We start from the raw sequence: 57,671 nt of genomic DNA, 5'->3' as shown, positions 1-57,671 counted from the left end.
GTATGACCGACAACAAAACCCGCACTGTGGCTGATGTACGCCATGCGTTTAATAAAAACGGTGGCAATTTGGGTACGGACGGCTGTGTGGCGTTTAACTTTGTGCATCAGGGCTATTTGGTGTTTGCCAATGCCGATGAAGATGCACTGATGGAAGCGGCTTTGGAAGCGGGCGCGGAAGACGTGTTGTCCGCCGATGAAGACGGCATGATTGAAGTGATTACCGCCCCTGCTGATTGGGCGCAAGTCAAAGCCAAGCTGGAAGAAGCAGGCTTTAAATCAGAAGACGGCGATGTGACCATGCGCGCGCAAAACGAAACCGTGTTAAGCGGCGAAGATGCCGAAAAAATGCAAAAGCTGATTGACGCTTTGGAAGATTTGGACGACGTGCAAAACGTGTACACTTCTGCTGTGTTGCAGTTGGATTAAACTCCGATTCAATAAACGCAGACCCAACCCAGCCCCCAATTAAGGGGGCTTTGTTTTCAGAAAAAATGTTAAAATCGGCGGTTTACCGTTTTATGCAATTGCGCCATGACCCCCGCTTATCAAGTGCTCGCCCGCAAATGGCGACCGAAAACCTTTGCCGATTTAGTCGGGCAGGAACACATTGTTAAAGCCCTGCAAAACGCGCTCGCCGAAGGGCGTTTGCACCATGCCTACCTGCTGACTGGTACGCGGGGCGTGGGCAAAACCACCATTGCCCGTATTTTGGCAAAAGCCTTTAACTGCCACGCGCCGCAGCAGGGCGAGCCGTGTGGACAATGCGCCGCCTGTACCGCCATTGACCAAGGACGTTTTCCCGATTTGCTGGAAATTGACGCTGCATCCAACACAGGCATAGACAATATCCGCGAAGTGCTGGAAAACGCGCAATACGCACCCACGTCTGGCAAATATAAAGTCTATATTATTGACGAAGTGCATATGCTGTCCAAAAGTGCGTTTAACGCCATGTTGAAAACTTTGGAAGAGCCGCCGCCACACGTTAAATTTATTCTCGCGACTACCGACCCGCACAAAGTCCCCGTTACCGTATTAAGCCGCTGTTTGCAATTTGTGTTGCGTAATATGACCCCGCAGCAGGTATCGGCACATTTGGCGCATGTGTTGGACAGCGAAGGCATTGCTTACGAACACGCGGCTTTGCAACTGCTGGCACGCGCGGCGGCAGGTTCTATGCGCGATGCCTTAAGCCTGCTAGACCAAGCCATCGCCATGGGCGCAGGTAAGGTAAACGAAGCAGACGTACGCCGCATGACGGGTGCGCTTGACCAACAACACCTGTACCGCATCATCAACGCGCTGATTGCCCAAGACGGCAGCAGTTTATTGGCGCAGGCGCAGGAAATGGCAGCCAATGCCGTGGGCTTTGATGCCGCATTGGCAGAGTTGGCATTGCTGCTGCAACGTTTGGCACTGGTGCGCCACGTTCCCGCTGCACTGGCAGACGACCCCGAACGCGACACATTGCACAGTTTGGCAGAAGAACTGCACCCCGAACAAATCCAGCTGTATTATCAATGCGCGGTACACGGCAGACAGGATTTGCCGCTTGCCCCCGATGAATATGCTGGCTTTGTGATGACGCTGCTGCGGATGTTAGCATTTGCGCCGTTTGCTGCCGACAATACGCCTGTTCACGGCTATATTGACCATGCCGCTGCACCCACTGCCGAACGCCGCGCCATCTTGCCCGAAAACGCACCGCCGCTGCGCCGTCCCAGCGACGCCCACCCTGCCCCCAAACAATTCAAACCGCAAGATTTGCCCCCGCCCAAACCGCAGGAAATCCGCCGCCGCGACCACACGCCGCTGCCCCCTGCTGCGCCTGTTATTGCAGAAACCACACCCGCAGCCCCTGCGCCCGTTTTAGCAGAAACGGTAGAAGTAGAAGACACACCGCCGTGGTTGACCGACACCGAAACCACGTCCACCCCACCCGCAGAAAACGATTGTCCGCCGCCCATGCCGTGGGCAGAAGACGATGCACCGCCGCCGTGGTTGGACGATGAAGGTAATGATTTTGACGTAAGCCATTTTACCCCCGAAGCCGAAGCCCCGCTTATTCACGAACACACTAAAACCGAAGCAAGCACCGCAGCAGAAAATCCTACTGCTGATACCCCAGCAGCAGAACCCGCACCCGCCGCAGCCATGCCCGAATTAACGGCAGAAAACTGGTTTACCATTGTGTCGCGCATCGGCAAACAAGTGGCTGCCGCGCAAATGATGTTGCAGCATTTGGCATGGGTTTCTTTAGAAAACAACACACTCACGCTGGCATTGATGGACGAAAAAACCATTAAAAACGCGCCCGAATACGAGTACCGCGAGCGCATTATCCGCGCTTTGCGGCAGCATTACGGCAGCGGTTTAAACCTGCGTACCACGGCATGGCAAGATGATTGCGGTTGGGAAACGCCGTCTATGTACCGCGAACGGATTGTGCTGGAACAACGCGCCCAAGCCAAACAATATTTGGAACAAGATGCGGCAGTGCAGGCTTTATTGCAAACCTTTTCGGCGCGTTGGCGCGAAAGCAGTTTGCAACTGGCGGCTTAAAACCACAAAAATCCCCTTTGTAGCCAAACACGAAGGGGATTTTTTAATCAATAAAGTTTTATTCAAACAATGATTTTACTTCGGCAACAGCTACGCTGCGCGTTTCGCCGTTCGCGCGTTGGGTGTATTCCACCACGCCTTCTTTCAAGCCGCGGTCGCCAATGACAATGCGGTGCGGAATGCCCAGCAATTCGCTGTCGTTGAGCAACACGCCTGCACGTTCATCGCGGTCGTCCAGCAGCACATCGACGCCCGCTGCCAGCAGTTGCGCGTACAAATCATCGGCGGCTTGGCGCACGGCTTCGGATTTTTTGTAGTTCATCGGCACAATCACGGCGGTAAACGGTGCCATGCTGTCCGTCCAAATCATGCCGCGTTCGTCATGATTTTGCTCGATGGCGGCGGCGACAATACGGGTAATGCCGATGCCGTAACAGCCCATTTCCATCACTTGCGATTTGCCGTTGTTGTCCAAGAATACGGCGTTCATGGCAGCGGAATATTTGTCGCGCAACTGGAAAACGTGTCCCACTTCAATACCGCGTGCCAGTTTCAGGCTGCCTGTACCGCAAGGGCTGGGGTCGCCCGCTACGACATTGCGCAAATCCACAAATTCGGGTTCGGCGGCATCGCGCCCGAAGTTAAAGCCTGTGTAGTGGCAGTCGTTTTCATTTGCGCCAATCACCCAATCCGCGCCTTTTTCCAGCGCATAATCGGCATACACTTTGCCTGTAAAACCAACAGGACCCAACGAACCGCCGTCCGCACCAAAGGCAGCGCGTACCGCTTCAGGCGACGCCATTTCCAAAGGCGATTTCACGCCCGCCAGTTTTTCCGCTTTGATGTCGTTAAATTCATGGTCGCCGCGCAGCAGCAGCAACACCAGCTCGCCTTCGTTTTCGCCTGCCACCACAATGGATTTCATGGTGGTTTCTACAGGGATAGTTAAAAATTCAACCAGTTGGGCAATGGTTTTAACATTGGGCGTGGACACTTTGTTTAAAGGTGCGGCTGGCGCGGCGCGTTCGCCCGCTAAAGGCAGGGTTTGCGCCAATTCCACATTGGCGGCGTAATCGGAAGCGTCGCTGTAGGCAATCACGTCTTCGCCCGATTCGGCAATCACTTGAAATTCATGCGAACCTGTACCGCCGATGCTGCCCGTATCCGCCGCCACAGGACGGTAATCCAAGCCCAAGCGGTCAAAAATACGGCAATAAGCATCATACATAGGCTGATAACCATCTTTAACCAGCGATTCGTAATCGGCATGGAAGGAATAAGCATCTTTCATCACAAACTCACGCGCGCGCATCACGCCGAAACGGGGGCGCACTTCGTCGCGGAATTTGGTGTTGATGTGGTAAAAGTTTTTCGGCAGTTGTTTGTAAGAATTAAATTCTTTGCGGACAATATCGGTAATCACTTCTTCGCAAGTCGGACCAAGGCAGAAATCGCGTTCGTGGCGGTCTTTTATCCGCAGCAGTTCTTTACCGTAAAAGTCCCAACGCCCGCTTTCCTGCCACAATTCGGCAGCTTGCACCACAGGCATCAGCAGTTCCACCGCCCCTGCGCGGTTCATTTCTTCGCGCACAATGTTTTCCACTTTACGCAATACGCGCAAACCCATCGGCATCCAAGTGTACAAACCCGAAGCATTGGCTTTAATCAAGCCTGCGCGTAACATCAATTTGTGGCTGGGCAGCGCGGCTTCGGCAGGCGCTTCTTTTAAGGTGGAAATAAAAAATTGGCTGGCTTTCATCGGGGAAATTCCTTGGCGACAACATTAAAACAAATAAAACGGCGATTCTAACAAGATTTCAAGCTGCCCGAAACCGAAGTAGCAGCAACATCAAAATTACCACTTATTACACATCAAAAAACACCTAATGGATTGCCTTTAGAACCCTTTCTTGACCCTAATCAACACAACATCAGAACAAGTATTTTATAATTATGCTATACACTCTAAACCACTATCAATAAAAACTTCTTTTAACAAACGGGTGTCCGTGTTCGGCAGATTCCGTTTTTCTACTGATTCCCGTTTGCACAGAATATTACGTCTCTGTTTAAACGATGGGGCGTGGTATTGCTACTTTCTTCAACACAACCCAAGGGATAATTTGCTATGACATACTTAAAAATTGCCGCCTGTCCTTCCGTTCAAGAAGGCTTTATTACCGATGCTTACGAAGTGGTCAATCTGCATCAAAGCGACCTGACCAATATCGGCGCAGTGGTTTCATCGGTAGAACACATTGAAACAGCGGTGGAAAAAGTCAAAAATTCTGGTTTTGGCGTGCCTGTTTTCTTGGCATTGCAACCCAATGAAGCCGTACCTGCCGCCGTGTTGCCCGAATTAAGCGGCGTAATTCAACTGGGTTTGGGCAGCCGCCATTACTACGGCAAACAAATTGCCGCTGCCGCCGACGAATACGCCGCCCAGCTTGCCCCACCGTTTTTCAACGCCCTGAAAAACTACACCAAACGCGGTTACGCCGCCTTTGACTGCCCCGGACACCAAGGCGGACAGTTCTTTGCCAAACACCCCGCAGGGCGCGAATTTTTCCACTTTTTCGGCGAAAACCTGTTCCGTGCCGACTTGTGTAATGCCGATGTGCGTTTGGGCGACTTGCTGATTCACGAAGGTCCTGCCTGCGCCGCGCAAAAACACGCCGCCAAAGTTTATCACGCCGACAAAACCTATTTTGTCCTCAACGGCACGTCCACAGCCAATAAAGTGGTGACCAGCGCCCTGTTGGCAAAAGACGATTTGGTTTTGTTTGACCGCAACAACCACAAATCCATCCATTTGGGCGCATTGATGATTTGCGGCGCGCGCCCCGTTTACCTGCAAACCGCGCGTAATCCCTACGGCTTTATCGGCGGTATTGATGCCGCGTGTTTTGACGAAGACTATATCCGCGCCGAAATCCGCAAAGTCGCGCCCGAACGCGCCGATGCCGAACGCCCGTTCCGTTTGGCGGTGATTCAGCTTGGCACTTACGACGGCACCATTTACAACGCCCGTCAGGTGGTGGACCGCATCGGTCATTTGTGCGACTACATTTTATTTGATTCCGCATGGGTGGGCTACGAACAATTTATCCCGATGATGCGCGACTGTTCGCCGCTGTTGCTGGAACTGAACGAAAACGACCCCGGTATTATCGTGACCCAATCGGTACACAAACAGCAGTCTGGATTTTCGCAAACCTCACAAATCCATAAAAAAGACAGCCACATCAAAGGACAAAAACGTTATTGCAACCACAAGCGTTTTAACAATGCCTTTATGATGCACGCCTCTACCAGCCCGTTTTACCCCATGTTTGCCGCCTTGGACGTGAACGCCAAAATGCACGAAGGCGAAGCGGGACGCAAATTGTGGCGCGATTGTGTGCGCGTGGGCGTGGAAGCGCGTAAGTTGATGCTGGACACCTGCAAAATGATTCGCCCGTTTGTCCCCGAAACGGTGGACGGCAAGCCGTGGCAGAGCTACGAAACCGAAACCATTTGCGATGATTTGCGCTTTTTCCGCTTTGAACCCGATGCAAAATGGCATTCGTTTGAAGGTTATGCCGAAAACCAATATTTTGTGGACCCGTGCAAATTATTGCTGACCACCCCCGGTATTAACGTACAAACAGGGGCTTATGAAGATTTTGGCGTTCCTGCCACGATTTTGGCGAATTTCTTGCGCGACAACGGCATTGTTCCCGAAAAATGCGATTTGAACTCTATTTTGTTCCTGCTGACACCGTCTGAAAATTTGGCGAAGCTGCAGCATTTAACCGCTTTGATTGCGCGTTTTGAACGGCATATTGAAAACGACAGCCTGATGTGCGATGTGCTGCCCAGTGTGTATGCGCGTTATGAAGATTATTACCGTGGCTACACCATCCGCCGTCTGTGCCGCGAAATGCACGAGTTCTATAAACGCAATGATATGAAAAACCTGCAAAAAGCCATGTTCCGCGCCGACGGTTGGCCGCGTCAGGCGATGAGTGCCTACGATGCACAGCAAGCTCTGATTCGCAATGAAGTGCATTTGGTGCGTTTGAGTGAAATTGCGGGCAAAGTGGCGGCAGAAGGTGCGCTGCCCTATCCACCGGGGGTGTTGTGTACGGTTCCGGGTGAAGTGTGGGGCGGGGCGGTACAGCAGTATTTTCTGGCATTAGAAGAAGGCATCAATTCGCTGCCGGGTTTTGAACCAGAAATTCAGGGCGTGTATTTGCAGGAACAGGAAGACGGCAGCCGTCGTGCTTTCGGTTACGCAGTCAATACTGAACAAGCATAGTTTCGGGCGAGATGCAGGCTGCCTGAAATAAGGTTTCAGGCAGCCTGTTTAGGTGTAACCATTCAGAAAGGTAAAAAATTATGGCTGTTTCTAAAAATAAAATGAGTGTCGTCCAACTGACGATTCTAACCGTTGTCAATATGATGGGTTCGGGCATTATTATGCTGCCTGCCAAATTGGCACAAGTCGGCACGGTGTCGATTTTATCGTGGCTGGTTACCGCCGTCGGCTCAATGGCGTTGGCGTATGCCTTTGCCAAATGCGGACGCTTCAGCCGCAACAGCGGCGGCATGGGCGGTTATGCCGAATATTCTTTCGGCAAATCAGGCAATTTTATGGCGAACTACACTTATGCCGTTTCGCTGTTGATTGCCAATGTGGCGATTGCCATTTCCGCCGTCGGCTACCTGAAAACCTTTATGGGCTGGAATTTGTCGCCTTTAGAAGTGGCCATCGGTACGGTGCTGTTTGTGTGGGCGACCATGGCGGCAAACTTCGGCGGTGCATCGGTAACGGGTAAAATCAGCAGCGTGACCGTGTGGGGCGTGGTGCTGCCTGTGGTGGGCGTGTCGCTGTTCGGCTGGTTTTGGTTCAGCCCCGAAATGTATGCGGCGGCATGGAATCCGCACAATATGCCTTTAAGCGAAGCCGTTCCCGCTTCCATTGCCATTACATTGTGGGCGTTTTTGGGTTTGGAATCCGCTTGCGCCAATGCTGATGCGGTGGACAATCCTGAAAAAAACGTCCCGATTGCCGTGTTGTGGGGTACCTTGATTACGGCGGTGATTTATATTGCATCCACCAATGTGGTGGCAGGCATTGTGCCGAATGCTTCCTTGGCGGCTTCCGACGCGCCTTTCGGCTTGGTGTTTGCATCCATGTTTAACCACACCGCAGGGCAAATCGTGATTGCGCTGATGATTATGTCTTGTACAGGTTCACTGCTGGGCTGGCAGTTTACCATCGCCCAAGTGTTTAAATCGGGCGCGGACGAAGGTTATTTTATTCCGCAATTCGGCAAAGTCAGCCGCACCAACACACCTGTATTGGGTATGCTGATTATTGCCTCGGTGCAAACGGTGCTGGCACTGATGACGGTTAGCCCCAGCCTGAGCAAACAGTTTGATATTTTGGTGAATTTGGCGGTCGTCACCAATCTGATTCCGTATATTTTGTCGATGTCGGCAATTATCGTGCTGCAAAAAGCCAATCAGGTGCCGCATAAAGAAATGGTGTTTACTTCGCTGATTGCCTTTGTCGGCAACCTGTACAGCTTTTACGCGCTTTACGGCGCAGGTATGGAAGCAATGTATTGGGGCGGTATGGCGGTATTTGCTGGCTGGGTGTTGTACGGCAAAGTGGTTTCCACCAAATATGATTTAAAACAACCGTTCTAAACACAGCAGGCTGCCTGAATAAGCGTTTCAGGCAGCCTGTTATCTTAACGGGGAATGGGTTTAATGACCTTGAGCTTTTAATTGTTGCAGCGCACGTTTGGCATCTTCATGCCCCTGTTCGGCTGCCTTTTTCAACCATTTCCTTGCCAACTCATTACTTTGTTTTACACCATGCCCATTGTAATACAAAGTACCAAGGTCAAATTGGGCTTGGGCATTCCCTTGCATAGCCGCTTTTTCCCACCATTTCCATGCCAAGGCATAATCTTTAGATACACCCTGTGCACCAAAGTAATAAAATCCGCCCAAATTCTGTTGTGCGTTGATATTTCCCTGCACAGCAGATTTTTCCAACCATTGTCGCGCCAGTTCATCATTTTGCTTCACACCCAAGCCCAAATGATACAAAGCAGCAAGATTAAATTGCGCTTCGGCATTTTCTTGTAGCGCCGATTTTTCATACCACTGTAGCGCCAATTTATGGTCTTGCCCTACACCATCGCCACCTTCCTGATACAATATGCCCAGCATATTTTGTGCATCAGAATGTCCTTGAACAGCCGCTTTTTCTAGCCATTGCTGCGCCAATTGGTCATTCTGTTTCACACCGTTTCCATACCGATACAGCAAACCCAAACCAAATTGGGCATCGGCACTACCCCTCACCGCAGCTTTTTCATACCACTGTTTTGCCAAACCACCGTTTACCGCTACACCCAATCCATCTGCATACATCAGCCCCAAATTATATTGAGCGCCCATATGCCCCTGTGCAGCCGCTTTCTCATACCATTGTTTTGCCAAGTTATGATTCACTGCCACACCTTGCCCTTTGGCATACATTACCCCTAGATTGTATTGTGCTTCAACATTTCCTGCCGCCGCAGCCTTTTCCCACCATTGCCGTGCCAGCTTATCATTTTGCACCCCACCCAACCCGTTAGCATACAACGCCCCCAAATTGCTTGCTGCTTTAATATGTCCTTGTGCAGCAGCTTTTTCATGCCATTGCCGCGCCAATTCATAGTTTTGTGTTACCCCATGCCCCTTTTCATATATCACACCAAGATTATATTGTGCTTCGGCAAATCCCTTTGCCGCTGCTTTTTCATACCATTGTCGCGCTAATCCATAATCTTGCGCCACACCATGCCCACCCGCATACAATACACCCAGATTGTTTTGCGCTTCGGCATTGTTTTTTAAAGCTTCTGTTTCCAACAATCTTTTGGTTTCCGCATAATCACCGCGTTCATAGGCAGCTGCTGCCTGTTGAAGATTAGGATTGTTTTCTGCCTGTACCGACAATGTCAGCGCAGACAGCACAGCAACAAACGATAAAGCGATATTCTTATTTTTCATAAGATTATTTTCTCTTAAAAATCATCAGCCATTCTGATGTACCCACAGACACATCAGAATGGCAAACAGAAACAAAACTTACACCCGTTCCACCGAACGCACTTGCACAATGCGCCGTAAAGCCTGTTCGGTTGCCTGCAAATCCGCCAAACTGCCCACACGCACGCTAAAGCGGAACACCATCGTTCCCGTATCATCTACCAAAGACACGGTATCCAAAGCATTGATGTTACTTCCGCTTTCCGAAACCGCCGCTGTCAGCGCCGCCAACAATCCATGTGCATCGGCACTCAATACCCGCAGTTCCACATCGTAGCCTTGCGCCGAACGGCTGCGCCATTCAGCATCCACCTGCCGTTCAGACGGCGCTTGCAACAGGCGCGGACAGTGTTCGCGGTGAATGGTAAAGCCGTCGCCCGAACCGCGCACCGCGCGTACCGCATCGCCCGCCACAGGACGACAACACACGCCCAATACCACGCCTTCCGCACCTGCATCCACACACACGGGCGCATCGTTCCACTCTACGCCTTCCGCCAAACGGCGCACGGCTTCCTGAACGCTGATTTCGCCGCTGCCTACGCGGTAACACCATTCTTCATCGTAATCGGGCGCAGTTTGTTGGGATGCGGCAAATGCCTGTTCCAATAAAATTTTACCCAATTGCGCCGCTTGGCTGCGGTTGCGCCGCTTCAAATACTGGCGGATGGCGCTGCGGGCGCGTCCCGTTACCACCCAGTCCAGCCATTGTGGTTTGACTTGCAATGCACCGCCTTTTTCTACAGCATTGATAATCACTTGGTCGCCGTTGTGCAAGCGGGTACGCAGCGGCTGCCCTTCTTTTTTATTAATCTCTGCGCTGATGCAGCGGTGTCCCAAATCGCTGTGAATGGCATAGGCAAAATCCAAAGCGGTTGCGCCACGCGGCAGGGTAATGATTTCGCCCTCTCGGGTGTACACATACACTTCATTACCCGCTGCCAAATCGCCTTTAACATGGCTCATAAATTCGGTGGCATCGCCGTCGCTGCGCTCTTGCAATTCCAAAATATCTTCCAACCATTGTTTGGTGCGCTGCAAAGTATTGGCGCTGTCCAACACCGAAGCAATCCCGCTTTCAGCAATGGAATGCATTTGGCGGGTGCGGATTTGCACTTCAATCGGCAAACCTTGCGGACCTTTCAAAGTGGTGTGCAGGCTTTGATAGCTGTTGCTTTTGGGAATGGCAATATGGTCTTTAAAACGCTTTAAATCAGGACGGTACAGCATGTGCATCACGCCCAAAGCGGTATAACAGTCCAAATTGCTGTCCACCAGCACGCGAATGCTGTAAATATCAAACACTTGCTCAAAGCCTACTTTACGGCGTTTCATTTTTTCGTAAATGCTGTACAAATGCTTTTCGCGCCCGTCAATTTCGGCATTGGCAATATTATTTTCGCTCAAGCCTTTGGCAAAATTTGCTACTACGGTATCAATCACTTCGCCATATTGGTCGCGGAAGGTTTGCATGGCTTTTTGCAAGGTGCGAAAACGCTCGGGATACAGGTGTTCAAACGCCAAATCCTGTAATTCGCGATAGACGCTGTTAAAGCCCAAACGGTTGGCAATGGGGGCATGAATTTCTAAAGTTTCACGGGCAGTGCTGCGGCGTTTGGCAATTTTGTCTACGCCATACAGGGTACGCATATTGTGCAAACGGTCAGACAGCTTTACCAAAATCACGCGCACGTCTTTGGTCATCGCCATCACCAGCTTGCGGAAACTTTCTGCCTGATGCAGGGCTTTGTCGGAATAATCAAATTTGTTCAGCTTGGATACGCCGTCCACCAGCTCGGTAATGGTGCGCCCAAACCATTCCACCATATGCCCGTATTCTATTTCGGTGTCTTCCAATACATCGTGCAGCAAACCGGCGCAAAGGGTTTCAATATCCATATTCCACTTTGCCAGCTCTTCGGTAACGGCAATGGGGTGGGTAATATAAGGTTCGCCGCTTTTGCGCTCTTGTCCACTATGGGCGCGAAACGCCACCGCGCAGGCTTTTTCCAGCAATTGGCGTTCTTCTTCGTTTAAATAATGGGCGGCAGCGAACAGCTTTTCACGCGCAGGCAGGGTGTACAGGCTGTCGTAAGTGGCGGTGGGGGCTGGGGGCAGTTTCATGATGTTTTCCTTTATACTTCTTAAACTTCTAAAAATAAAACGGCATCTGCCTGAAGCGATGCCGTTAAAGCCTGTGTGCGGGTTACTTGCTGCGCGAGAGAATTTCTGTGCCGATTTGTCCAGCGGCGATTTCGCGCAAAGCGGTAACAGTTGCCTTATTGTGGCGCACATCGTCCACCAGTGGGGAAGAACCGTTTTCCAATTGGCGGGCGCGGCGGGCGGCGGTAAGCGTCAAATCAAAGTGGTTGGGAATTTTGCTGATGCAGTCTTCTACAGTAATACGTGCCATAAGTTTGCCTTTTTTAATCATTTTTCCCGCGTAAACGGGGCTTGTAATATATTAACACCGATTTTAATGATTTTGCAAAACTTTTTCAATGGTTTTGCGCTGCTGTTTTTGGCTGAAGCGGTGGGCTTTGAAAATATGCAGCAAATCGCGTTCCGCTTGGTCTAAATCCTTATTTTCCACAACAAAATCAAAAATAAAGGCTTGCTGAATTTCCTGCTCGGCTTTTAATAGGCGGCGGGCAACCACTTCGGCGCTGTCGGTATCGCGCCTGCGCAAACGCTCGCCCAGCTCTGCCAGCGACGGCGGCAAAATAAACACGCTGACGGCATCGGGCAGCAAACGGCGCACCTGTTCCGCGCCCTGAATGTCAATTTCCAAAATCACATCAAAGCCCTGATTGCACAAATCTTCCACGCCCGCCATGCCCGTGCCGTAATAATTACCAAACACTTCGGCGTGTTCCAAAAACGCGCCCTGTCCCACCAAGTCCATAAAAGTTTCTTTGGAAACAAAATAATAATGTTCGCCATCAGTTTCGCCCGCACGCGGGGCGCGGGTGGTGTGCGACACCGACACACGAATGCGGTTATCAGGATTGGCACACAGGCGCGACACCAGCGTGGTTTTGCCCGTGCCGGATGCAGCAGAAATAATAAAAACATTGCCTTTGTTGTGATGTGTCATAAACGGCTTTCGCAAACAGGATAGGAAAACGCTGCGATTGTACGCCGCAGCCTGTGGCTTTTCAACCGCGCACGCGCATTATTGTGTTTGAAAATCCGCCTGATAACGCTTGCCATCTACCGTCCATTCCGCAATCCAATCGTGGCGCGACAAGCTGCACACAGGTAAACGCAGCTGCTCGCCCCGCCAAACGCCCTGCCCCTTGTGTTGCAAATCAAAGCGGTTAAAGCCCATGTCCATATCCCGCATAGCAAACGACAGCGACACCGCTTGCGTATCCAAAGGCAAACCCGATACCGACACCGCAAACGGCTGTTCGTTCCCGCCCACCCCCATCAGCTTCAATTGCGCCCCGCCGTCAAAACGACAACCTTCGGCAGCAGGATTACACGACAGCGTTTGTACTTCAGGCTGACGGCTTTGCCACCACAGCAACATCGCCACCTTCGCCGCCGCAAACAGCAGCAACAGCACCGCCAGCATGATTTTTTGAGCAGGTTTCATCGGTATTCCACAGGTAAAACAACAGGCGCAAACTATAAACACTTTTCCACCACAATAAAAGCCATTTGACAACACACCCGCGCACACCGTAATATCCGATTTTTATCCGCATCCAAAACCCATTGCTTGATATTTCATATCGCGGCTGCTGAACCCGTTGATTTGTTAATATTACAAGGTTTTGAATAAATGGATAATATCCCCCAAAATCGCACCCGTGCATGGCGGCGTTGGCAAAAACGTCGTTCCCAACACAACCAATCCGCCACCCCGCGCAAAATCCCAGAACCGCGCTGTTTGGAAAAAGATTGGGGCTTGATGTACAGCCGCAGCGAAAAAGTCCGCCGCGCCAGGCAATTGCGTTTTATCTATCCCATATGCGCCCAATCCTTCCATTCCGAATGGTTTGATTGATTGTTTTCACACCCTTTCAGGCAGTTTTCCCATGGCGAAAACTGCCTGAATCCACATTTACCTTTCGTCAGAAACATGAATTTACTGTTTATTTGTAGCCGCAACCAATGGCGTAGCCCCACTGCCGAAACCATTTTCCGCCGCCATCCCTCTATTCAGGTACGTTCTGCAGGGACATCGCCCAATGCACGGCGCACCGTTAGCGCGGCGGATATTGCGTGGGCAGACAAAATTTTGGTAATGGAAGAAAAACACCAATCGCGCCTACGCGCCACATTTGCCCGCGCATTGCAGCACAAAACCCTAATTGTGTTGGATATTCCTGATGATTACCGTTATATGGATGCCGAATTGGTGGAACTGCTTAAAAGTGCTGTTGCCCCGCATTTGCCCGCATAGCCGCAACGATAAAGAAATGTTATATTTCGCCCAATTGCATTGACTTGCTTTCCCCAATGTCCCACCCCTACCCGCTTACTGCCGAACAGCTACTTCACCAAAACTACCGCATTGTCCGCATACTCGGTTCGGGCGGTTTTGGTGTAACTTATCTGACCGAACACATCCGTTTGGGCAACCGCTTTGTTATCAAAGAATATTTCCCATCTGAATTGGCACAACGCCTGCCCAAGAGCAGCGAAGTTTTACCCCATCACGCCCACCGCGAATTATTTGAACGCGGTATGCGCTATTTTTTCCGTGAAGCGCAACTGCTGCACCGACTGAAACACCCCAATATCGTTCCCGTAACCGACTTGTTTGAAGCCAACAGCACCGCTTATTTTGTGATGCCCTATATTGGCGGCGACACTTTTTCTGATTACCTGCGCCAGCACCCCCAGCCCAACCGCACAAAATTAAACAACATTTTTCTGCCACTGCTTGATGCTTTAGAATATCTGCACAATCAGCGCATTCTGCACCGCGACATTAAGCCGCAAAACATTCTGCTGGCGGAGAACACACCGATACTGATTGATTTTGGCGCGGCAAGGCGTTTTGCGGCTGGGCCAAATACGCAAAGTTCGCTGCTGTTTATCAGTCAAGGCTATTCGCCGATTGAACAATACGGCGGCAGCGGCAAACTGTCGCCTGCTAGCGATTTATACGCGCTTTCCGCCTGCCTGTATCAAGCGGTAACGGGCAAGCTGCCGCTGCCTGCGACTGACCGCATCGGCCGCAGGTTGCCTACGCTGACCGATAATCCCGACTACCGCGTCCGCTATCCGCAGGCATGGCTGGCGGCGGTGGACAAGGGCTTTAGTTTGGCACCGCCGCAACGCTTTCAAACGGTGGCGCAAATGCGCCAAGCCCTTAATAATGCGGCAAACAATGGCAGTGAAACCGCCACGCCGCCGCCCGCACTGCACAAGCAGCCTGAAAAAGCGGCTGCGGTTAAGCCGACAACAAAAGCTGAGGAGCAAAACAAGGCAGATAAAAATGTGTTTAATGTAGTCTTTTTTGTGATTATTACATTGATGATGCTGCTGTTTTTGGCTTCGTATTATGATAAACATGCAAAACTAGATGTCTATATCGCGGAAACCCCTGCTTTGAGCGAAAGCGCATCGGATATAGAGGGAATGGATAATGCTTCTGCCGTTTATGCTTCGGATGCCAGTGCAATAGGAGTACAAGATGCTGCTTCGGAGTCTTGGGGAGAGGCTTCATCTGTGACAGAATATACAAATAAGGTAGCGTCTTCGGCAGCAGTGGAAGTTGCTGACTACTCGGAGAGTGAATCAGCTATAGATATAAACAACTCGGAGCCTTTGGTAATAATGGAAATTCCCCATCGTTCAGAAACTGATGTAACTGCATCGCAAAATCGCTATTCGGAAGCATCAGCTTTAGGCAAAGAGCAAATTGACAGACCAAGGCGTGATGTTGCTCTGAATGGAGATGAGGCATTAGTAGAACTTAGAATGGCTGCTGAGCAAGGCAATGTCAATGCACAATATAATTTGGCTTTGATGTACTACAATGGGGATAGGGTAAGTACAGATAACCGACAAGCGGCGGAGTGGTTTCGTAAGGCAGCCGAACAGGGGTATGCATCGGGACAGCTTAGTTTGGGCGTGATGTATGAACATGGAGAAGGTATTAACCAAGACCGAGAGCAGGCTATCTATTGGTACCGTCAAGCCGCCCAGCAAAATGATAATAAAGAAGCCAAAAAATTCGCCCAAGCCGCCCTAAAACGCCTATACGCCCAATAAACCACTATTTACACAAATTAAATTCAATAAAAACCATGTCCAAACACATTCTATTAGCCGTTTGCGGCGGCATTGCCGCGTATAAATCCTGCGAACTGGTGCGCCTGCTGAAAAAACAAGGGCATAGCGTTACCGTTGCCATGTCTCGCGCCGCCACCGAATTTGTGTCCGCACAAACCTTTCAGGCCTTAAGCGGCAATCCCGTCCTCACCGAAAACGGCGGCACGGGCAACGGCATGGCGCACATCAACGCCACCCGCGCCGCCGATGTGATGCTGATTGCGCCTGCCACCGCCAACACCCTCGCCAAAATCGCCCGCGGCATTGCCGACAATCTGATTACCGAACTGGCGGCGGCGCGAACCTGTCCGCTGGCGGTTGCCCCTGCCATGAATGTGCAAATGTGGCATAACCCCGCCAATCAACGCAATATCAAGCAGTTGCAGCAAGACGGCATTACCGTGTTTGCGCCCGCCCACGGCGAACAGGCTTGCGGCGAAGTGGGCGCAGGCAGAATGCCCGAAGCGGCGGAATTGGCGGATTTGCTGCCCGATGTGTGGTCGCCGCAACTTTTGGCAGGGCAAACCGTGCTGCTGACCGCAGGCGCAGGCTATGAAGCGATAGACCCCGTGCGCGGCATCACCAATATTTCCAGCGGACAAATGGGCGTGGCATTGGCGCGGGCGTGTCGGCGGGCGGGTGCAGCGGTTAAGCTGGTGTACGGCAAATTGTCCGTGCCTTTGCCTGCGGGTTTAACGTTTACACAGCAGGCATTAAGCGCGTGTGAAATGTATGAAGCGGTGCAGGCGCAGTTGCCCGACAGCGATATTTTTATTGCGGTGGCGGCGGTGGCGGATTACCGCGTTGCCAATGCTTCGGCGCAGAAAATGAAAAAAACGGGCAACGCGCCCGTATTGGAATTGGTAGAAAACCCCGATATTTTACAATCGGTTGCCACGATGCCAAACGCGCCGTTTTGCGTGGGTTTTGCTGCCGAAAGCGAAAACGTGTTGGACTACGCCCGCGCCAAACGCGCCAAGAAAAACGTCCCTTTATTGGTGGCGAACCAAGTGTTCGAAGCAATGGGAAAAACCACCAATAAGATTGTTTTACTAGATGATTTTGCTGAAACCGCGCTACCCGAAATGAGCAAAGATGCCGCCGCTGATGCCATCGTACAGCGCATCGCGCAATTAAGGGGCAAGGCGCAAGGCGTGTAAAAGCGCGTTATAATGGCGTTTTGTTGTTTATCCAAGCAAAGGAATCCCGCCATGACCCAAGCCCGCCGCCGTGCCTTTTTTGTTTCCGACCGCACAGGCATTACCTCTGAAAACATGGGCGATGCCCTGTTGGAACAGTTTGAAAACATGAAATTTAAACGTTCCACCTACCCCTATGTGGATACCGCCGACAAAGCCCACGGCTTGGTGCAGATTATCAACCGCGCCGCTGAAGAAGACGAAGCGCGTCCTTTGGTGTTTTCCAGCATTGTCAATGACGAAGTGCGCGAAATCGTGAAAACCAGCAAAGGTTTGCATTTGAGTTTTTTTGATGCGTTTTTGGGGGTGTTGGAAGAAGAATTTGGCGTGCGGGCGCGACATTCGGTGCAAAGCCGCGTGCATAATTTGGAACGCTATGATGCGCGTATGGAAGCGGTTAATTTTTCGCTTAACCACGATGATGGCGTGTCCGATAAAAACTTGGAAGAAGCAGATGTGATTTTAATGGGCGTTTCGCGCAGCGGCAAAACACCTACCTGCTTGTATTTGGCGTTGCAATACGGCATCCGCGCCGCCAATTATCCTTTAACGCCCGATGATTTGGACACCACCGACTTGCCGCGCATGGTCAAAAACCACAAGCACAAATTATTTGGTTTAACCATTCAGCCCGAGCGTTTGCACGACATCCGCCAAGAACGCCGTCCCGATTCGCGTTATGCCAATTTAAACACCTGCCGCAATGAAGTGGCAGACGCGCAAGCCATGTTCCGCCGCCACGGCATTCCGTTTACCAATACCACGCATAAATCGGTGGAAGAATTGGCAGTCGCCATTATGCAGGAATGCAAATTAAAACGCCGTTTTTAAATGAAAACAACAGCCTGATTTTTCTTCAGGCTGTTGTTTTTTTAGAATAAGCCCGTTGCGCTTTGCCACAGATACATCAGCACTGCCCACGCCAATTTTGCCAACCAGTATGCCGACACCAGCAGCAGCGCAATCAGTCCCAGCGACACCAGCGCACGGCGGTTCACTTCGCGCACCACTTCGGCATCGCCTGTGGCAAAGCCTTCAATTAACGCCAAATTGCGTTTGTTGGCTTGATAGAAAAAATCCAGCACCGCACCCAAAAAGGGAATCAGACCAATCACGGTGTCTATCAAACCGTTACACAACACCACCAGCGACAAACGCCACGAGCGCAGTTTTACTGCTGCCACATACAGATAAACGGCATTAAAACCTTGTCCAACCGCATCGCCCACCACAGGGAAGAGTCCAATCACGCCGTCCAAACGGTAATCGTCTAAATAACGGCTGACCTGTTTGCAGGCTTGGTAGCTGCGGCTGCGTAATAATTCGGGATAACGGCGGTGTTCGGGCATAGTGTTTTTTTCCTTAAAATGCTCAAAATAAAGTGCAACATGGAAGGGGTTTCCATGTTGCAAATTCACAACAAAATGAGGGTTTAGTGATTGCAGGGGGTGCGGCTTAATTGTCCGTAACGCCCTACCACGCCTTGAATCGCGCCTGCTTCTTGGTCGTTTACCGACATAAACAGGACGTTCATGCGGGCAGAACTTTGTCCGCCGTCTTCGCCACCACCCTGTACCACCTGACGGCTGGCAGCGTGCGGGTATTTACGCAACAAGCCTTTGATGCGGTGATAGTCGTCTTCGGGAATGCTGACACGCGCAGAACAGGCTTTATACTGTACACGCGGCGTACCCAAACGCTCAACGGGTTCGCTGTTGTTGCCCTGTACGCTGATATTACGCACGGCAGGGGCTTTGTGGGCTTTGTCGGCGGTTTTTTCGCGGGACGGGGCGGGTTTGCCCTGCTGGGCTTGAACGGCGCGGCGGTTGGGCTGCTGTACTTGTACATTGCTGCCGTTTACGGCGGCACGTACGGCGCTGGCATTTTGTAAATCGCCTGTGTTAATAATAATTTGTGGGGGCGACACCACTACAGGTTGCTGCTGCGGGGCTTGGGCGTTGCCCTGCGGCTGCGCGGGCAGATACTGCCTGAACACTTTGTTGCCGATAATGGCGGCAAACACGATGATGTTGAGCATCACCAAAATGTAAAACAGATGTCTCATGCTTGTTCAATCCAGTTAAGAAGTCCGAAAATCACCAAATTATCTACAATTTTCACGCTATTGTCTAAAGTAAATTGTTCGGGAAGGGCGCGCGCCACTTTAACTGCGCCGCCGCCGGTGAGTAATACGTCCACGGCTTCGCCGCCGTTACGCGCCTGCAAGCGGCTGTGCATCAGGATTAGCGAGCCACAAACGGCATCCATCATGCCTCCTGCTACGGCATTGGCAGTAGTGGTGGGAAAAGGAAACAGTTTGCCCGGAACGCGGTTCAAATTGGCGGTTTTTAATGCCAGCGATTCTTTCATCAGATGAAACCCCGGCATAATCGTACCACCCAAATAGTGGTTGTCGGTAGTGAGCGCATCCACTGTAACGGCCGTACCACAGCTGACAATCACACAGGCGCGGCTGCTGAAACGGCGACTACCCAACACATTAAACCAACGGTCTGCGCCGTGTTCGGCGGGATTTTGATAGTGGTTGTAAATCCCCAAACCGCGTTTCATCGAGGTTTGCCATTCAATTTTAACGTGCGGCAGCCGCGCTGCCACCATGGCTTGTTTGGCTGCGCCGCACACCGCCGAACCCACCACCCGCGACACCCCCGCGCCATATTGCAGCCATTCATCATGCAATACGTCCAAATTGCGATAAGGCGCGTGATTGGTTGCCACAATATTGCCGTTTTCCACCCACGCCCATTTTAAACGGCTGTTGCCGCCGTCCAACAATAAATAACGCACGGGCGCAGCGGCTTCCGCAGTGTTGTCGTTTGCCAACTGCTGCGGCAGACGCAAGCTGGTTTCGCCGCTGGCAATGCGGATTTCGCCCGCTTCGGTTAAAAGCTGCAACATACCGTCTGCCGCCACACCCGTTACACGCCCTTCGTGCTGAACCGCGCCTTCGTGCAATACTGCCACTTCACGCCCGTGGTCGCGGTGCGCCGCCTGATATGCCGCTTGAAAGGGCGCAAAACCGTGTCCGTCAAACTGCGGCAGGCTTTGGTGCAAACGGCTTAAAATACCGTCCAACAAATCGGCAGGTAAAATTTTCGCTTCGCACACCGATTGCACCGAAGCAGCGTTTTCCACGTCTTTGGGCAGCACAAAATTGATGCCGATGCCGATAACCGCATGAATCTGCTCATCACGGCGCACCGTTTCAATTAAAATCCCGCCCAATTTGTCCAAGCCCGCCACCAAATCATTGGGCCATTTGATTTGCACGGGGCAACCCAAAGCCGCCAATGCCTCACGACACGCCAGCGCCGTGACCAGTGCCAACGCGCCCAATTCGGCACGCTCGCGCCCAAAGGTGTAACCGATGCTGAACATCAGGCATTCGCCCGCACGGCTTTCCCACGCCCTGCCCTGCCGTCCGCGCCCCGCCGTTTGATGATGCGCCACCACCACACGGCGGTGAATGGCTTCGCCGCGTTTGACCGCGTCCAACAAAACCTCGTTGGTAGAAGTGGTTTCGCGCAACACTTCCACACGGAAATGCGGCGCAGTATGATTTTCGGGCAACAACGCCAAAGGGCGCACCAACTGCCAAAAACCGTCTTTCTGGCGCAGCAAACCGCGGATGTGCGGCGGGGTTTGCTGCCACAGGGCATTGAGCAATTCGGGACGGCGACCCGCAGCGTGTGCCAATTCGGTAATGTGGTGGGCTTGGTTGTCGGCAAGGACGGTAAGAAGCGAATGCAGCGGCATAGGACAGTGAAACTTTAAACAAAAAGATTGCGAAACTGTCCATTTTACCCGATTTTGCCGCATTCGGGCGCAAAGCCGTACACAATCGGGTATCATTCGCCTTTTTGCCCACACCCGTCATGACCACCACCACCACACGCCCCGTTCACGGCGTATTATTATTAGACAAACCCCTAGGCATCAGCAGCAACACCGCCCTACAACGCGCCCGCCGCCTGTACCGCGCCGAAAAAGCAGGGCACACAGGCGTATTAGACCCCTTGGCAAGCGGATTACTGCCCGTCTGCTTTGGCGAAGCCGCCAAATTCGCCCAATATTTATTGGATGCCGACAAAGCCTACACCGCCACCCTCAAACTTGGCGAAGCCACCACCACAGGCGATGCCGAAGGCGACATCATCGCCACTGCCCGCAGCGATATAGCTTTAAACGAATTTAAACAATCCTGTACCGCACTCACAGGCACAATCCGCCAAGTTCCCCCCATGTTTTCCGCCCTCAAACACGAAGGCAAACCCCTGTACGAATACGCCCGTCAAGGCATTACCATCGAGCGCAAAGCACGCGACATCACCATCTACCAAATCAACATCAGCGATTTTTCCCCGCCGTTTGCCACGCTGGACGTGCGTTGCAGCAAAGGCACTTATATTCGCACTTTGGCAGAAGACATCGCCAAACACATCGGCACATTCGCCCATTTAAGCGCCCTGCGCCGTACCGCCACCGCTGGTTTTTCGGTTGCCAACGCCCACACTTTAGACCACCTTGCCGAGCTGGGCGAGAATGCCCGTGATGCGCTGTTATTGCCCTGCGATGCCTTGGTAACGCACCTGCCGCGCATTGATGTTTCTGCCGACACCGCCCGCGATGTCCATTGTGGGCGTTTACCCGCTTGGAAGGGCGCAGCACCCGCACACACGCCCTTACGCGCCTACGCGCCCTGCGGCGGATTTGTCGGATTGGTATCCTACTCGCCCGCACATGGCACGCTGAAAGCCGTGCGTTTAATGAGTACACCCAAGTCAGATTAGATTTATCAAGATTTTATTTATGAAACATTTAAAAATCTGGCACGATGAAGGTTCTGTTTCCCGTGCCATTATTGAACGTTTTGCACAACAAGCAGGCGTACAGTTTCCAGAAACGTACATTTCACTCATAAGTCAGCACGATTATTTATATCTTGAAGACAATATTTTTGATTTTGTTAATAGTGATGGCGAAAAAGATGAAAGAGACATTGTATTTTTCGGGTATAAAAGCGAAATAGCAGATGGTTCAAGTATCCATACTGACTCTCAAATCCATGATGAATATGCTTATGGCAATCAAATCATTGCTTTTGGTTGTAGTGGGAATGGCGATTACATTTGCTTTGATTATCGCCATCATTCAAACGAGCCCAGTATTGTTTTAATGTATCATGATCATTTTATTGAAGATGGTTCAGGCAATATCAGAATGCAAGTCAGTCACATAGCCAATAACTTTGATGAGTTTTTACTCAAATTGCATTCCTAGTTAAGCCCACCCTACTGTCATTCACACTTTTTATTTAAAATTAAATATATAAAAAATCCGTACCAAACTTGATATTGGTACGGATTTTTTAAAATACCCTTGTTTAAGGCGCATACCCCGGTTGCAAATGCCCCAAGGGCAGCGATGTGGTGTTTTTGATTTCTTTCAACACAAAGCTGGAATGCGCGTCCAGTACCGCCGTGTGCGACAACAACACGTCCAGCACAAAATGCGAAAACGCCGTCATATCGGTAAAAAAGGCGTGCAGCAGAAAATCGGTTTCGCCCGTGAGCGCGTAACAACCCAATACCTGCTGCCAACCCAATACGGCGCGGGCAAATTCTTCACGCGCATCGGGGGCTTTGTTGATGGACACGCGGATAAACACCTGCAAACCCAAATCCAAACGCGCAGGCGCAAGCAGGGCAGCATAGCGGCGGATAATGCCCGATTCTTCCAACTGCTTGAGACGGCGCAGACACGGCGAGGGCGACAGTGCCACGCGGTCAGACAGCTCCACATTGCTCAAACGCCCGTTTTCCTGCAACACTTGCAGGATTTTCAAATCGGTTTTGTCTAAAGTGATTTGCCCCATTGATGTGTTCCTCTAAACGGTGTGTGTTCAGGCGCGCCATTGCCAGTTGTTCTGCCATGCGCCAATAACGGCATTGGGATATTTATCGCTGCCCAAACTGCCGTTGTAACGGGCAAGGGCGCGGCGCATATTGCCGTTTTCCAAATTATTATAGTGGCGCAAAATGGTGCAGCCGTAGCGCAAATTGGTACGCATATCAAACAGGTTATGATTTTGTTTGCCGATGTATTTCTGCCAAAACGGCATCACCTGCATCAACCCTTTGGCACCCACATTGCTCACGGCGTATTGACGGAAATTGCTTTCTACTTCAATCAGCCCCAAAATTAGCTGCACATCCAAATCGGCGCGGGTGGCTTCGTATTGAATCATGGTGAGCATGCGGCGGCGTTCCCACTCGCCCGCAGGCGGAAACCGCGCCAGCCGTGCCGACATATCGTTCAGCCAACGTTGTCCGTCTATGGCACGGGAAAACACCAAACGCGGCGGGCTGGCGTGTTCCACCGAGCCGCGCATCACGCTGGCAACGTCATCAGACAGGGTTTCTTCGCGCTGTGCGCCCGCACGCAGTGGCACGGGCAACAAAGTAGCAGCACCGCCCAGCAGCAGCAGGCGGCGCGATACATTGGGTTGGGTGGTCATGGCAGTGGTGTCAAAAAAAATCGGTTGTGCATCAAGCGGGCAAACTGCCCGCTACCCAATTTAACGTTGCTGCCAACGCGCCTGTGATTCACGAATCACGGCTTTGGCTTCATCAATATCGCCCCAGTGTTCCACTTTGGTGGTGCCTGCTTTTTTCAAATCTTTGTAGTGGTTAAAGTGAAACTCAATTTGCTTAATCAGTTGCGCGGGCAAATCGTCCAAAGTTTGAATGGCATTACCTGTGTGGCGGTCGTCAGCGGGAACAACCACAATTTTATCGTCCACTTCGCCGTCATCAACAAACTTCATCACGCCGATAATACGCGCTTCCAAGAAAATACCAGTAGGCAGCGGCGTGTCGGTAATAATCAGTGCGTCCAATTCATCGCCGTCTTCGTCCAAAGTTTGCGGGATAAAACCATAATTGGTGGGCTTGGCAAACAGCTGCGGTTCAACACGGTCCAACTGCATCACGGCTAATTTGCGGTTCCATTCAATTTTGTGGTTGGAACCCTGCGGAATTTCTACTACCACATTGATGATGCCGCCGTCCACATCGCCCGCGTCTAAAATCTGGTTAAAGTCTGCCATAATTGCTGTTCCTAATACTTGCGATAAAAACGGTAATTTTACGATGTTTCGGCAATTGCGCCAATCCTTACATCAACATACATATAAACCATTGTTTTTCATTAAATCCAAAAACAATCAATTCATCACAAAAAAACCAAAGCCCTGCACGGATTCGCACAGGGCTTTTGTTTTAAGGGGATTTAAAAAACCAGCAAGTTGTTTTATTTATCCCACAGTTGCGCATCAACCGCCGTTAATGCCACCATATTAACGATACGGCGCACGGTAGATTGCGGGGTGATAATGTGAACGGGTTTGTTCATACCCATCAAAATCGGTCCAACGGTAATGCCGTTGGTGGCGTGAACACGCATCAGGTTGTAGCTGATGTTTGCCGCTTCCACATTCGGCATCATCAACACATTGGCTGCGCCGTGCAGGGTGGTTTCGGGGAAGGTTTGCTTACGCAGTTCGTCGTCCAACGCCAAATCTGCCTGCATTTCGCCGTCCACTTCCAAATCGGGCGCCCATTCGCGCAACATTTCCAATGCCTGCTGCATTTTGGTGCTGTCTTTGTCCACATGCGAACCAAAATTGGAATTGGACACCAGCGCCACTTTGGGCTGAATACCGAAACGTTTGATTTCTTTGGCACACATTAAGGTATTGCGGGCAACCTGTTCGGCGGTGGGGTCGTGAATCACATAGGTATCGGCGATAAAGAAATTGCCTTTATTGGTAATCACGGCGTTCATGGCACAGGCGTTGCGTTCGGGATTGTCGTAACCGATGACTTCTTCCATGATTTCAAAGTGGTCGTAAAAACGCCCCATCGTACCGCACACCATGCCGTCGGCATGACCCAAACGCACCATTGCCGCGCCCACCAAAGTGGTGTTGGCAACCACGCGGCGGCGTGCCATTTTGGCGGTTACGCCACGGCGTTTGAGCAGGTCGTAATACAGCTGCCAGCTTTCTTCGTAATAGGGGTTGTCGGTTAAATCCACCAATTCAAAATCTTTGCCTGCCTGAATGGTTAAACCCTGTGCTTGCAAACGCTGCTCCACAATCTCTTTGCGCCCCACCAAAATCGGGAACGCCAGTTTTTGGGTCACAATTTGTTGCGCGGCGTGCAATACGCGCTCGTCTTCGCCTTCTGCCAACACAATGCGTTTGACTTCTTTTTTGGCTTGTGAGAACACGGGGCGCATAAACAGGCTGGTTTTGTAGATTTGCTGGTTCAGTTTTTCTACATAAGCGTCCATATCGGCAATCGGACGGGTGGCAACGCCCGAATCCATCGCGGCTTGGGCCACGGCAGGGGCAATACAGGCAATCAGGCGCGGGTCAAACGGTTTGGGAATCAGGTATTCCGCACCGAATTTCAGCTCTTCGCCGCCGTATGCGCCTGCCACTACGTCGTTGGACTCTGCCATCGCCAAATCGGCAATGGCGTGGACACAGGCGAGTTTCATTTCTTCGTTAATGGTGGTTGCGCCTACGTCCAGCGCACCACGGAAGATAAACGGAAAGCACAATACATTATTGACTTGGTTGGGGAAATCGGAACGTCCTGTGCCGATAATCACGTCGGGGCGCACGGCTTTGGCTTCGGGCGGCCAAATTTCAGGCTGCGGGTTCGCCAAGGCAAACACCATCGGATTTTCCGCCATGGTTTGCAACATTTCGGGTTTCAACACGTTTGCGCCCGACAAGCCCAAGAAAATGTCTTTGCCCGTAACGGCATCGCCCAATACGCGCTGACCATTGTCGGCAATGGCGTAACGGACTTTGGATTCGTCCATGCGTTCGCGGTCTTCGCGGGTTTGGTAAATCACGCCTTTGGAATCGCATACGGTGATGTTTTCGCGTTCCATGCCCAAGGCAACGAGCAAATCCAAGCAGGCAATCGCGGCTGCACCCGCGCCCGAACACACCAAAGTGACTTCGGCAATGTCTTTTTTAATCAGGCGCAAGCCGTTGAGTACGGCGGCGGCGGTAATAATGGCGGTACCGTGCTGGTCGTCGTGGAACACGGGGATATTGCAACGTTCGCGCAGTTTTTTCTCAATGTAAAAACACTCGGGGGCTTTGATGTCTTCCAAATTGATGCCGCCGAAGGTGGGCTCTAAAGCGGCGATAATGTCCACCAGTTTGTCGGGGTCGGTTTCGTTGACTTCAATATCAAATACGTCAATATTGGCAAACTTTTTAAACAATACGCCTTTGCCTTCCATTACGGGCTTGCCCGCCAATGCGCCGATATTGCCCAAACCCAGCACTGCCGTGCCGTTGGAAATCACGGCAACCAAATTGCCACGGGCGGTGTATTTGTAGGCGGCAAGCGGGTCGGCGTGAATTTCCATACACGGTGCGGCAACACCCGGTGAATACGCCAATGCCAAATCGTGTTGGGTTGCCAAAGGCTTGGTGGGGGCAACTTGGATTTTGCCCGGATTGGGGTATTCGTGAAAATGAAGGGCGGCTTCTTTGATATGCTCGTCCATAAGGCGGCTCGCTTTCTGTTCGCTAGTGGTAAATGGCGGCGATTTTACTCCCAAAAACCGTGTGGCTGAAAGCGTTGGCACGATATTTTCGCCATAGTCGGCGAATATTGCCTAATCAAAGGGGCGGCGATACAATCCAGCCCATTCTTTCCCATTCAAACAAGGAATCCCGCCATGACCGCCATCGGCATTATCATGGGCAGCAACAGCGATTGGCCCGTAATGGAACACGCCGCCCGTATCTTGGAACAATTCGGCGTAACCTATGAAGCCCGCGTGGTGTCGGCACACCGCACCCCCGATTTGATGTTTGACTACGCCAAATCCGCCCGCGAACGCGGTTTACAAGCCATTATTGCAGGCGCAGGCGGCGCGGCGCATCTGCCTGGCATGGTTGCCAGCCAAACCACCCTGCCCGTACTCGGCGTACCCGTTCCCAGCAAATACCTGCGCGGCGAAGATTCGCTGCTGTCCATTGTGCAAATGCCCAAAGGCGTACCCGTTGCCACATTTGCCATCGGCGAAGCAGGCGCAGCCAATGCCGCCCTGTTTGCCGTCTCGCTGCTTGCCAACCAACAGCCCGAATTGGCACAAAAACTGGCAGACTTCCGCCGCAGCCAAAGCGAAACCGTGCTGGCAATGAACCTGCCCCCCGTTTCCCCCGCCTAATTTTTAAAAATCCAAAATATCATGAGCTTCCACACCGAACCCCACATCACCTTTGAACAACAAAACAAAACAGGCATTCTGCTGATGAACCTCGGCACGCCCGAACGCCCCAGCCCCGAAGCCCTCAAACCCTATTTGCGCCGCTTTTTGTCCGACAAACGCGTGGTAGAACTGCCGTCTTTCCTTTGGAAACCCATTTTGTTTGGCGCAGTGATTCCCCTGCGCGTCAAACACGTTGCCGAAAACTATGAACGCGTATGGCTGAACGAAGGCTCGCCCCTGCAAGTGTTTACCGAACGCCAGCGCGATGGTCTGCGCCAACGCCTGCCGCAGGATTTATATATTGAATACGCCATGACCTACAGCGAACCCCTTGTTTCGCAAGCCCTTGCCAAACTCAAAGCCAACGGCGTCGGGCGCGTACTCGTTTTGCCCCTGTATCCCCAATACGCCGCCAGCAGCAGCGCCGCCGCCATTGATAAAGTTTTAAAAGAACTGCTCAAACAGCGCAACCAAATGTCGGTACGCACCGTTACCCGCTTTTACGACCACGAAGGCTACATCAAAGCCCTCGCCGCCCAAATCCGCAACTACCGTGCCGAACACGGCGCAGGCGACTTGCTGATGTTCAGTTTCCACGGCATTCCCCAAGCCCAACACGACAAAGGCGACCCCTACCCCCACGAATGCCGCAAAACCGCCCAACTGGTTGCCGCCGAACTGGGTTTGGGCGAACAAGACTACACCGTGTCTTTCCAAAGCCAATTCGGCAAAGCTAAATGGATTGGACCGTCCACCCAAGACTTATTTGTTTCGCTGCCGAAAAAACAAAAAATCAAAAAATTAGACGTGATTTGCCCCGGATTTGTCTCCGACTGCTTGGAAACCATGGAAGAAATCGCCATCGCAGGGCGCGAAGAATTTTTTGCCAACGGCGGCGAACAATTCCACTACATTCCCTGCCTGAACGACAACCCCGATTGGCTGGACGCACTTGCCGACTTGGCACGCGACAACCTGCAAGGCTGGGTAAGCTACAACCTGTAACCCCTCATCCTCAAAGGACAAAAAATGAAAAAAATTGAAGCTGTTATCAAACCCTTTAAACTGGACGACGTGCGCGAAGCCCTTACCGAAATCGGCATTACCGGCATGACCGTCAGCGAAGTCAAAGGTTTCGGGCGACAACGCGGGCATACCGAAATCTATCGCGGCGCAGAATATGCCGTTGATTTTCTGCCAAAAGTCAAAATTGAATTGGTGTTGCCCGATGAGCAGGTGGAACGCGCCGTAGAAACCATTATTGAAACCGCCCGTTCAGGCAAAATCGGCGACGGCAAAATCTTTATCCTGCCCGTGGAAGAAGTCATCCGCATCCGCACCGGCGAAACGGCAGAAGCAGCAGTATAAACCTTGTTTTTTCCACACCTGCAACCATCTTGATGTTTTTCCCACATGTAACACCCTGATGACCCTGCTTACCGTTTTACTAATTGTCCTTGCCCTAACCCTGCTGCTGGCAGGCGCGGCAGGGACGGTTTATCCTGCCCTGCCTGGATTGCCGATGATGTTCGGTGGTGCATGGCTGCTGGCGTATGCCCAAGATTACCAAATCATTACCGTGTGGACGCTGATTCTGCTGCTGTTGCCCACGCTGTTTGGCATGGCGATGGATTTTGTTGCGGGGATGTTGGGCGCAAAATACACGGGCGCAGACAAACAGGCGGTTTGGGGCGCGTTTATCGGTGGTATTGCGGGGATTTTTTTCGGGATAATCGGACTGCTGCTCGGCCCACTGATTGGCGCAGCCATCGGCGAATTTATTGCCAAACGCGATTTGCTGAAAGCAGGCAAGGTTGGCATCGGCACATTTGTCGGTTTTGTGGTGGGAACGGCAGCCAAAATCGGCGCGGCGTTAGTGATTGTGCTGGTGGTGGCAGCGCAGTATGTGGTGCATTGGTGGGCGTAATCCCCAAAGCATGCCAACTTAATATAGTTGATGAAAATAAAAACGAGACAAGGCGGAAACGCCCGCCGTGTACGCATAGTACATCAGGGCGTTGGCAACGCGGTATCGTTGCGATTTTAATCAACTATAAAAAACATAAAGGACAATATGATGACACACACCCAACTTCCCTTTTTCGCTGTGGTGCGCGTATCGGGCGCAGACTGCCGTGATTTTCTTCACCGCCAATTATCTAACGACATCAATAATCTGCCCGACCAACACGCGTGTTATGCCACCTACAATACCCCCAAAGGGCGTGTAATTGCCAATATGCTGGCCTACCGCCAAGGCGATGAAATTTTGCTGGCATTGGCGGCGGATATGGCGGAAAGCGTGGTCAAACGCTTAAAAATGTTTGTGCTGCGCTCGCAAGTGCAATTGGAAATTTTGGCGGATTGGGGTGCAGCAGGGCAGTTACACGCGGATGCGCCGATTGTGTTTGCCGATGCGCCCGCGCTGGTGTTGTCCGCCGCGCAAGGACAAATCGCCCTGCCCCACGGCGGCACATTTACCCTTGCCCCGCTTGCCGAACTGCCGCCGTATGATGCCGCTGCCGAAGCGGTGTGGAACACACACGAAATCCGTTGCGGTTATCCGTGGATTGCCGCTGCCACCACCGAAAGCTGCGTGGCGCAAATGCTGAACCAGCACACCATCGGTGGCGTCCATTTCCGCAAAGGCTGTTATCCGGGGCAGGAAATCATCGCACGGGCGCAATACCGAGGGCAGGTTAAACGCGGCTTGGCGGTGCTGACAGGCACGTCCCCGCTCACAGCAGGCGATAAATTAACCGACCCCGCAGGCGCGGAAGCAGGTATTGTGATTAACGCGCAAGACAACATCGCTTTGGCAGTGATTAAATACGCTGCCAACGAAATCTGCGACAGCACGGGCGCAACTTTGGCGTTTGAACAGCGTTTTTTTGATTTGGGCGAAAGCGAGTAAGCCATGTTGCCCATGCCGAAAAAACCGTTAAAAACCGCCGAAGCCACGCGCCGCCGCATCAATTTGTGGACACCCTTATTATTCAGCGGCATACAGATTACCCATCTTTCCGAAGACTACACCCATTGCCGCGCCCGTCTGCGCGATTGGCGCATTACCAAAAACTCACACGGTTCGCAGTTTGGCGGCAGCCTGTTTGCGCTCACCGACCCCATTTACGCCATGATGCTCAACTGCATTTTCGGGCAAACCCATTATGTGTGGGACAAATCCGCCGAAATTGAGTTTGTCAAACCAGGTTATGGCGCGGTTTATTTGGATTGCTCCATAGATGCCTACACGGTGGAACACATCAAAAACGCCACTGCCAACGGCGAAAAATACCTGCCCGATTTTACCGTGCGCCTGTTTGACGAAGCAGGCGACACCATCGCACTGGTCAAGCGCACCATTTATCTGCGCCTGAAAAAAGAACTGCGCCCGCAACAGCAACACATAGGCTAAAATCTGCTTTATTAACCATTGATTACACAGGATACACACAGCATGAGTATTTTAAAAGAAGTCAAACAATTGGGTCAGCAAATCTGGCTGGACAACCTTTCACGTTCATTGCTGCGCCAAGGCACGCTGGCAGACATGTTGGCGCAAGGCGTGTGTGGGGTAACGTCCAATCCCGCCATTTTTCAAAAAGCCTTTTCCAGCGACCCGCTGTATGCAGACGACATCGCCGCGCTGAAAGACGAAGGCAAAACCGCCGCTGAAATTTACGAAACCCTTGCCGTTGCCGATGTACAGGCAGCTTGCGACATCTGTCGTGCCGAATTTGATGCTGCGAACGGCAGCAGCGGTTTTGTCAGTTTGGAAGTATCGCCCGCGCTGGCGCACGACACCGCAGGCACGGTTGCCGAAGCCAAACGCCTGCACGCCGCCATCGCCCGCCCCAATGCCATGATTAAAATCCCCGCCACCGAAGCAGGCATTGCCGCCGTGCGCGAACTGATTCAGGCAGGCATCAACATCAATGTTACCCTGCTGTTTTCCCACGACCAAACCCAACGCGCCTGCGCCGCCTATTGGGACGGCATCGCTGCCCGTGCCGAAGCAGGTTTGCCCGTTCATCAAATTCACATGGTTGCCAGTTTCTTTATTTCGCGCATTGATGCCGCTGTGGACGACAGCTTGCCCGAAGCCCTGCGCGGCAAAACCGCCATTGCCCTTGCCAAAACCGCCTACCGCGATTGGCAACACAGCTTAAACGCCTATTCCAAGCTGCTGCAAAGCCATCACGCCCATCCCCCACGCCTGCTGTGGGCTTCCACAGGCGTAAAAAATCCCGCCTACCCCGCCACCCTGTATATTGATGAATTGATTGGCGAACACACCGTCAATACCGTTCCCGATGCCACCTTAAACGCCTTTATCAGTCAAGGCACGGCACGCGCCACTTTAAGCGAAAACGTAGATGCCGCTGCCGAAGTGCTGGCACAAGTACAGGCTGCGGGCGTGGATTTGGACGCGCTGGCAACCCGTTTGCAGGCAGACGGACTGAAGCAATTTGAAGATGCTTTTGCCAAATTATTGGCTGCATTGGATTAAATACCCTGATAACAGGCTAATCCGTTTGGCAAACGCGCAAATTTGTTTCACAATACGCACGTTTGCCGTTTTTTTATGAAAAACAGAACGGCACTTTCCCACCCAATAAAGAAAAACCATGAATTTACGCGATGATTTACAATTGATTTACGACTGGATTCCCTCAGGCAGCCACGTTTTGGATTTGGGTTGCGGCAAGGGCGAGCTGCTGTCTGCACTTACCCAACACAAAAACTGCACGGGTTACGGCGTAGAAATTGACACCGACAGCGTACAAGCCGCCATCGAGCGCGGGGTAAACGTGATTCAAGCCGATTTGGAACGCGGTTTGGACGCGTTCGCCGACCACAGTTTTGACGTACTGGTACTCAGTCAAACCCTGCAAGCCATGCAAAACACCCAAGCCATTTTGCGCGAACTCACCCGCATTGCCAAACAAGCTGTGGTCAGCTTTCCCAATTTCGGCTATTGGCGCAACCGTTTACAAATTCTGTTAGACGGACGCATGCCCGTCAGCGAACGCATGCCCCATCACTGGTACGACACCCCCAATATTCACCTTTGCACCCTGCACGATTTTGAACGCCTGTGCGCCCGCAACAATGTGCGGATTTTGGAACGCGCCGTGATGCGTGGCGGTATGCGTGTGGAACATTTGCCTAATTTATTGGGCAGTTTGGCATTTTACCGTGTCGGCTGAAACTTGGGCGCTCACCGACAGCCATTGTCATCTTGCCGAAGATGTGCTGTTTGCGCAATTGCCCGATATCATCGCCGCCGCCAAACAAGCGGGCGTGAGCCGTTTTTTAGTTCCCGCCGTGCGCCGCCGCGATTGGGAAAGAGTCGTCCAGCTATCGCACCTGCCCGAAGTGTGCGCCGCTGCGCTGGGTTTACATCCTTGGTTTGATGTGGAAAATCCCGCAGACGATTTGGCGGCATTGGCACAGGCTTTGCAGCAATATCCTGCGCTGTGGGTGGGCGAAATCGGTTTGGATTTTCACCGCGCCAGCGATGCCGAAGCCCGCGCCCGTCAAACGCAACGCTTTGTTGCTCAATTGGATTTGGCGCAGCAATACCAACGCCCGATTGTGCTGCATCATGTACGCGCCGGCGCTGCCGTGTTTGCCGCGTTTCAGCAAACGGGTTTTAAACAAGGCGGTATCGCCCATGCGTTTTCGGGTAGCGTGGAAACCGCACAATTATTTATCAAACAAGGTTTTAAAATCGGCATTGGCATGATGTTGCTCAACCCGAATGCCAAAAAACTGCACCACGCCGCCGCTGTTTTGCCTTTAGATGCACTGGTTTTGGAAACCGACAGCCCCTTTATGCGGCGCGATGCCGTTAATACGCCCGCAAACGTGCGCCAAGTAGCGGAAACATTGGCACAATTACGCGGCGAAAGCTTGGCAAACATTGCCATGCAAACCGAAGCCAACTTAAACAGATTGTTTTTTAAAAATTAATTTCAATATCCCAAGCAAAAAAAGCCCTATATCCACTCATTTCATTAATTGATGCATGTACCATAGTAACCAATTATATCCACCTCTAAATTTATTAGAATTTATTCCATTAAATACATAGAAAAAGTTCCTAGCAGTCTAAAAAAGTGCAACACCATCCATAAGTTAAACGTTACTTAAATTTATATTATACAATATATCTATTATATAGCTAGTTAATCAATCAATTTTCCAATCATCGGCTGTCGGTATATGATGCACTTTAGGCTATAATATCGCCCCCGCTGATTGCTTGGTTTTTGTGATGCTGACCCGCCTGCCCCCCGAACATTGCCGCCCCGCCCCTTCTGCCCGCGAATCGGTGTGGTTGTTGCTGCTGATGGCGTTTGCGTGGTTGTGGCCAGGTGTGTTTTCGCATGATTTGTGGAATCCCGCCGAACCGCAATTATTTGCCGTGATTAGCGAAACGGCAGATAAAACAGCTTGGCTGCCCACTTTGCAGGGCGAACCGTATTTTCAAGTTGCGCCCGTGTATGTGTGGTTGGCAAAGACGTGGCAAACGCTGTTGTCGCCGCATTGGGCAGATGCTTACGCGGCGGCGCGTTTTGCCAGTGTGTCGTTTACCGCACTGGGACTGACGGCGGCGGGCATGAGTGCGTATTTATTGTTCGGACGCTACTGCGGGCGGGCTACGGTATTGATTTTAATCGGCTCGGCGGGTATGTTGGGCATGGGGCATTTTTTGGGGGCAATGTCGGTGGTGTTTGCGGGAACGGCACTGGCGTTGTGGGGCATGGCGTGGCTGCGGCGCAACACGGCGGCGGGGATTATCGTAACGGCGGCAGGCGCGGTGCTATTGGGGCAGTCGGCGGGTTGGTTGGCGGCGGCGGGGGTGATGGCGGTATTGCTGTTGTGGCTGCGGTATTCGCCTTGTGAAGCGCGACAAGGTTTGGTAGCGGCATTGGTGGGATTACCCGTGTGTGTGTTGCCTGCTTTGGCGGTGCAGTTGGCGGTATTAGCGAAAACCGATGCGGTGGCGTTTGATTTGTATGTGCATCATTATTTGTTTGGCGCGTTTGGCGGTATGGCGGGGCTGAAAGCAGGATTTTACGGCGGCTATTATCTGCAAAACCTGCTGTGGTTTGCCTTTCCCGCATGGGCGTTGGCGGGGTGGACGGCGCATTCGGGCAAACATTTGCTGCGCCAGCCGTCTGCGCGACTGCTGCTGTGTTGGGCGGCGGTGTTTGTGCCGTTTGTGCTGTTGCAGCCGCAGCGTTTTCAAGACCATTTATTGCTGCTGCTGCCTGCTTTGGCGGTGTTTGGTTCGGCGCGACTGGATTATCTGCGCCGTGGCGTGGCGGCGTTTTTAAACTGGTTCGGCATTGCTGCGTTTGGTGCGGCGGCGTTGTTTTTGTGGTTGGGTTTTTTGGCGATGAACTTTGGTTTTCCCGCCAAGCTCGCCGAACGCGCCGCCTATTTCAGCCCCGATTACTTGCCTAAAATCAGCCCTTTTCCCATTACCGTGGCATTGTTGTTTACCCCGCTGTGGGTGTGGGCGATTACTCGCAAACACATTCGCGGACGGCAGGCAGTGAGCAATTGGGCGGCAGGCGTGACGCTGGTGTGGGCATTATTGATGACCTTGTTTTTACCGTGGCTAGACGCTGCCAAAAGCTACCGTCCCCTTGTGGCAAAAATTGAAGCTGCCTTGCCCGCAGGCGAATGTCTGTCTATTGACCCCCACGCCAGCGAAGCCGCTTTGGCATGGGCGCAATACGCCACCGTTCCCGCTGCTGCGCATTGCCGTTACCGTTTGCGCCAATACAACCCGCAGCAGCAACACGCCCCCGCAGGCAAAACCGTTTGGCAGGGGCGGCGACCGCGCAACAAAACCGAAGCCTTTGTTTTAATTGATACCCAATAAAGATTTAGAGAACACCATGTCACAACACATTATTGTCGGATTGTCCGGCGGCGTTGATTCTTCCGTAGCCGCGCACCTGCTGCAACAGCAAGGCAATCACGTTCACGGTATTTTTATGCAAAACTGGGAAGATGACGACAACGACCAATATTGCAGCATCAAACAAGATGCATTAGATGCCGTTGCCGTTGCCGACCTGCTGGGCATAGATATAGACATCGTGAATTTTGCCGACCAATACAAAGACCGCGTATTCCGTTATTTTTTAGAAGAATACCAAGCAGGACGTACCCCCAATCCCGATGTTTTGTGCAATGCCGAAATCAAATTTACCTGCTTTTTGCAACACGCCCTGCAACAAGGCGCAGAAGCCATTGCCACAGGGCATTACGCCCGCAAAACCGTGCGCGATGGCGTACACCTGCTGCAAAAAGGCTGCGACAACAACAAAGACCAAAGCTATTTTTTATACCGTTTACAACCGCAACAGCTGCAATACGCCCTGTTCCCCTTGGGCGAAATGGAAAAACCGCAAGTGCGCCACCTTGCCGCCGAATTACGTCTGCCCACCGCCGCCAAAAAAGACAGCACGGGCATCTGCTTTATCGGCGAACGCCCCTTCCGTGCCTTTTTGCAGCAATACCTGCCTACCCGTGCAGGGCGCATGGTCACCCCCGAAGGCAAAACCATAGGCGAACACATCGGATTGATGTTTTACACCCTCGGACAGCGCAAAGGTTTAGGCATTGGCGGCGCGGGCGAAGCATGGTTTGTGGCGGGCAAAAATTTGGCGGATAACGAATTAATCGTGGTACAGGGACACGACCATCCGCTGTTGTACAGCCGCAGCCTGTGCATGAACCGTTTAAGTTGGACACAGGGCGAAGCCCCCGCCGCAGGACGCTATACCTGCAAAACCCGTTACCGCATGGCAGATGCGCTTTGTACCTTGCAATACAGCGGCGAAGACCGCGCCGAACTGCATTTTGACGACCCGCAATGGGCAGTCACACCAGGGCAGTCTGCCGTGCTGTATGACGGCGATATCTGCTTGGGTGGTGGCATCATTGAGTCTGCCTCCTAAACCCGCCCCGTTGCGTTATCCGCCGCTTTTGTTACAATCTGCCTGATTTCCCTTTTAATAAACAGATTCGGACACCACCATGAGCACCCCGCAAACCGCCATTATTCCCGACCACTGCACCGCAGGCATATTTATTGAAGCACAAATCCGTCAGCCCCAAGCCATTGCCACTGCTGCGAAACAAGCATTAGCCGCTTTAAACGATTTACAAAACCGTTTCCCCGACAACCGTTTGGGCATGAGCATCGGTTTTGGTGCTGATTTTTGGCGCAGCCTTAATCACGCAGACGAAGGCGCAGAACTGAAAAACTTTACCCCTTTGGGTCAAGGCGCAGCAGCAGCCACCCAGCACGATTTGATGATTCATATCCAGTCTTTGTGCCACGACACCAATTTCACCCTTGCCCAAGCCGTGTTGAGTGCCTTTGGCGATGCGGTGGAAGTGAAAACCGAAGAACACGGTTTCCGCCGTTATCAGGAACGCGGTTTAGACGGTTTTATTGACGGTACGGAAAACCCGCAGGGCGATGACGATATCCGCACTGTTGGCACGATTGGCGAGGGTGCAGCCGATGCGGGTGGCAGCTATGCCGTTTTGCAAAAATACCGCCACGATTTGAAAAAATGGAACGGTTTTTCATTGGCGCAACAAGAAGAAGCCATCGGGCGCAGCAAAGAAGAAGACATTGAATTTGAAGGAGAACAGCTTCACCCCGAAGCCCACATTGCCCGTGTAAATTTAAAAGAAAACGGCGTGGGTTTGAAAATTGTGCGCCGCAGTCTGCCGTTTGGCAAAGTTTCGGGCGAACACGGTTTGATGTTTATTGCTTACAGTGCGCGTTTGCACAATATTGAGCAGCAATTATTGAGCATGTTTGGCGACAGCGCAGACGGGCGCACCGATTTGATGTTGCAGCGTTTAACCCAAGCCGTATCGGGGGCATATTATTTTGTGCCTTCGGTGGAACGTTTGAATCATTTGGCGGATTGAAAGTATATGCACGAATTTTCCCTTGCTGCCGATTTACCTAAAGCGCAGCGTTATGCCGAACTGCTGCCGCAAATCCGCGCCATGCTTGACCCCGAACCCGAATTGCTCAACGCCGCTTTAGGCAATGTGTGTGCGGTGCTGAAAGAACAGTTTGATTGGCTGTGGGTGGGTTTTTATTTAGTCAATGACGAACAAAACGAATTATTGCTCGCACCGTTTCAAGGTCCGCCTGCCTGCACCCGCATTGCCAAAGGGCGTGGCGTGTGTGGGCAGGCATGGGGGCAGGCGCAAACCCTAGTGGTGGCAGACGTATCCGTCCACCCCGACCACATCGCCTGTTCTTCGCGTTCGCGTTCGGAAATTGTGGTGCCGCTGTATCGGCGCAACGGCGACATCGCAGGTGTGTTGGATGTGGATGCGGAAAGCGTGGGCGCATTTGACCAAACCGATGCCGAATGGCTGGAAAAAGTGTGCGCGGCGATAACGGAAACCGCAGCATTGTAATTTTCCGCCGCATAAGCAAATAAACACGCCCTAATACACGCAGACCTTGTGTCTGCGTGTTTTCACGTCTGCGCCAAAATCTGTTACACTGCGTTTCCCCTTTTTTACAGCAGTAGGAAATACCGTTATGTTGCTAGGCGTGAATATTGACCACATTGCCACCGTGCGTAATGCGCGGGGAACGGTTTACCCCAGCCCTTTGGAAGCCGCGCTCACCGCCGAAACCCACGGCGCGGATTTGATTACCCTGCACCTGCGTGAAGACCGCCGCCATATCCGCGATGAAGACGTGTTTGCCATCAAACACGCGCTCAAAACCCGCATGAATTTGGAAATGGCGATGACCGAAGAAATGTTGAGCAATGCTTTGGCGGTATTGCCCGAAGATGTGTGCCTTGTCCCCGAACGCCGTGAAGAAATCACCACCGAAGGCGGTTTGGACGTATTGGCGCAGCAGGAAAAAGTGGCGGAATACGTGAAACAGCTGCACACGGCGGATATCCGCGTGTCGCTGTTTATCGCTGCTGAGCGCGAACAAATCCAAGCCGCGCACGATGTGGGTGCGCGTGTGATTGAAATCCACACAGGCACTTACGCCGATGCCGCGCCTGCTCGCCGCGAACACGAATTGGCGCGTATCCGCGAAGCTGCTGCGTTTGCCCGCAGCTTGGGTTTGACGGTAAACGCAGGACACGGTTTGACCTTGCACAATGTTGAGCCTGTGGCACGGATTGCCGACATTGCCGAGCTGAATATCGGACATTCGCTGATTGCCCATGCTTTGTTTGTAGGCTTGCCCGAAGCGGTGCGCCAAATGAAAGAAGCCATGTTCCGCGCCCGCCAAGGGGCGTTTTAAGCACCTTTCTCAAAAGGACACACCATGATTTACGGAATCGGTACGGATATTCTTGCCGTCAAACGCATTGAAACCCTGTATAAAAAATACGGCGAAGCCTTGCCGCGCCGTATTTTGAGCCGTATTGAGGCTTTGGAATTTGCCGATAAGTTTTCGCCGAAAAACCGCGATGAAGCCGTGCGTTTTCTGGCAAAACGTTTTGCCGCCAAAGAAGCGTTTGCCAAAGCGGTGGGAACGGGCATCCGCGAGCCTGTGGGTTTTCACGGCATCAGCGTGAGCCACAACGAAGCGGGCAAGCCTGAATTTGTGTGCGAAGAAGCCTTAAAACAATGGCTTGTTGCCAAAAATATTGTCAAAATCCATTTGAGTTTGAGTGACGAAGCGCGTTATGTGAGCGCGTTTGCCGTTGCCGAAACTGCCTGAACCCCATTAAAGCCATGTCTAATCAAAGATTGATTTACGGTTTTCACGCCGTTAATGCCCGTTTGTGGCAAAACCCGAAATCCATTACCGAATTGTATGTTTTGGAAGGGAAAAGCGATGCGCGTACCCGCGAAGTGCTGGAAAAAGCCGCTGCGGAAAACGTGCGCCTGCATTTTGCCGATGCCGAGCGTTTGAATGCGCTGTGCAAAGGGGCAAGGCATCAGGGAGTGGCGGGTTTTGTGGATGCGTCTAAAAACCATGTGCATTTGGAAGATGTGTTGGACAATTTGCGCGAACCGCCGTTGTTGCTGGTGTTGGACGGGATTACCGACCCGCATAATTTGGGCGCGTGTCTGCGGACTGCCGATGCGATGGGCGTTCATGCGGTGATTGCGCCGAAAGACAAAAGCGCGGGTTTGAATGCCACCGTCAGCAAAGTGGCGTGTGGGGCGGCGGAAAGTGTGCCGTATATTACCGTAACCAATTTGGCACGCACTTTGCGCGAGTTAAAAGAATACGGGATTTGGATTGTCGGTACCGACGTGGGCGGCGATGCGGATTTGTTCCATTGCGATATTCCCGACAGTGTGGCTTGGGTGATGGGCAGCGAGGGCGAGGGCATGCGCCGTTTAACCCGCGAACATTGCGATATGCTGGTGTCCATTCCGATGTTTGGCACGGTGCAGAGCCTGAATATTTCGGTAAGCGCGGGCATGGTGTTGGCGGAAACGCGGCGGCAGCGTGGGCAGTAAAACGGCGTGGGTATTGGCATGGGGGCTGTGTGGCGCATTGGCGCAAGCGGCTGTGCCAACTGCAAAATTGCCCGCTGCTTCGCCTGCGATACCGTATCTGAATCCCAAAGCACAAACGGTGCGGGTAGAGGCGTTTCAAATGGACGTGTATCCCGTAACCAACCGCCAGTTTGCCGAATTTGTGCGCCGTTATCCGCAATGGCAGCGTGGACGTGCCGATGCCCGTCAAACCGATTCGGCGACTTATTTGCGCCATTGGGCGCAAGCCCACGCGCCTGCCGCCGCCGATGCCGACAAACCCGTTACCAATCTTTCTTGGTTTGCCGCCAATGCCTATTGTCGCGCCCAAAACAAACGTCTGCCGCTGACCGCCGAATGGGAATATGCAGCGATGGCGTCGCCCACCGCCCGCAACGGCACACATCAAGCCGCGTACCGCCGTGTGTTTAACGACTGGTATGCAGCAGGCGATAAACGGGTTTTGCGTACTGTGGGGCGTGGTCAGGCAAATATTTGGGGCATACACGATTTGCACGGGCTGATTTGGGAATGGACGGAAGATTTTAACAATGCCTTGTTGATACCCGATGCTAACGGCATGCGCGGCGGCGAGTTTTGCGGGATTCCTGCCAATGCAGCGGTGGGTACGTCCAACCACGGCGCGTTTATCCGTTTGAATATGCGTAGCCGTTTACAACCACATTTTGCCATGCCGTTTTTGGGTTTCCGTTGTGTTGCGCCTGTGCGCCGTTCTGCCTAATCTTTATATATTTCAATCAAACCAATGAATTTTGACGACCCGCTTTCCCCAACCACGCATATTATGGATGTGTTTGCCCGCCACGCGCCCGAAGCGGCGGCGGCGGTGTCGCCGTTTGTGCCGCGCTTGTTAAAAGCCGAAGAAGACGGACATGCTTTTATTTGGCTTTCTGCCGCCGAGCGCGACACTTTGGCGGCGGCTGCGCCACTGGTGGGACACAATGGCACATTTCCGCTGGTGTTGCGCGAGAGGCGTTTGTTTTGGGCGCGAAATTGGCAGTTGGAACGCGATTTGGCGCAGGAAATCCAACGCCTGTCTGCGCCCGTGCGCGATGAAGAATTGCCTGATATTGGCGACAGTGCCAGCCGTTTGCAACATTGGTTTGCCGATGCGGGCGCACGCGACCAACAGGCAGCGGCGGCGTTTGCCTTATTAAACCGTTTTACTTTGATTAGCGGTGGACCCGGAACGGGCAAAACCACCACCATTGCCAAATTATTGGCATTATTAAGCGATGGCGGGCGTGTGCCTGATATTGCTTTGGCTGCGCCCACGGGCAAGGCAGCGGCGCGGATGTCTGAAGCCTTGCGCCAAGCCGTTGGGCGCATTCCCGATTTAGACCCTGCGGTTGCCGAGCAATTACACGCCTTGGAAGGGCAAACCCTGCACCGTTTGTTGCAGCTGCGTCCGCCGCAGATGCGCCCTGCTTACCATGAGCGACACCGTTTGTCTTTAGACGTATTGGTGGCAGACGAAGCGTCTATGATAGACAATTATTTGTTTTTGCAAATGTTACGCGCTTTACCTAACCGCTGCCGTGTGATTTTGTTGGGCGATGCCGACCAGCTTCCACCTGTGGGCGCGGGCGCGGTGTTGGCAGTATTGGCAGCGCAACGCGCAACGCTGTCTGAACAAATGGTGCAGCGTGTGGCGCAACTGCTACCGCAGCACCCCGCCGACAGTTTGAGTCGTTTTAGCGCCCGTTTGCGTATCAGCCACCGTTTTGACGACAATAGCGCGATTGGCTGTTTGGCACGCGCGGTGGCGGCGGGCGATGCCGAGAACGCATGGGCGCAGTTTGCCCGTTTTCCCACCGAACTCACACAGCAGCAAGGCACGTTTGCCGTTCAAGCCGCCGCCCTGTATCTCGCCCACCGCGACTACTGGCAGGCAGTAGAGACAGGCGATGCCGAAACCGCCTTTGCCCGCGCCGCCGATACCGTAGTACTGGCTGCCCGCCGCCGCGATGCCGACAACCTGAACCAAGCCTATACCGAACACCTGCGCCGTCACGGGCGCGGCAACGGCACATGGTTTGCGGGGCAAATGCTGATGATTACCCGCAACGACCCCGCCACCGCCTTGTTTAACGGCGACATCGGGCTGGTGTTGCCCCATCAAGACGGTTTGGCAGCCTGTTTTCCCCATGCCGCCGGCGGATTGCGTTATCTGCCGCTGAACCGTTTGCCCGCCCACGAAACCGCCTTTGCCATTACCGTACACAAAAGCCAAGGTTCGGAATACCGCGAAGTCTGGCTGTTGCCGCCGCAGTCAGACCAACACAGCGGCTTTACCCGCGCCCTGCTGTACACCGCCATTACCCGCGCCAAATCCCATTTCCGCTACTGGGGTGATCCCGAAAGTTTCGCCCGCGCCTGCACCGACAACACCCCGCGCCGCAGCACCTTGGGCGATTATTTAAACAGCGAATCTTCAGATTAACTACACCACCCGCGCTTTTAACAAATCATGCATATTCAACGCCCCCACCACCTTACCCGCCGCATCGGTAACAGGTAAACAATTAATCCGTTTTTCGCGCATGATTTTCACCGCTTCAGCAGCCAACTTCTCGGGCGCAATCGCCGTCGGGCGCGTGGTCATCACATCGTTTACCGTTAATCCCGCAAACTCATCGCGTTGTTCAAACAAACGGCGTACATCGCCATCGGTCAGCACGCCTTGCAAAACGCTCGCGCCATCTACCACCGCCAACATTCCCAAACCCTTACCGCTCATGGTCAGCACCGCGCTTTTTAAAGGCGTATGCATTAAAACCGCAGGCAAATCTTCGCCGCTGTGCATAATATCCGCCACCGTGAGCAGCAGACGCCGTCCCAAACTGCCCGCAGGATGGCTTAAAGCAAAATCCTGCGGCGTAAACGCCCGCGCTTTTAACAACACCACCGCCAAAGCATCGCCCAACGCCAAAACCGCCGTGGTGCTGGACGTAGGTGCCAATCCCAAAGGACAGGCTTCCTGCGATACGGCGGCGGTAATGTGGATATCGGCGTGTTTTGCCATGCTGGACTCAGGTTTGGCGGTAATGCAGATTAAGTGGATGTTCTTGCGCTTAAGCGCAGGCATAATGGATAAAATTTCATCGCTTTCGCCCGAATTGGACAACGCCAGCACCACATCGCCATCTACCACCATGCCCAAATCGCCATGCGCGGCTTCAGCAGGGTGAACAAAAAACGCAGGCGTACCCGTAGAAGCAAAAGTAGCGGCGATTTTACGGGCAATATGCCCCGATTTGCCCATGCCCGTAACAATCACGCGCCCCGTGCAGGCAAGTAAAACATCAGCAGCGCGGACAAAGTGGTCGTCCAGTGTGTTTGCCAATTCGGTAATGGCGGCGGCTTCGGTGTGCAGGGCGGTACGCGCCCAGTTCAGATAGGGGGAGGTGTGGTTCATGGTTTTAATATGTCAGCTGTATGAACAATATATGCTTTCAAACAGCCTATCAATACTTATCGGAACTTGTTTGCTTATTGTGCAGGAAAAACTTTTTCTTTTTAAGCTGTGCAACTGCCATTTGCAACTTATCCGTTTCGGCAGACAGTTTTCCCTGTTGTTGTGCTATTTTGGTGTAAGCGTTTTTAGACATACCCATTTTATCTGCCATTGCTTTTTGAAACCACTGTTTTGGCTCATGCACCATGCGTATTTTTGCGTTTGGCTGCATTTTCCACTTCCATCCATAGGATATCAAAGCATACTGGCAAACAATCCCCAAACACACTTTGGACAGATGGTGTTTTCCACTCCGAAGTGTCTGTTGACAGCGTAACACGCCGCTTGCCTGTTGTCGGGGTTTCGGTTAGGATTTGTTACTGTCTGTTTACACATGTTAAGGAGCCAACGCCATGTTTGGCATTTTTAAACCTGCGCCGCACACCGAACCGCTGCCGCAGGAACGCATTGACCCCACCTACCGCCGCTTGCGCTGGCAGGTATTCAGCGGGATTTTTTTCGGCTACGCTGCCTACTACTTTGTCCGTTCCAACTTTGATTTGGCACAAAAAGGACTGATTGAAGCAGGCATGTACACCAAAACCGATTTGGGCATTATCGGCACGGGCGTGGGCTTGGCTTACGGCTTGTCCAAATTTCTGATGGCGGGCATTTCCGACCGTTCCAATCCCAAAGTATTTTTACCTTGCGGCTTGTTGCTGTCGGGCTTGTGCATGACCATGATGGGCTTGGTGCCGTGGGCGACTTCGGGCGTGGCCATCATGTTTGTGCTGATTTTTTTAAACAGCTGGTTTCAAGGCATGGGCTGGCCGCCGTGCGGACGCACCATGGTGCATTGGTGGTCCAAATCCGAACGCGGTTCCATCGTATCGGTGTGGAACTGCGCCCACAACGTCGGCGGCATGGTACCCGGATTAATGGTATTGCTGGCAGGTGCGCTGTATTACCAAACCCACGGCGTAGAAGCCACCGCCAAAGACGTTTGGCAACAGGCACTGTACTATCCGGGCATTGCCGCCATGATTGCCGCCGTACCCATTTATTTTTTAATGAAAGACACCCCGCAGTCCTGCGGATTGCCCCCCATTGAAAAATGGCGCAACGACTACCCCGACAACTATGACGAAAAAACCCACGAAAACGACTTAAGCACCAAAGAAATTTTCGTTACCTATGTGTTAAAAAACCGTTTGTTGTGGTACATCGCCCTAGCCAATATTTTTGTGTATCTGATTCGTTACGGCGTATTGAAATGGTCGCCCGTGTATTTGGGCGAAGTGAAACACTTTGATATTAAAGGCACGGCGTGGGCTTACACCATTTACGAACTGGCTGCCATTCCGGGTACGCTGTTGTGCGGCTGGGTGTCCGACAAGCTGTTTAAAGGCAAACGCGGGCTAACAGGCTTTATCTTTATGATTTTAACCACCGCTGCCGTGGTTGCCCTGTGGCTCAATCCCGCCACCCCCGAAGCTGAACTGGCACAATACGCCGGCAAAGCATGGTATGCCAACCCCTACCAGCTCACCGATTTTGTGCTGATGACTACCGTTGGTTTCCTGATTTACGGACCTGTGATGCTGATTGGTCTGCACGCTTTGGAACTCGCCCCCAAAAAAGCAGCGGGTACGTCGGCGGGCTTTACCGGACTGTTCGGTTATTTGGGCGGTACGGTGGCGGCTTCTGCCGTGGTCGGCTGGGCGGCAGACCGTTTTGGCTGGGACGGCGGCTTTTATGTGATGATTGGCGGCGGCGTGCTGGCGGTATTGCTGCTGTTTATCACCATGCTGGAAGAAGGACGTCATAAAGCCAAATTGGGCGACCACTACGGCAAATAATTTCGCAACACAGGCAGTCCGCCGCCCCAACGGACTGCCCTTTTATTTAAGGAACAACATCATGAATACCCTACGCATTATCGGCGCAACCATTTTGGCAACCAGCCTAGCAGCCTGCGGCGGTCGTCCCGATGGCGCACCCACCCCCAAACAACAGCGCACCGCATCTGCCAGCGACAAACTCATCATCGCCCACCGCGGTGCCAGCGGCTATCTGCCCGAACACACCCTCGCATCCAAAGCCTTGGCAGTGGGTCAACAAGCCGATTATTTGGAACAAGATTTGGCAATGACCAAAGACAACCGCCTGATTGTGATTCACGACCACTTTTTAGACGGCTTGACCAATGTTGCCGAAAAATTTCCGGGCAGAGCTCGTGCCGATGGGCGTTACTATGTAGCCGATTTCACATTAGACGAAATCCAATCGCTGGAAATGACCGAAAACTTCACCACCGAAAACGGCAAACAAGCACAGGTTTATCCGCAACGCTTTCCCATGTGGCAATCGCATTTCCGCATCCACACCTTTGAAGACGAACTGGAATTTATTCAAGGTTTGGAAAAATCCACAGGCAAAAAAATCGGCATTTACCCCGAAATCAAAGCCCCGTGGCTGCATCACAAAGAAGGCAAAGACATCGCTTTAGAAACCCTAAAAGTGCTGAAAAAATACGGCTACACCAGCAAAAACGACCGCGTGTACCTGCAAACCTTTGACTTTAACGAACTCAAGCGCATCAAAACCGAGCTGCTGCCGCAATTGGGCATGGACATCAAACTGGTTCAACTGATTGCCTACACCGATTGGAAAGAAACCGAAGCCAAAAACCCCGCAGGGCAATGGGAAAACTACAGTTACGATTGGATGTTCCAACCCAATGCCATGGCAGAAGTCGCCAAATACGCCGACGGTGTCGGGCCGGGTTGGTATATGCTGATTGACAAAGAACAATCCAAAAAAGGCAAAATTGTTTACACCCCCTTGGTGCAAGAATTGGCAAAACACAAAATGGCAGTACACCCCTACACCGTGCGCCGTGATGCCCTGCCCGAATTTTTCAGCAATGTGGACGAAATGTATGATGCCCTGCTCAACCACGCAGGTGCCACAGGCGTGTTTACCGACTTCCCCGATACAGGCGTAGCATTTTTGCAGAAAAAATCCCCCACTGCCCCTGCACAGCCTTAATCTCCCCAAACGGGTAGCAACACACCCCTGCTGCCCGTTTTGCCTGTTTGCAACTGCCTGTGTAGAGATGACTTCTACTTCATACACAGCACCAAACTGCAAAGCACAGCGGCTGCACAGCATAAAATGCCAATCTGCTCCCGCCTAGCAACACAATCAAAGCCCTTTTCAAATGCAGACGAAAGCCGCGTATTGGTTTAAAATATTGCCATCTGCGCGACACCGTCTGACCGCGTCTGTCGCGTTGCGGAAGGTTCGCCGTTCCCCGCATCCGCCAACCCGCACAGCGCAGGTTTTCGGGCGCAAGCGTTCCCCCACCGTCTCCTATCTCAAACAGTTAGTAAAGGAAAAACCATGTCTCAAACCTATAACGACGTGCACGATACCGACCCCATTGAAACCCAAGAATGGTTGGACGCATTAAGCTCCGTATTGCAAAACGAAGGCGAAGAACGCGCCCATTTCCTGTTGGAAAACTTGGTGAAATACACCCGTCGTCGCGGCGTGCATTTACCCTTTGATGCCACCACTGCTTATTTGAACACCATTCCTGTAGGCAAAGAGCAAAAATCCCCCGGTAATCACGAATTGGAACACCGCATCCGTTCCATTATCCGTTGGAACGCCGCTGCCATGGTGTTACGCGCAGGCAAAAAAGACTTGGAATTGGGCGGACACATTGCTTCCTTCCAATCTGCTGCCACCTTGTACGATGTGGGTTTTAACCACTTTTGGCACGCCAAAAACGGCGATGAAGAAGGCGATTTGGTGTTTGTACAAGGACACTCTGCCCCCGGTATTTACGCCCGCGCCTTTGTAGAAGGACGTTTGAGCGAAGAACAATTGGACAACTTCCGTCAAGAAGTGGACGGTAAAGGCTTGTCGTCTTACCCCCACCCGCACTTGATGCCTGATTTCTGGCAATTCCCCACCGTATCCATGGGCTTGGGTCCGTTGATGGCGATTTACCAAGCACGTTTCCTGAAATACTTGGATTCACGCGGTTTGAGCAAAACCAAAGGACGCAAAGTATGGGTGTTCTGCGGCGATGGCGAAATGGACGAACCCGAAAGCCAAGGCGCGATTGCTTTAGCGGCGCGTGAAGGCTTGGACAACCTGATTTTTGTGATTAACTGTAACCTGCAACGTTTGGACGGTCCTGTACGCGGCAACGGCAAAATCATTCAGGAATTGGAAGGCAACTTCCGTGGCGCAGGCTGGAACGTGCTGAAAGTGATTTGGGGCAGCCGTTGGGACGCTTTGTTGGCACGCGACACCGACAACGCCCTGAAAAAACGCATGGACGAAGTGGTAGACGGCGACTACCAAACCTATAAATCCAAAGACGGCGCGTATGTGCGCGAACACTTTTTCAACACGCCCGAACTGAAAGCCATGGTGGCGAATATGTCGGACGAAGAAATTTGGGCGTTGAACCGCGGCGGGCACGACCCGCATAAAGTGTATGCTGCCTATCATGAAGCGGTAAACAATGCCGGCGGTCGTCCCACTGTAATTTTGGCTAAAACCATTAAAGGTTACGGCATGGGCGCATCAGGCGAAGGTCAAAACGTGGCGCACCAAGCGAAAAAAATGGACGTGGAATCGCTGAAAAAATTCCGTACCCGTTTTGGTATTCCCGTAACAGACGAACAAATTGAAAGCGGCGATTTGCCCTACTACCGCTTCCCCGAAGACAGCGAAGAAATGCGCTACCTGCGCGAACGCCGCAACAGCTTGGGCGGTTATTTGCCGCAGCGCAACCCCAATACCGAAGCCCTGCCGATTCCCGCTTTGGAAACCTTTGACGCACAACTGCAATCCAGCGGCGAGCGCGAGTTTTCCACCACCATGGCGTTTGTGCGTATCCTGTCCACCTTGTTGAAAGACAAGCAAATCGGTAAACGCATTGTGCCGATTGTGCCTGACGAAAGCCGTACTTTCGGTATGGAAGGCATGTTCCGCCAATACGGTATTTGGAACCCGAAAGGTCAAACCTATACCCCGCAAGACAAAGACCAATTGATGTTCTACAAAGAATCCATTGACGGTCAGATTTTGCAGGAAGGCATTAACGAACCGGGTGCGATGGCAGACTGGATTGCCGCAGGTACGTCTTACGCCAACAGCCGTTACGCCATGATTCCGTTCTATATTTACTACTCTATGTTCGGTTTCCAACGTGTGGGCGATTTGGCTTGGGCAGCGGGCGATATGCACACGCGCGGTTTCTTGGTGGGCGGTACGGCAGGTCGCACCACGCTGAACGGCGAAGGCTTGCAACACGAAGACGGACACAGCCACGTTCAGGCAGATTTGATTCCCAACTGCGTGTCTTACGACCCCACTTTCCAATACGAATTGGCGGTGATTATTCAAGACGGTTTGCGCCGCATGTATGTGGAACAAGAAGACGTGTTCTACTACTTAACCGTAATGAACGAAAACTACGCCCACCCCGCCATGCCCCAACGCGACGGCATTGAGCAGGAAATTCTGAAAGGTATGTATTTGCTGCAAGCAGGCGCAAACAGCGATAAAAAAGTTCAACTGATGGGTTCGGGTACGATTTTGAACGAAGTGATTGCCGCCGCTCAATTGCTGAAAGACGATTTTGGCGTGGATGCTGACGTGTGGTCTTGCCCCTCGTTCAACCTGCTGCACCGCGATGCCATTGAAACCGAACGCCACAATCTGTTGCACCCGATGGGCGAACAAAAAACCCCGTTTGTGGCACAACAGCTGGCGGGACACAACGGTCCTGTGGTCGCTGCAACCGACTACATCCGCAACTTCGCCGACCGCATCCGCGCCTATATCCCCAAAGAAAACGGCAGCTACACCGTATTGGGTACGGACGGTTTCGGTCGCAGCGACAGCCGCGCCAACCTGCGCCGCTTCTTTGAAGTGGACCGCTACCACGTTGCCCTTGCCGCGCTGAACGCTTTGGCAAACGAAGGCAAACTGGAAAAAGTAGTGGTACAGCAAGCCATTGAAAAATATGGCATCGCCACCGATACCGCGCCGAGCTGGAAACGCTGATTTATTTTCAAACAGCCAATCATCCCCCATATCGGTAAGGGCAGATACAATCCCGCCCTTACCCAACGGGGAATCCAAAAAGTTGAAACGAAATGAAAAAATGGGTGTTTATAATTGGTGTATTGATGATTGCCTATGGTGCTTACGGCTTAATTTTTGGCGACCAAGACCATTGTTTGGATTATGGCGGTTCGTATAACGCCCAAACCAAACAATGCGAAAAATAGGATGAAAACATGGCAATAGACCGTATGGATTGGCATTATGGCAGCGATGGTTTTCCCGACGACGTACCGGAAGAAAATGCAGGTGTTCACATCGGCTTTTTCTTAACTTGGGCGTTTGAGCAAGGTTTGGCAGGCGATATTCACACCGAAGAAGAGCCTGAAGCCATTGCACAGCTATTGCGTCGGGAAATCACAGGCGTTGAGTTCTTAATCAAATATTGCGATGAAAAGTTGTGGGGCGAAGATTTCAACGAAACGGGTGAAGCCTTTGCCGTTGATTACTATCAAGAAGACAATGGCAGTTTTGCGCAGCAGTACGCCCATTATCTGCAAGACTTCAATGATACATTCAGCGAATACGCCGATTACCGCGTACCCGATACTTGGGAACATTACGACCGCATCAAAGCCTTGTTGAACCAACGTTTTTCGCAATGGCAACAATGGAAGCAAGCCGTTTGAAGGCTGTAAAAACCTTTTTTGGGGCAAATACAATGTTGTATTTTATGCCAAATAAAATCATCTGTTCGGGTTTGGCACAGTATGTACCGGTAATCTGTCAAATCTGTACGCATCGTTTCCCCATTCAAACAAAAGAAAGTTAAATCATGAGCTTAATTGAAATTAAAGTCCCCGACATCGGCGGACACGAAAATGTAGATGTGATTGCCGTAGAAGTGAAAGTGGGCGACACCGTAAACTTGGACGACACCCTGATTACTTTAGAAACCGATAAAGCCACCATGGACGTTCCCGCTGATGCGGCGGGCGTGGTTGCTGAAGTATTGGTAAAAACAGGCGACAAAGTTTCTGAAGGCAGCGTGATTGTGCGTGTGGAAAGCAGTGCGTCTGCCGCTGCTGCACCCGCTGAAAGCCCTGCTCAAGCAGAAACCCCCAGCCAAGCTGCGCCCGCTGCATCAGGTGCAGCCGTACAAACCGTTGCCATTCCCGACATCGGTGGCAGCACAGTAGATGTCATTGATATTTCAGTTAAAGTGGGCGATACCGTTTCGCTGGATGATGTGCTGCTGACTTTGGAATCCGACAAAGCCACCATGGACGTACCGTCCACCGCTGCGGGCGTAATTACCGCCTTGCACATGAAAGTGGGCGACAAAGTGTCCGAAGGCAGCCCGATTGCCGATGTGCAAACCGCCGCTTCTGCTGCCCCTGCCCCCAGCGCACCCAAAGCCGAAACACCCGCACCGCAGCCCGCTACTGCGCCTGCCGCTGCACCCGCCAAAACCGAAGCCCCTGCCGCCGCCCCCAAAGCTGCTTTTGGCGACACCCCTGTTAATGAAGCAGGTTTTGCCAAAGCCCACGCAGGTCCGTCTGTGCGCAAACTGGCGCGTGAATTGGGCGTGGACTTGAGCTTGGTAAACGGCACAGGCGCAAAAGGTCGCGTTCTGGCGGAAGACGTGAAAGGCTTTGTAAAAGGCGTGATGCAAGGCGGCGCAGCCGTTGCCAAACCTGCCGCTGCCGCTTCTCTCGGCGGCGGACTGGACTTGTTGCCGTGGCCGAAAGTGGATTTTGCCAAGTTCGGCGAAATTGAAGTGAAAGAACTGAGCCGCATTAAGAAAATTTCCGGTCAAAACCTGTCGCGCAACTGGGTGATGATTCCGCACGTTACCGTAAACGACGAAGCGGACATGACTGATTTGGAAACGTTCCGCCAAAGCCTGAACAAAGAATGGGAAAAAGCAGGCGTAAAAGTGTCGCCCTTGGCATTTATTATCAAAGCCAGCGTGTCGGCGCTGAAAGCCTTCCCCGAATTTAATTCGTCTTTGGACGGCGATAATTTGGTGTTGAAAAAATACTACCACATCGGTTTTGCCGCCGACACGCCCAACGGTTTGGTCGTGCCCGTGATTAAAGACGTGGACAAAAAAGGTCTGAAAGAAATCAGCCAAGAGCTGGCGGAATTGAGCAAAAAAGCCCGCGAAGGCAAGCTGAAACCGCAGGAAATGCAAGGCGCGTGCTTTACCATTTCCAGCTTGGGCGGCATCGGCGGCACCAGCTTTACCCCGATTGTGAACGCCCCTGAAGTAGCGATTTTGGGCGTGTGCAAATCGCAAATGAAGCCCGTTTGGAACGGCAAAGAGTTTGAGCCGCGCCTGATGTGCCCCTTGAGCTTGTCGTTTGACCACCGCGTGATTGACGGCGCAGCAGGCATGCGCTTTACCGTGTATTTGGCGAATTTGTTGAAAGACTTCCGCCGCGTATTGCTGTAAACTTATCCTGTTGATGCGTTTGCGTTTTCATCAGCATAGGAAAACGCAAGCAGATTGACTATAATGGCGCTTTTCGGATGCGCGGGCAAACACCCCGTCCGCACACCCGAAAAGCCCGTTTTTTATCGCCCATGGATGCCTTTAACCGACTGATTAAAGCCCTGTGCGTTTTGCCCAATGTCGGACCCAAAACCGCGCAACGCATGGCACACGCCCTGTTGCAGCAAAACCGCGCAGGCGCAGACGAACTCGCCCAAGCCCTGCAACACGCACTCAAACAAATTAACCATTGTATTGATTGCAATACCTTTTGCGAAGGCGAACGCTGTAGCGTGTGCGCCGATGCCACCCGCGACCCGCAACGGCTGATGATTGTTTCCATGCCCGCCGATGTTGCCGCCATGGAAGCCGCGAACTGCCACGACGGTGTCTATTTTGTGCTCATGGGACAAATCAACCCCATACAAAACATGGATTTGCACAGCATCGCACTGGAAAGGTTGATAGAACGCCTGTCGCGCAGCCACATCAGCGAAATCATTATTGCCACCGCCGCCACCGCCGAAGGCGATGCCACCGCTTATGTTTTGATTGAACTGCTGAAATCCCAGCCCTACCGCATCAGCCGTTTGGCACGGGGCATGCCTTTAGGCAGCGAGATTGAATATGTAGATGCAGGCACACTCGCCCAAGCCGTTTACGAACGAAAACAATTAAACACACACAATCAACACCATGATTAAAAAAATATTTTCCAGCCTAATGCTGGCAAGCGTATTGCTGACTGGCGCATGCGGCGACGCTGCCGAAGCCGACACCCCCACTAAAAAATCCTCCGCAAAAAGCGCACCCGCGCCCCGCCGCAACCTGCTGGAAGACACCGCCTTACTGCAATCCGCGCAAAACAGCCTGCCCCAGCAGCCACAGTTTGCAGGCAAGTCCGTGTATATTTATGAAAAAATAGATTTTTTTAATGGCGTGCGCCCACGCATTGAACTGCTGGCACAAGACCCACAGCATCCTGATAAATTATTGTTTTTCCGTTATGAACATGGAAAATGGCAATTAGTTGAAAACGAAGACGAAGAATTTGCGACCAAAAAAAAGCCTGAACGCCACTTAATGCCCTTGGCACAAATCCGTTTTCAAGATGTGCCGAAAATCGCGCAAATGTGGCGACAACACGCCAAACACACCCAAGCGGTAATTCGCGAACCCTATCACATCGCCTTTGTGCTGCTGCCGAAAACCCAACAGCGTTTTTGGCATACCGCCGAACTGGAAGCACACGGGGCGCAGTATTATTTAAGCGTGTTTCCCGATTTCAGCATTTTTGAATTTAAAAAACTATAAAAACAGGCGCATACATTAGCAGTATGCGCCTGTTTTCAATTAAGCAGCAGAAACGCCATAACGCTCGCGGTAAGCCGTCAGCGCAGGCAGATATGCCGTTAATGCCTCGCTTTGCTCGGCGCGCAGCAGCGCAAACAAATCGTCTAAAGTGGCAATTGCCGCCACGGGCAAACCGTATTGCTGCTCTACTTCCTGCACCGCCGATTTTTCGCCCGTGCCTTTTTCCATGCGGTCCAGCGCAATTGCCACCGCCGCAGGTGTCGCGCCCGCTGCTTCAATCAGGCGCACCGATTCGCGCACCGATGTTCCCGCCGAAATCACATCGTCAATAATCAGCACCCGCCCCGCCAAAGGCGCACCCACCAACACCCCGCCTTCGCCGTGGTCTTTGGCTTCTTTGCGGTTGTAGGCAAACGGCACATTCACACCCCGTTCCGCCAACATCATCGCCGTGGCAGCCGCCAAAATAATCCCTTTATAAGCAGGACCAAACAGCATATCAAATTCAATTTTGCTGTGAATAATGGCTTCAGCATAAAACCGCGCCAATTGCAGCGCAGACGCACCATCGTTAAACAAACCCGCATTAAAAAAATACGGCGATTGTCGTCCTGCTTTGGTGGTAAATTCACCAAATTTCAATACTTGGCAATCCAGCGCAAAACGCAAAAAATCTTGACGGAAATCGGACATTTTGAAACCTTCTCAAATAATCGCTATCGGGAAATACAGATAAGCCGAATATAACACCGTTTAAACGCTTTGTGCAAAGCGGCGTTTCGCAGTATTCTGGGTTATAATTTCAGGCTTATTTTTGCCTTTTCCGCCGTAAACCAGCGGAAAACGCCCGTTTTCCACAAGGAATTTTGATGAATAAAGAACAATTTGCCGACAACCACTTTATCCGCACCGTGATTGACCAAGATTTGGCAAGCGGCAAACACAGCGCCGTCCATACCCGCTTCCCCCCCGAACCCAACGGCTATCTGCACGTTGGACACGCCAAAGCCATCTGTCTAAACTTTGGTTTGGCTTATGTTTACAACGGCTTGTGCAATCTGCGTTTTGACGACACCAATCCCGAAAAAGAAAACCAAGAATACGTAGATGCCATTAAAGAAGACGTGCAATGGTTGGGCTTTAATTGGGCTGGCAAACCCCGTTACGCCTCTGATTATTTTCAACAACTGTTTGATTACGCCGTGGGTTTAATCCAAGACGGTAAAGCCTATGTAGATGATTTAACTGCCGAACAAATCCGCGAATACCGTGGCACGCTTACCGAAGCAGGCAAAAACAGCCCCTACCGCGACCGCAGCATTGAAGAAAATCTGGATTTGTTCCAGCGCATGAAAAACGGCGAATTCCCAGACGGCAGCAAAACCCTGCGCCTGAAAATTGACATGGCATCGGGCAACATCAACCTGCGCGACCCCGTCATTTACCGCATCCGCCGCGCCCACCACCACAACACAGGCGACACATGGTGTATCTATCCTATGTACGACTACACCCACGCCATTTCCGATGCCATTGAAGGCATTACCCATTCCTTATGTTCGCTGGAATTTGAAGCGCACCGTCCGTTGTATGATTGGGTGTTGGACAACATTCCCGCACCCCACTCCACCCGTCCGCGCCAATACGAATTTTCCCGTTTGGAACTGTTACACACCATCACATCCAAGCGCAAACTCAACCAATTGGTCAGCGAAGGGCATGTAAACGGCTGGGACGACCCGCGTATGCCCACCATTTCGGGTATGCGCCGCCGTGGTTACACCCCTGCGGGTTTGCGCCTGTTTGCCAAGCGTGTCGGGATTTCCAAATCGGAAAACATTGTGGACATGAGCGTGTTGGAAGGCGCAGTGCGCGAAGATTTGGAAAACAGCGCCCCGCGCATGATGGCGGTACTCAATCCGCTGAAAATCACGCTGACCAATTTTGAAGCAGGCAAAACGCAAAGCCGTTCTGCGCCTTATCACCCCAACCACCCCGAAATGGGCGAACGCGACATTCCCATTTCTTCAACACTGTATATTGAACGCGATGATTTTAGCGACAATCCGCCCAAAGGTTGGCAGCGTTTGAGCGTTGGCGGCGAAGTGCGCCTGCGTTACAGCTATGTGATTAAATGCGATGAAGCCGTGAAAAACGAAAACGGCGAAATCATTGAATTAAAATGCAGTATTGACCACGATACTTTAGGCAAAAAACCCGAAGGGCGCAAAGTCAAAGGCGTGATTCACTGGTTGAGCGCGGAACACGCCGTTCCCGCGCAAGTGCGCCTGTACGAACGCTTGTTTACGGTGGAACGCCCTGATGCGGTGCGTGGTGCGGACGGCGAATACTTGCCGTTTACCGATTTCCTGAACCCCGATTCCATGCGCGAAATCACGGCTTGGGTAGAACCTGTTGCCAACGAATTGGCAGCGGAAAGCCGTTGGCAGTTTGAGCGTTTGGGCTATTTTGTGACTGACCGCCACGACCACACGGCAGGCAAGCCTGTGTTTAACCGCACAGTGGGTTTAAAGGATACTTGGCAGGCAAAAGAAGCCAAGTAAAGTATAGTTGGTTAAAATCAAAACGATACAGCGTTGCCAACGCCCTGATGTACTACGCGTACACGGCGGGCGTTGGCGTCTTGTCTCGTTTTTATTTTTATCAACTATATTTAACCGCGCAAAATCCTCTGATTCTGTGCGGTTTTTTCTTTAGCCCGCAGAATCAGAAGCAAAGAAAAAACCCTGTTTCATACAGAAACAGGGTTGAAAATTGGCACGCCCACGGGGAATCGAACCCCGGTTACCGCCGTGAAAGGGCGATGTCCTAACCGCTAGACGATGGGCGCGTTTTTAACCAAAAGAAAGGAAAATACGGTAATTGGCGCACCCGGAGCGATTCGAACGCCCGACCCTCTGGTTCGTAGCCAGATACTCTATCCAACTGAGCTACGGGTGCAGCAAAGATTTGAATTCTACCCATCAGGTGCAAAACAGTCAAGACATACAGGCGCAAAAAGTTTACAATATCTGCTAAATCATTATCTGCAAGCAGAAATTATTATGGAAAAACGTTTTGCGGAATTGGCGCGGCAGCTGTTGCGGTTGGGGCGGGCAGTGGCGGTACTGGATTTGGAAGCCACAGGCGGCGATTTTTTACGCGACCGCATGATTGAAATTGCCTATCTGAAATTTGAAAACGGCACAATCAAGCAGGTACAACAGTTAATTAACCCACAACAAGCACTCACGCCGTTTATCGAAAAGCTGACGGGCATTGATGATGCGCTGCTGGCAGATGCGCCTGTGTTTGGCGACACAGCGGCGGATTTGGCAGCAGATTTGCGCGGCTGCATATTGGTGGCGCACAACAGCAAATTTGATTACACGCTGTTGAAACAAGAATTTGAGCGGGAAAACATAGCGTTTGCCACGCCTGCACTGTGTACGGTCAAGCTGTCGGAACACTTGTTTCCACAGGAAAAAAAACACAGTTTGGATAATGTGGCGGAACGCTTTGGCATTGATGTGCCTGCTTCGCGCCATCGGGCGATGACAGATGTGTTGGTGTTGGCAGAATTTTTGCAACAATTAACGCAACACCAGCCCAATTGGTGCGAAACAGCGCAAACACTGCTGCACCCGCCCGCACCGCCGCCTGATTTGCCTGAAGATTTGACCCATCAGGTTTTTGCCTTACCCGATGGTTTTGGCACGGTAATTTGGCACGACGACAAGGGCGCAGGAACGGTACACGCCTGCCAACAGGCATACGCCGATACGGTACGCGCATTGGCACGGACGAACAATGCCTATCCCGCAGCCATTTCGGGCAAGGCAGCAGTAGGTATATTGCACGCTTTGGCGCAAAAAGGGCGATTTTTGCAAGAACATCCTGCTTATACGGCAGCAACGGCGGCGGAACGTTTTACCGTGCGTTTTGTGAGTGACCATCAAGGGCTGTTACGCGCCCGCACCGTGCGTTGGCGCAATGGTCTGTACCGACACGCGCCGCATGGTGTGTTTGTACACGGCAAAGCGGCAACAAGGGCTTTGTTGCTGTGGGCGCAGCAATACCGTATTTGTCCGCAGCGTTTAGGTTTAAATGATGGCGCACCTGAACGCCCTGCACCCTCGCCTGAAGAAATAGGACAACATAATCTCGCTGTCCAAAAGGCTTTAGTACATTTTGCCGCTGCGCCGTTGTTGGAAATCAGTGAAACCGATGAACACACAGGACAAAAATACATTTTTATCTGCCAAAACAGTGCA

54 protein-coding genes and 2 tRNA genes (2 of these 56 only partly in view) are annotated in these 57,671 nt (G+C 52.2%); 38 read left to right on the top strand and 18 right to left on the bottom strand.

The genetic code is table 11. From position 1 onward, the window contains the following. Both H3L98_RS06735 and dnaX read left to right on the top strand, forming a co-directional pair. On the top strand, positions 1–428 hold the 3' portion of the coding sequence (locus H3L98_RS06735; RefSeq protein ID WP_027021328.1) for a YebC/PmpR family DNA-binding transcriptional regulator. Its footprint begins 301 nt before the window's first position; only the last 428 of its 729 coding nucleotides appear in the window; its start codon lies off the left edge, out of view; the stop codon is at positions 426–428. Between the two features lie 105 nt (positions 429–533). Then, a complete protein-coding gene (gene dnaX, locus H3L98_RS06730) occupies positions 534–2,564 on the top strand; it encodes a DNA polymerase III subunit gamma/tau (RefSeq protein WP_027021327.1) in 2,031 nt (676 codons plus the stop codon). A 58-nt stretch (positions 2,565–2,622) separates the two neighbouring features. On the opposite strand, the gene H3L98_RS06725 is transcribed toward dnaX, so the two are convergent. Further along, positions 2,623–4,323, bottom strand: a complete 1,701-nt coding sequence (locus tag H3L98_RS06725; protein WP_027021326.1) for a proline--tRNA ligase — start codon at positions 4,321–4,323, stop codon at positions 2,623–2,625. A gap of 369 nt (positions 4,324–4,692) precedes the next feature. Here H3L98_RS06725 and H3L98_RS06720 point away from each other — a divergent pair, with 369 nt between their 5' ends. Continuing rightward, entirely contained in the window at positions 4,693–6,864 is a 2,172-nt protein-coding gene (locus tag H3L98_RS06720; protein WP_027021325.1) for an ornithine decarboxylase, read from the top strand. Between the two features lie 80 nt (positions 6,865–6,944). Then, a complete protein-coding gene (potE, locus tag H3L98_RS06715; protein ID WP_027021324.1) occupies positions 6,945–8,261 on the top strand; it encodes a putrescine-ornithine antiporter in 1,317 nt (438 codons plus the stop codon). 60 nt (positions 8,262–8,321) lie between these two features. Here potE and H3L98_RS06710 read toward each other — a convergent pair whose 3' ends face one another. From H3L98_RS06710 to H3L98_RS06690, 5 genes are all read right to left on the bottom strand, one after another. Next, positions 8,322–9,623, bottom strand: a complete 1,302-nt coding sequence (locus H3L98_RS06710; protein WP_051531968.1) for a tetratricopeptide repeat protein — start codon at positions 9,621–9,623, stop codon at positions 8,322–8,324. A 78-nt stretch (positions 9,624–9,701) separates the two neighbouring features. After that, positions 9,702–11,786, bottom strand: coding sequence for a RelA/SpoT family protein (locus H3L98_RS06705; protein WP_051531967.1), 2,085 nt, complete (start codon positions 11,784–11,786; stop codon positions 9,702–9,704). Positions 11,787–11,868: 82 nt separating this feature from the next. Continuing rightward, positions 11,869–12,075: a DNA-directed RNA polymerase subunit omega gene (gene rpoZ, locus H3L98_RS06700; protein WP_027021322.1), complete on the bottom strand. Its 207-nt coding sequence runs from the start codon at positions 12,073–12,075 to the stop codon at positions 11,869–11,871. 63 nt (positions 12,076–12,138) lie between these two features. Further along, positions 12,139–12,759: a guanylate kinase gene (gene gmk / locus H3L98_RS06695; protein ID WP_027021321.1), complete on the bottom strand. Its 621-nt coding sequence runs from the start codon at positions 12,757–12,759 to the stop codon at positions 12,139–12,141. A 78-nt stretch (positions 12,760–12,837) separates the two neighbouring features. After that, positions 12,838–13,263, bottom strand: coding sequence for a hypothetical protein (locus H3L98_RS06690; RefSeq protein WP_027021320.1), 426 nt, complete (start codon positions 13,261–13,263; stop codon positions 12,838–12,840). A gap of 189 nt (positions 13,264–13,452) precedes the next feature. Between H3L98_RS06690 and H3L98_RS06685 the strand changes: the two genes are divergently transcribed. From H3L98_RS06685 to ppsR, 5 genes are all read left to right on the top strand, one after another. After that, a complete protein-coding gene (locus H3L98_RS06685) occupies positions 13,453–13,677 on the top strand; it encodes a hypothetical protein (protein WP_027021319.1) in 225 nt (74 codons plus the stop codon). A gap of 75 nt (positions 13,678–13,752) precedes the next feature. After that, positions 13,753–14,076, top strand: a complete 324-nt coding sequence (locus H3L98_RS06680) for a low molecular weight protein tyrosine phosphatase family protein (RefSeq protein WP_027021318.1) — start codon at positions 13,753–13,755, stop codon at positions 14,074–14,076. Between the two features lie 56 nt (positions 14,077–14,132). Then, positions 14,133–15,896 (top strand): serine/threonine-protein kinase, encoded by a 1,764-nt coding sequence (locus tag H3L98_RS06675; RefSeq protein ID WP_051531966.1) that lies wholly within the window; start codon positions 14,133–14,135, stop codon positions 15,894–15,896. 35 nt (positions 15,897–15,931) lie between these two features. Next, positions 15,932–17,116: a bifunctional phosphopantothenoylcysteine decarboxylase/phosphopantothenate--cysteine ligase CoaBC gene (coaBC, locus tag H3L98_RS06670; protein WP_027021317.1), complete on the top strand. Its 1,185-nt coding sequence runs from the start codon at positions 15,932–15,934 to the stop codon at positions 17,114–17,116. Positions 17,117–17,167: 51 nt separating this feature from the next. Continuing rightward, complete coding sequence (ppsR, locus tag H3L98_RS06665) at positions 17,168–17,986, top strand: posphoenolpyruvate synthetase regulatory kinase/phosphorylase PpsR (protein ID WP_027021316.1); 819 nt, start codon at positions 17,168–17,170, stop codon at positions 17,984–17,986. A 41-nt stretch (positions 17,987–18,027) separates the two neighbouring features. Here the strand turns inward: ppsR and H3L98_RS06660 are convergent, their stop codons facing one another. The 3 genes from H3L98_RS06660 to H3L98_RS06650 form a co-directional block, all read right to left on the bottom strand. Further along, the gene (locus tag H3L98_RS06660; RefSeq protein ID WP_027021315.1) at positions 18,028–18,504 is read right to left on the bottom strand and encodes a DUF4112 domain-containing protein; all 477 of its coding nucleotides are present in this window, start codon (positions 18,502–18,504) and stop codon (positions 18,028–18,030) included. A gap of 83 nt (positions 18,505–18,587) precedes the next feature. Continuing rightward, positions 18,588–19,220, bottom strand: coding sequence for a hypothetical protein (locus H3L98_RS06655; RefSeq protein WP_027021314.1), 633 nt, complete (start codon positions 19,218–19,220; stop codon positions 18,588–18,590). Further along, positions 19,217–20,932, bottom strand: a complete 1,716-nt coding sequence (locus H3L98_RS06650; protein WP_027021313.1) for a biotin--[acetyl-CoA-carboxylase] ligase — start codon at positions 20,930–20,932, stop codon at positions 19,217–19,219. Before H3L98_RS06650 ends, H3L98_RS06655 begins: the two co-directional genes overlap by 4 nt. A 119-nt stretch (positions 20,933–21,051) precedes the next feature. Between H3L98_RS06650 and truB the strand changes: the two genes are divergently transcribed. Together truB and H3L98_RS06640 are read left to right on the top strand one after the other, a co-directional pair. Next, a complete protein-coding gene (gene truB / locus H3L98_RS06645; protein WP_027021312.1) occupies positions 21,052–21,966 on the top strand; it encodes a tRNA pseudouridine(55) synthase TruB in 915 nt (304 codons plus the stop codon). Between the two features lie 19 nt (positions 21,967–21,985). After that, complete coding sequence (locus H3L98_RS06640; protein WP_027021311.1) at positions 21,986–22,456, top strand: SMI1/KNR4 family protein; 471 nt, start codon at positions 21,986–21,988, stop codon at positions 22,454–22,456. A gap of 103 nt (positions 22,457–22,559) precedes the next feature. Here the strand turns inward: H3L98_RS06640 and H3L98_RS06635 are convergent, their stop codons facing one another. The 4 genes from H3L98_RS06635 to H3L98_RS06620 all read right to left on the bottom strand — a co-directional run bounded on the left by H3L98_RS06635 (position 22,560) and on the right by H3L98_RS06620 (position 26,773). Then, the gene (locus H3L98_RS06635; protein WP_027021310.1) at positions 22,560–23,051 is read right to left on the bottom strand and encodes an Lrp/AsnC family transcriptional regulator; all 492 of its coding nucleotides are present in this window, start codon (positions 23,049–23,051) and stop codon (positions 22,560–22,562) included. Between the two features lie 27 nt (positions 23,052–23,078). Further along, positions 23,079–23,693, bottom strand: a complete 615-nt coding sequence (locus tag H3L98_RS06630) for a lytic transglycosylase domain-containing protein (protein ID WP_027021309.1) — start codon at positions 23,691–23,693, stop codon at positions 23,079–23,081. A gap of 60 nt (positions 23,694–23,753) precedes the next feature. Continuing rightward, complete coding sequence (locus H3L98_RS06625; protein ID WP_027021308.1) at positions 23,754–24,284, bottom strand: inorganic diphosphatase; 531 nt, start codon at positions 24,282–24,284, stop codon at positions 23,754–23,756. Between the two features lie 203 nt (positions 24,285–24,487). After that, complete coding sequence (locus H3L98_RS06620) at positions 24,488–26,773, bottom strand: NADP-dependent malic enzyme (protein ID WP_027021307.1); 2,286 nt, start codon at positions 26,771–26,773, stop codon at positions 24,488–24,490. A gap of 174 nt (positions 26,774–26,947) precedes the next feature. Here H3L98_RS06620 and purE point away from each other — a divergent pair, with 174 nt between their 5' ends. The 18 genes from purE (at position 26,948) to recD (ending at position 42,479) form a co-directional block, all read left to right on the top strand. Then, a complete protein-coding gene (gene purE, locus H3L98_RS06615) occupies positions 26,948–27,442 on the top strand; it encodes a 5-(carboxyamino)imidazole ribonucleotide mutase (protein ID WP_027021306.1) in 495 nt (164 codons plus the stop codon). 21 nt (positions 27,443–27,463) lie between these two features. Next, positions 27,464–28,489 (top strand): ferrochelatase, encoded by a 1,026-nt coding sequence (gene hemH / locus H3L98_RS06610; protein ID WP_034333005.1) that lies wholly within the window; start codon positions 27,464–27,466, stop codon positions 28,487–28,489. 24 nt (positions 28,490–28,513) lie between these two features. Next, positions 28,514–28,852 (top strand): P-II family nitrogen regulator, encoded by a 339-nt coding sequence (locus H3L98_RS06605; RefSeq protein ID WP_027021304.1) that lies wholly within the window; start codon positions 28,514–28,516, stop codon positions 28,850–28,852. 58 nt (positions 28,853–28,910) lie between these two features. Then, positions 28,911–29,411: a DUF456 domain-containing protein gene (locus H3L98_RS06600; RefSeq protein WP_034333004.1), complete on the top strand. Its 501-nt coding sequence runs from the start codon at positions 28,911–28,913 to the stop codon at positions 29,409–29,411. 150 nt (positions 29,412–29,561) lie between these two features. After that, a complete protein-coding gene (ygfZ, locus tag H3L98_RS06595; RefSeq protein WP_027021302.1) occupies positions 29,562–30,398 on the top strand; it encodes a CAF17-like 4Fe-4S cluster assembly/insertion protein YgfZ in 837 nt (278 codons plus the stop codon). Between the two features lie 12 nt (positions 30,399–30,410). Beyond that, positions 30,411–30,902 carry a DUF4442 domain-containing protein gene (locus tag H3L98_RS06590; protein WP_246327795.1) on the top strand — a complete coding sequence of 164 codons (492 nt, stop codon included), beginning with the start codon at positions 30,411–30,413 and terminating at the stop codon, positions 30,900–30,902. Between the two features lie 42 nt (positions 30,903–30,944). After that, entirely contained in the window at positions 30,945–31,997 is a 1,053-nt protein-coding gene (gene tal, locus H3L98_RS06585) for a transaldolase (protein ID WP_027021300.1), read from the top strand. A gap of 118 nt (positions 31,998–32,115) precedes the next feature. Then, positions 32,116–32,697, top strand: coding sequence for a methionine biosynthesis protein MetW (gene metW / locus H3L98_RS06580; RefSeq protein ID WP_027021299.1), 582 nt, complete (start codon positions 32,116–32,118; stop codon positions 32,695–32,697). After that, entirely contained in the window at positions 32,687–33,463 is a 777-nt protein-coding gene (locus H3L98_RS06575) for a TatD family hydrolase (protein WP_027021298.1), read from the top strand. The genes metW and H3L98_RS06575 overlap by 11 nt, the downstream gene beginning before the upstream one ends. Before the next feature lie 304 nt (positions 33,464–33,767). Next, a complete protein-coding gene (locus H3L98_RS06570; RefSeq protein ID WP_027021297.1) occupies positions 33,768–35,387 on the top strand; it encodes an ArnT family glycosyltransferase in 1,620 nt (539 codons plus the stop codon). Next, complete coding sequence (gene mnmA / locus H3L98_RS06565; protein WP_027021296.1) at positions 35,377–36,471, top strand: tRNA 2-thiouridine(34) synthase MnmA; 1,095 nt, start codon at positions 35,377–35,379, stop codon at positions 36,469–36,471. Before H3L98_RS06570 ends, mnmA begins: the two co-directional genes overlap by 11 nt. 79 nt (positions 36,472–36,550) lie before the next feature. Further along, positions 36,551–37,462 (top strand): Dyp-type peroxidase, encoded by a 912-nt coding sequence (locus H3L98_RS06560; RefSeq protein ID WP_027021295.1) that lies wholly within the window; start codon positions 36,551–36,553, stop codon positions 37,460–37,462. A gap of 6 nt (positions 37,463–37,468) precedes the next feature. Then, positions 37,469–37,966, top strand: a complete 498-nt coding sequence (locus H3L98_RS06555; RefSeq protein WP_027021294.1) for a GAF domain-containing protein — start codon at positions 37,469–37,471, stop codon at positions 37,964–37,966. 127 nt (positions 37,967–38,093) lie between these two features. Then, complete coding sequence (locus H3L98_RS06550; protein WP_027021293.1) at positions 38,094–38,822, top strand: pyridoxine 5'-phosphate synthase; 729 nt, start codon at positions 38,094–38,096, stop codon at positions 38,820–38,822. A gap of 24 nt (positions 38,823–38,846) precedes the next feature. Beyond that, positions 38,847–39,245 carry a holo-ACP synthase gene (gene acpS, locus H3L98_RS06545; protein ID WP_027021292.1) on the top strand — a complete coding sequence of 133 codons (399 nt, stop codon included), beginning with the start codon at positions 38,847–38,849 and terminating at the stop codon, positions 39,243–39,245. A 14-nt stretch (positions 39,246–39,259) separates the two neighbouring features. Then, positions 39,260–39,997 carry a 23S rRNA (guanosine(2251)-2'-O)-methyltransferase RlmB gene (rlmB, locus tag H3L98_RS06540; protein WP_027021291.1) on the top strand — a complete coding sequence of 246 codons (738 nt, stop codon included), beginning with the start codon at positions 39,260–39,262 and terminating at the stop codon, positions 39,995–39,997. Next, positions 39,987–40,757 (top strand): formylglycine-generating enzyme family protein, encoded by a 771-nt coding sequence (locus H3L98_RS06535; RefSeq protein WP_034332999.1) that lies wholly within the window; start codon positions 39,987–39,989, stop codon positions 40,755–40,757. The genes rlmB and H3L98_RS06535 overlap by 11 nt, the downstream gene beginning before the upstream one ends. 24 nt (positions 40,758–40,781) lie before the next feature. Then, positions 40,782–42,479 carry an exodeoxyribonuclease V subunit alpha gene (recD, locus tag H3L98_RS06530; RefSeq protein WP_027021289.1) on the top strand — a complete coding sequence of 566 codons (1,698 nt, stop codon included), beginning with the start codon at positions 40,782–40,784 and terminating at the stop codon, positions 42,477–42,479. Here recD and H3L98_RS06525 read toward each other — a convergent pair whose 3' ends face one another. Both H3L98_RS06525 and H3L98_RS06520 read right to left on the bottom strand, forming a co-directional pair. Then, positions 42,480–43,454 (bottom strand): KpsF/GutQ family sugar-phosphate isomerase, encoded by a 975-nt coding sequence (locus H3L98_RS06525; protein ID WP_027021288.1) that lies wholly within the window; start codon positions 43,452–43,454, stop codon positions 42,480–42,482. Between the two features lie 49 nt (positions 43,455–43,503). Further along, positions 43,504–43,725 carry a hypothetical protein gene (locus H3L98_RS06520; RefSeq protein ID WP_027021287.1) on the bottom strand — a complete coding sequence of 74 codons (222 nt, stop codon included), beginning with the start codon at positions 43,723–43,725 and terminating at the stop codon, positions 43,504–43,506. A 181-nt stretch (positions 43,726–43,906) separates the two neighbouring features. Between H3L98_RS06520 and glpT the strand changes: the two genes are divergently transcribed. The 7 genes from glpT to H3L98_RS06485 all read left to right on the top strand — a co-directional run bounded on the left by glpT (position 43,907) and on the right by H3L98_RS06485 (position 53,397). Beyond that, a complete protein-coding gene (gene glpT, locus H3L98_RS06515) occupies positions 43,907–45,352 on the top strand; it encodes a glycerol-3-phosphate transporter (protein ID WP_027021286.1) in 1,446 nt (481 codons plus the stop codon). A 61-nt stretch (positions 45,353–45,413) separates the two neighbouring features. After that, a complete protein-coding gene (gene glpQ / locus H3L98_RS06510) occupies positions 45,414–46,544 on the top strand; it encodes a glycerophosphodiester phosphodiesterase (RefSeq protein WP_027021285.1) in 1,131 nt (376 codons plus the stop codon). Between the two features lie 354 nt (positions 46,545–46,898). Further along, entirely contained in the window at positions 46,899–49,586 is a 2,688-nt protein-coding gene (gene aceE, locus H3L98_RS06505) for a pyruvate dehydrogenase (acetyl-transferring), homodimeric type (RefSeq protein WP_027021284.1), read from the top strand. A 236-nt stretch (positions 49,587–49,822) separates the two neighbouring features. Further along, entirely contained in the window at positions 49,823–50,275 is a 453-nt protein-coding gene (locus tag H3L98_RS06500; protein WP_027021283.1) for a DUF7832 domain-containing protein, read from the top strand. Between the two features lie 146 nt (positions 50,276–50,421). Next, positions 50,422–52,044 carry a dihydrolipoyllysine-residue acetyltransferase gene (gene aceF, locus H3L98_RS06495; protein ID WP_027021282.1) on the top strand — a complete coding sequence of 541 codons (1,623 nt, stop codon included), beginning with the start codon at positions 50,422–50,424 and terminating at the stop codon, positions 52,042–52,044. 131 nt (positions 52,045–52,175) lie between these two features. Next, complete coding sequence (gene recR / locus H3L98_RS06490; protein ID WP_027021281.1) at positions 52,176–52,787, top strand: recombination mediator RecR; 612 nt, start codon at positions 52,176–52,178, stop codon at positions 52,785–52,787. Continuing rightward, positions 52,780–53,397, top strand: coding sequence for a hypothetical protein (locus tag H3L98_RS06485; RefSeq protein WP_027021280.1), 618 nt, complete (start codon positions 52,780–52,782; stop codon positions 53,395–53,397). Before recR ends, H3L98_RS06485 begins: the two co-directional genes overlap by 8 nt. A 39-nt stretch (positions 53,398–53,436) precedes the next feature. Here the strand turns inward: H3L98_RS06485 and pyrE are convergent, their stop codons facing one another. After that, entirely contained in the window at positions 53,437–54,090 is a 654-nt protein-coding gene (pyrE, locus tag H3L98_RS06480) for an orotate phosphoribosyltransferase (RefSeq protein ID WP_027021279.1), read from the bottom strand. Positions 54,091–54,263: 173 nt separating this feature from the next. On the opposite strand from pyrE, the gene H3L98_RS06475 reads away from it, so the two are divergent. Then, positions 54,264–55,961: a glutamine--tRNA ligase/YqeY domain fusion protein gene (locus H3L98_RS06475; RefSeq protein WP_027021278.1), complete on the top strand. Its 1,698-nt coding sequence runs from the start codon at positions 54,264–54,266 to the stop codon at positions 55,959–55,961. Positions 55,962–56,173: 212 nt separating this feature from the next. Here H3L98_RS06475 and H3L98_RS06470 read toward each other — a convergent pair. Continuing rightward, positions 56,174–56,248, bottom strand: a tRNA-Glu gene (locus H3L98_RS06470). Positions 56,249–56,281: 33 nt separating this feature from the next. Then, positions 56,282–56,358, bottom strand: a tRNA-Arg gene (locus H3L98_RS06465). Positions 56,359–56,462: 104 nt separating this feature from the next. Here H3L98_RS06465 and H3L98_RS06460 point away from each other — a divergent pair. Next, a protein-coding gene (locus H3L98_RS06460) for a 3'-5' exonuclease (protein ID WP_051531964.1) crosses the window boundary here: on the top strand, positions 56,463–57,671 show its 5' portion. The gene runs 156 nt beyond the window's last position; 1,209 of the gene's 1,365 nt are visible here — the first part of the coding sequence; its start codon is at positions 56,463–56,465; the stop codon falls past the right edge of the window.

The organism is Conchiformibius steedae (assembly GCF_014054725.1).
Lineage (GTDB): Bacteria > Pseudomonadota > Gammaproteobacteria > Burkholderiales > Neisseriaceae > Conchiformibius > Conchiformibius steedae.
The sequence above is the reverse complement of the archived record's forward strand: the minus strand, read 5'-3'. Positions and strand labels throughout refer to the sequence as shown.

Coding starts and splice junctions, on each gene's coding strand:
- glpQ (WP_027021285.1), top strand. CDS start 45,414: ATGAATACCCTACGCATTATCGGCGCAACCATTTTGGCAACCAGCCTA.
- H3L98_RS06680 (WP_027021318.1), top strand. CDS start 13,753: ATGAATTTACTGTTTATTTGTAGCCGCAACCAATGGCGTAGCCCCACT.
- H3L98_RS06720 (WP_027021325.1), top strand. CDS start 4,693: ATGACATACTTAAAAATTGCCGCCTGTCCTTCCGTTCAAGAAGGCTTT.
- tal (WP_027021300.1), top strand. CDS start 30,945: ATGAGTATTTTAAAAGAAGTCAAACAATTGGGTCAGCAAATCTGGCTG.
- purE (WP_027021306.1), top strand. CDS start 26,948: ATGACCGCCATCGGCATTATCATGGGCAGCAACAGCGATTGGCCCGTA.
- metW (WP_027021299.1), top strand. CDS start 32,116: ATGAATTTACGCGATGATTTACAATTGATTTACGACTGGATTCCCTCA.
- H3L98_RS06620 (WP_027021307.1), bottom strand. CDS start 26,773: ATGGACGAGCATATCAAAGAAGCCGCCCTTCATTTTCACGAATACCCC.
- potE (WP_027021324.1), top strand. CDS start 6,945: ATGGCTGTTTCTAAAAATAAAATGAGTGTCGTCCAACTGACGATTCTA.
- dnaX (WP_027021327.1), top strand. CDS start 534: ATGACCCCCGCTTATCAAGTGCTCGCCCGCAAATGGCGACCGAAAACC.
- H3L98_RS06600 (WP_034333004.1), top strand. CDS start 28,911: ATGACCCTGCTTACCGTTTTACTAATTGTCCTTGCCCTAACCCTGCTG.
- H3L98_RS06655 (WP_027021314.1), bottom strand. CDS start 19,220: ATGAGACATCTGTTTTACATTTTGGTGATGCTCAACATCATCGTGTTT.
- recD (WP_027021289.1), top strand. CDS start 40,782: ATGAATTTTGACGACCCGCTTTCCCCAACCACGCATATTATGGATGTG.
- H3L98_RS06705 (WP_051531967.1), bottom strand. CDS start 11,786: ATGAAACTGCCCCCAGCCCCCACCGCCACTTACGACAGCCTGTACACC.
- gmk (WP_027021321.1), bottom strand. CDS start 12,759: ATGACACATCACAACAAAGGCAATGTTTTTATTATTTCTGCTGCATCC.
- aceE (WP_027021284.1), top strand. CDS start 46,899: ATGTCTCAAACCTATAACGACGTGCACGATACCGACCCCATTGAAACC.
- H3L98_RS06550 (WP_027021293.1), top strand. CDS start 38,094: ATGTTGCTAGGCGTGAATATTGACCACATTGCCACCGTGCGTAATGCG.
- ygfZ (WP_027021302.1), top strand. CDS start 29,562: ATGACACACACCCAACTTCCCTTTTTCGCTGTGGTGCGCGTATCGGGC.
- H3L98_RS06690 (WP_027021320.1), bottom strand. CDS start 13,263: ATGAAACCTGCTCAAAAAATCATGCTGGCGGTGCTGTTGCTGCTGTTT.
- H3L98_RS06485 (WP_027021280.1), top strand. CDS start 52,780: ATGATTAAAAAAATATTTTCCAGCCTAATGCTGGCAAGCGTATTGCTG.
- H3L98_RS06555 (WP_027021294.1), top strand. CDS start 37,469: ATGCACGAATTTTCCCTTGCTGCCGATTTACCTAAAGCGCAGCGTTAT.
- H3L98_RS06560 (WP_027021295.1), top strand. CDS start 36,551: ATGAGCACCCCGCAAACCGCCATTATTCCCGACCACTGCACCGCAGGC.
- truB (WP_027021312.1), top strand. CDS start 21,052: ATGACCACCACCACCACACGCCCCGTTCACGGCGTATTATTATTAGAC.
- H3L98_RS06500 (WP_027021283.1), top strand. CDS start 49,823: ATGGCAATAGACCGTATGGATTGGCATTATGGCAGCGATGGTTTTCCC.
- H3L98_RS06590 (WP_246327795.1), top strand. CDS start 30,411: ATGCCGAAAAAACCGTTAAAAACCGCCGAAGCCACGCGCCGCCGCATC.
- H3L98_RS06605 (WP_027021304.1), top strand. CDS start 28,514: ATGAAAAAAATTGAAGCTGTTATCAAACCCTTTAAACTGGACGACGTG.
- H3L98_RS06525 (WP_027021288.1), bottom strand. CDS start 43,454: ATGAACCACACCTCCCCCTATCTGAACTGGGCGCGTACCGCCCTGCAC.
- coaBC (WP_027021317.1), top strand. CDS start 15,932: ATGTCCAAACACATTCTATTAGCCGTTTGCGGCGGCATTGCCGCGTAT.
- H3L98_RS06640 (WP_027021311.1), top strand. CDS start 21,986: ATGAAACATTTAAAAATCTGGCACGATGAAGGTTCTGTTTCCCGTGCC.
- H3L98_RS06570 (WP_027021297.1), top strand. CDS start 33,768: ATGCTGACCCGCCTGCCCCCCGAACATTGCCGCCCCGCCCCTTCTGCC.
- recR (WP_027021281.1), top strand. CDS start 52,176: ATGGATGCCTTTAACCGACTGATTAAAGCCCTGTGCGTTTTGCCCAAT.
- hemH (WP_034333005.1), top strand. CDS start 27,464: ATGAGCTTCCACACCGAACCCCACATCACCTTTGAACAACAAAACAAA.
- H3L98_RS06650 (WP_027021313.1), bottom strand. CDS start 20,932: ATGCCGCTGCATTCGCTTCTTACCGTCCTTGCCGACAACCAAGCCCAC.
- rpoZ (WP_027021322.1), bottom strand. CDS start 12,075: ATGGCACGTATTACTGTAGAAGACTGCATCAGCAAAATTCCCAACCAC.
- H3L98_RS06520 (WP_027021287.1), bottom strand. CDS start 43,725: ATGCAGCCAAACGCAAAAATACGCATGGTGCATGAGCCAAAACAGTGG.
- ppsR (WP_027021316.1), top strand. CDS start 17,168: ATGACCCAAGCCCGCCGCCGTGCCTTTTTTGTTTCCGACCGCACAGGC.
- H3L98_RS06710 (WP_051531968.1), bottom strand. CDS start 9,623: ATGAAAAATAAGAATATCGCTTTATCGTTTGTTGCTGTGCTGTCTGCG.
- H3L98_RS06630 (WP_027021309.1), bottom strand. CDS start 23,693: ATGACCACCCAACCCAATGTATCGCGCCGCCTGCTGCTGCTGGGCGGT.
- H3L98_RS06685 (WP_027021319.1), top strand. CDS start 13,453: ATGGATAATATCCCCCAAAATCGCACCCGTGCATGGCGGCGTTGGCAA.
- H3L98_RS06660 (WP_027021315.1), bottom strand. CDS start 18,504: ATGCCCGAACACCGCCGTTATCCCGAATTATTACGCAGCCGCAGCTAC.
- H3L98_RS06625 (WP_027021308.1), bottom strand. CDS start 24,284: ATGGCAGACTTTAACCAGATTTTAGACGCGGGCGATGTGGACGGCGGC.
- H3L98_RS06675 (WP_051531966.1), top strand. CDS start 14,133: ATGTCCCACCCCTACCCGCTTACTGCCGAACAGCTACTTCACCAAAAC.
- glpT (WP_027021286.1), top strand. CDS start 43,907: ATGTTTGGCATTTTTAAACCTGCGCCGCACACCGAACCGCTGCCGCAG.
- acpS (WP_027021292.1), top strand. CDS start 38,847: ATGATTTACGGAATCGGTACGGATATTCTTGCCGTCAAACGCATTGAA.
- H3L98_RS06725 (WP_027021326.1), bottom strand. CDS start 4,323: ATGAAAGCCAGCCAATTTTTTATTTCCACCTTAAAAGAAGCGCCTGCC.
- pyrE (WP_027021279.1), bottom strand. CDS start 54,090: ATGTCCGATTTCCGTCAAGATTTTTTGCGTTTTGCGCTGGATTGCCAA.
- rlmB (WP_027021291.1), top strand. CDS start 39,260: ATGTCTAATCAAAGATTGATTTACGGTTTTCACGCCGTTAATGCCCGT.
- aceF (WP_027021282.1), top strand. CDS start 50,422: ATGAGCTTAATTGAAATTAAAGTCCCCGACATCGGCGGACACGAAAAT.
- H3L98_RS06635 (WP_027021310.1), bottom strand. CDS start 23,051: ATGGGGCAAATCACTTTAGACAAAACCGATTTGAAAATCCTGCAAGTG.